Below are 55,443 nucleotides of genomic sequence, written 5' to 3'. Positions count from 1 at the left end.
GGCCTGGGCGTCGGCGGTCGCGGCGAGCACCGCGCGTTCGGTCGCGACCGTCCGCACCAGCAGCGCGAGCGGCACGAGGAAGGCGACCAGCACGAGCGATGTCGTGGCGGCGACGAGCAGCAGCACACGTCGGCGCACCGGTCAGTTCCCGTCGGGCGCAGAGATCTCGGGCGCCGCGATCCGCACCCCGACGCCCCGCACGCTGTGCAGGTAGCGCGCCTGCTGGGCGGTCTCCCCGAGCTTGCGGCGCAGCCACGACAGGTGCACGTCGACGGTCTTGTCCGCGCCCCCGTACGGCAGCTGCCACACCTCGGTCAGCAGCTCGCGCTTGCTCACCACCCGCCCGGGGCGCGCCGCGAGGTAGTGCAGCAGGTCGAACTCGCGCGGCGTCAGCTCCAACGGGCGGCCGTCCACGCTCGCCTGCCGGCTGCGCGGGTCGATCCGCAGCGCGCCGACCACGACCTCGGTGTCGTGCGGGTCGTCCCCGCCGCCAGCGCGGCGCAGCACGGCGCGGATGCGCGCGTCGAGCTGGGCCGCGCTGAACGGTTTGACCACGTAGTCGTCGGCGCCCGCGTCGAGCACGGCGACGATCTCGGCCTCGTCGTCGCGGGCCGTGGCGACGACCACCGGGACCCTGCTGACCCCCCGCAGCATCCGCAGCACGGCGGTGCCGTCGACGTCGGGCAGCCCGAGGTCGAGGACGACGACGTCGGGACGGTGCCCGACGGCGTGCTCGAGGCCGGCCAGCCCGGTCGGCGCGGACGCGACGGCGTGGCCGCGCTCGGTCAACCCGCGCACGAGCGCGATGCGGATCGTCGGGTCGTCCTCGACGACCAGGACCTGGGCCACGCCGCGGACGATAGGGCACGCCGCCGCGCCCACGTGGCGCCTTAGCGTCCCGTTAGGGCGGTGTTGAGCCGCGCCACACGGTCGGCGCGGCATCCTGGTGCGGTGGCGAGCGCACGCACCCGTCTGGTGGCCGGCGTCGCGGCGTGGGCCGCGGCCCTCGGCGCGGCCCTGGTCGTCGGTCTCACGGCGGTGGGGGCGATCGGCGCGGGCCTGCTCGGGCCCGGCCAGCAGCCGCTGACCCCGGCCGAGGTCGACGCGCGGCTGGCGTCGGCCGCACCCGCACCCGTCGATACGCCAGCAGCCGTCCCGCCGACCGATCCGGTCCCCGGCGAATCCGGCACGGCACCGCAAGTGATCGCCACGGACGGCGGCACGGTGCTGGCCCGCTGCACCGGTGGCGCCCCCGAGGTGGTGTCGGCGACACCCGCACAGGGGTTCCGTGTCCAGACCGAGGACGACGACGGCGGGCCACGGGTCCGGTTCCGGTCCGGCGACACCCGCTTCGAGGTGAACCTGCGATGCGCGGACGGCCGCCCCGTCGCGGACGTCCAGACCGACGATTGACCCGGTGCGCGCGGTGAGCGACCCCGTGATCGTTGCGAGCGTCGCGCCACGGCGGGCGCGGGAACCACGGCGTCACGCTCGCGGCGATCATGGCTGAGGTCCGGCGGCGGCACGCAGAGGCCGGGCGACACGCCGTCGCCTCCCCCGGCGGCCGACCCGGCTCGACCGATCGTCCCCGATTTCATGAATCGCCCTCGGACGGGCTGCCTGACGCCGTACCGTCCGGTCCATGGTCGCCCCTCAGAGCCCCGAGAGCCCCGAGAGCCGCGAGTTCCGGCAGATGCGCCACGACGTCGACGACGTCTACGGCCTCCTGATCTCCACCAGCAAACGGCTCGACACGGTCTGGGGCGTGCAGCGCCGCCACGGCAACCGGCTGGAGGAGATCCAGCAGTCGCTCGACCTGCAGACAGGCCGGCTCGATCGCATGGAGGACAACCAGCGTCATCAGGGCGAAGGCCTCGTCCGGGTCGAGGGCCGGCTCGATCGCATGGAAGATAACCAGCGTGACCAGGGCGATCGCCTCGGCCGCATCGAGGACACCCAGCAGCAGATCCTCGCCCTGCTCCGCGGACCGGCGGAGAGCTGATCAGCTCCCCGACCCGTACGGCCGAGTGATGATCTCGAGGTTGTGCCCCTCCGGCGAGTCGAAGTAGAGGCCCCGACCGCCGTCGTTGCGGTTCTCCCCCTCCTGGCCGTGCCAGGGGTCGGCCCAGGTCGGCAGCCCGCGCTCGCGCAGCCGCTGCAACACCGCGCCGAACTCGTCGTCGCCGACGAGGAACGCGTAGTGCTGCGGGACGACCTCGGCGGACTGCATGAAGTCCAGGCTCACCCCGTTCGCCAGGGTCACGACCGCGAACGGGCCGTAGGCGACGGGTTCGGGCAACCCGAGGACCTCGGTGAGGAAGCGCGCTCCGGCCCACCGGTCGGGACTTGCGACGATGGTGTGGTTCAGCTGGGCCATGCCTCACGATGCGACCTCGACCGTGGTCGAGGTCAAGAGGCTCGCGCACCCGTCTTCCCGAGGAGATCGATGCCCGACCCCGCGGTCCTGCTGCGCTCCGCCACGCTCGACGGCTCCGTGGTCGACGTGCTCGTCGCCGACGGCGTCGTCGCCGGGATCGGGTCCGGCCTGCCCGCGCCGGCGGGTGCGCAGGTCGTCGACCTCGACGGGCGGGTGCTGCTGCCCGGCTTGTGGGACGCGCACGTGCACTTCGACCAGTGGACCCTCGCCCGCCGCCGTCTCGACCTCGGGCCTGCCGGCTCTGCGGCCGAGGCGGCCGCGCTCGTCGCCGCCCGGCTGCAGGCAGACCCACCGGAGCCGGGCACCGCTCTCGTCGGGCACGGGTTCCGCGACGCCCTGTGGCCCGACGCGCCGCACCGCGACCTGCTCGACCCGGTCACCGGCGAGGTGCCGGTCGTGCTCGTGGCCGCGGACCTGCACTGCTGCTGGCTGAACTCGGCCGCCGCGGCCCGCTACGGCATGGCGGACCACCCCACCGGCCTGGTCCGTGAGCGCGACTGGATGTCGATCATGACGGACGTCCGGTCCGTGCCGGCCGCGCTGCTCGACCGCTGGTCCGCAGAGACCGGCCGGGCGGCGGCCGCACGCGGGGTGGTCGGGATCGTCGACTACGAGGCGCCGTGGCAGCTCGACGCGTGGGCCGCCCGGATCGCCGACGGCGCGGGCGCGCTGCGGGTGGTGGCGTCGGTGTGGCCCGAGGCGCTCGACGGTGCGGACGGGCCCGTCGCCCGCGGTCTGCGCAGCGGCGACGTCGTGCCGGGGACCGGCGGGCTGCTGACGATGGGGCCGCTCAAGGTCGTCACGGACGGCTCGCTCAACACCCGCACGGCCTGCTGCGACGACCCCTACCCCGGGCTGACCGGCGCCTACGCCTGCGGGGTGCTGCTGGTGGCGCCGGACGAGCTGCTGCCGCTGCTGCAGCGGGCCGCCGGGCACGGGATCGACGCGGCCGTGCACGCGATCGGCGACCGGGCCAACGCCCTCGTGCTCGACGCCTTCGCGGCGCTCACCATGCTCCCGGCGACGGGCCGGCGCATCGAGCACGCCCAGCTGTTGCGCGACGTCGACCCGGCCCGGTTCGCCGCGCTGGGCGTGGTGGCCAGCGTGCAACCCGCCCACGTGCTCGACGACCGCGACGTCGCGGACCGGCTCTGGGCCGGACGGACCGGCCGCGCCTTCCCCTACCGCACCCTGCTGGACGCCGGCGCGGACATCGTGCTCGGGTCCGACGCGCCCGTCGCGCCGCTCGACCCGTGGATCACGATCGCGGCCGCCGTGCACCGCAGCGGCGACGACCGGCCGTCGTGGCACCCGGAGCAGGAGATCCCGCTGCCGGTCGCGCTCGCCGCGTCGACGGGCCCCGACGGCCCGGTCCGGGTAGGCCGGCGCGCCGACCTGTGCGTGACCGACCTCGACCCGGCCGCGGTGCCCGCCGCAGCGCTGTCCACCATGCCGGTGGCGGGCACACTGCTCGGTGGCCGCTGGACCCACCGCGTCGGCGTCTGACGCGCACCGGGCGCTACGAGGTGCTCTCCGCGCCGCTCGCCGCCGGGGCGTCGTCGCCGCCCGTCTCCTGGTCGGCGTCCGGGGTGCCGCGGTTCTCCGCGGGCAGCAGGTCGTGCAGCGTCGCCCCGGTGATCCGCCGGAACGCCCGGCGCGGCAGCCGCGCACGGTCGAGGACCGCGACCTCCAGCGCGCTGACCCCGAGGATCCGCGCCGCCGCCGGCCCGTTGCTCGCCGGTCCGGGCGCCGGGGCCGACTGCAGCGCCTTCACGGCGACGGCCAGGGCGTCGGCCAGCCCCGAGCCCTCCTGGTACGAGCTGCGCATGCTCGAGCTGATGGGGTCGGTCTGCCCGCCCATCACCACGAACTGCGGCTCGTCCGTGATCGAGCCGTCGTAGGTGATCCGGTAGAGCTGGTCCGCCGCCGCCTCGATGCCGACCTCGGCGACGCACAGCTCGACCTCGAACGGCTTCTGCTGCTCGATGAACGAGGGCCCCAGGAACTGGGCGTAGGCGTTGGCCAGCCAGCGACCGGTGACGTCGCGCCGGTCGTAGGAGTAGCCGCGGACGTCCGCGAGACGCACACCGTTCGTGCGCAGCGACTCGAACTCGTTGTACCGGCCGACGGCCGCGAACCCGATCCGGTCGTAGATCTCCGAGACCTTGCGTAGCGACGGCGAGTGGTTCTCGGCCACGAACAGCACGCCGTCGGCGTAGGTGAGCACCACCACGCTGCGGCCGCGGGCGATCCCCTTGCGGGCCAGCTCCGAGCGGTCGCGCAGGAGCTGGTCGACGGAGGAGTAGAACGGCATCGTCACGAGGCGGCTCCAGGGTGCGCGGGGAGGGAAGGCATCGGGGGCACGGTCAGCCGCCGGGGCGCGTGGTGCGGTGGTTCACGACGGCCGCGGTGACCTCGGCGATGTCGGCGTCCGGGTGGTGCACCGCACCGTCGCCGGTGATCGACACCACCACGGGGTAGATGTGGCGGATCAGGTCCGGGCCGCCCGTGGCGGAGTCGTCGTCCGCGGCGTCGTAGAGCGACTCGACGGCCGTGCGGATCGCGCCGCCCAGGTCGGCGGCGGGGTCGTGCAGCTTCTTGAGCGCACCCCGGGCGAAGACCGAGCCGGAGCCGACCGCGTGGAAGCCCAGCTTCTCCTCGTAGCGGCCGCCGGTGGCGTCGAAGGTGACGATCCGCCCGGCCGCCGTCGGGTCGGTGGCGTCGGTGTCGTAGCCGGCGAACAGCGGCACGACGACGAAGCCCTGCATGGCGGCGCCGAGGTTGCCGCGGACCATCGCGGCCAGCTGGTTCGCCTTGCCGTCGAGCGACAGCGGCACGCCCTCGATCTTCTCGTAGTGCTCGAGCTGCACGGTGAACAGCCGCACCATCTCCACCGCGATGCCCGCCGAGCCGGCGATGCCGACCGCGGAGAACGAGTCGGTGATGAACACCTTCTCGATGTCGCGCTGGGCGATCATGTTGCCCATCGTGGCGCGCCGGTCGCCGGCGATGACCACGCCGTCGGCGAAGGTCAGCGCGACGATCGTGGTCCCGTGCGGCACGTCCAGCCCGGGCGTGCGCGGCGCCGCGGTGTGCCCCTGCAACTGGCTCGCCTCCGGCATCCGGCCGGGGAGCAGGTGCGGGGCGGTGGCCGCGAGGTAGTCGGTGAACGAGGTGCTGCCGGGCTGCACGCCCGTGCCGAGCGCGGTGTGGATCGGCAGCCGGGGCTCGGGGAACGACATGTGCCTCACGATCTACGACGGCGGGGATGGGATGAACGTGGCCCGGTCCGGCCCCCGTGCACACGGGGGCCGGACACGGACCGGGAGGCGAGGTTACTCGCCGCCCTTCTGAACGTAGGCGCGGACGAAGTCTTCGGCGTTCTCCTCGAGCACGTCGTCGATCTCGTCGAGGATCGTGTCGACGTCCTCGCCGAGCTTCTCCCGCCGCTCCTGGCCGGACGCCTCGGCACCCGTGCCGTCTTCGTCGTCCCCACCACCGCCGCCCTGACGCTTGGTCTGCTCCTGCGACATGAGGTCTCCTCCTCGGGCCTGTCCCACCGCACGCCCCGGACCGACGGAGCGCCCGGCGAGATCCGGTAACCGGAACCCTACCGAGGAGGACGACGAAAAGCGCGGGGCCGTAACCGGAGGCACGAGACCGTGGGACAACCCTCAACCGTCCGGTAGGTGCATCGCCACGGTCTCGTGCCTCCGTCACCCTCGGGTGAGCGCCTCCACCAGTTCCTCCGCGGTGCGGGAGGCGTCGATGAGCTCGCCGACATGGCGCCGGGTGCCGCGCATCGGCTCCAGCGTCGGGATGCGCACCAGCGACTCGCGACCCAGATCGAAGATCACCGAGTCCCACGACGCCGCCGCGACCTGGGTGGGGTAGCGCTCGAGGCAGCGGCCGCGGAAGTACGCGCGGGTGTCGGTCGGCGGGGTGGTCATGGCGTCGCGGACGGCGTCTTCGTCCACCAGCCGCTTCATCGATCCGCGGGCCGCGAGCCGGTTGTAGAGGCCCTTGCCCATCCGCACGTCGGTGTACTGCAGGTCGACCAGCTGCAGCCGCGGCGCGTCCCAGGTCAGCCCGTCGCGCTCGCGGTAGCCCTCCAGCAGCCGCAGCTTGGCCGGCCAGTCGAGGCGGTCCGCGCAGCTCAGCGGGTCGCGGGCCAGGTCGTCGAGCACGGTTCCCCACAGGTCGAGGACCTCGGCGGTGTCCGGGTCGACGTCGGCGCCCATGGTGTTCTCGACGTGCTTGGCGGCCTTCTCGAAGTACGCCCGCTGCAGGTCCAGCCCGGTGACCTTGCGGCCGTCGGTCAGCTCGACGGTCGTCTTCAGCGACGGGTCGTGGCTGATCCGGTGCACGGAGCGCACGGGCTCGGACAGCCGCAGCTCATCGAACCGGACACCCTTCTCGATCATGTCGAGGACCAGGGCGGTGGTGCCGACCTTGAGCAGCGTCGAGTACTCCGACAGGTTCGCGTCGCCGATGATCACGTGCAGGCGGCGGTACTTGTCGGCGTCGGCGTGCGGCTCGTCGCGGGTGTTGATGATGCCGCGCTTGAGCGTGGTCTCCAGGCCGACCTCGACCTCGATGTAGTCGCTGCGCTGGGAGAGCTGGTAGCCGGCCTCGTCGCCGGACGCGCCCCGCCCGACCCTGCCGGCACCCACGACGACCTGCCGGGACACGAAGAACGGGGTGAGCCCGGACACGATCGACGGGAACGTGGTCTGGCGGGCCATGAGGTAGTTCTCGTGGGAGCCGTAGCTGGCGCCCTTGCCGTCGACGTTGTTCTTGTACAGCTGCATCCGCGGGGCGCCGGGCACGGTGGCGGCACGCATCGCGGCCTCCTCCATCACCCGCTCCCCCGCCTTGTCCCAGATCACGATGTCGCGCGGGCTGAGCACCTCGGGCGTGGAGAACTCGGGGTGGGCGTGGTCGACGTAGAGCCGGGCGCCGTTGGTGAGGATGACATTGGCGGCGCCGAGGTCGTCGAGCTCGGAGTCGTTCGGCGAGGACATGGTCGGTGCGGAGAGGTCGAAGCCGCGGGCGTCGCGCAGCGGCGACTCCACCTCGTAGTCCCACCGGGCGCGGCGGGAGCGGGGGATGTCCGCAGCCGCGGCGTAGGCGAGCACGACCTGGGTCGAGGTGATCACGGGGTTCGCGGTGGGGTCGCCGGGGACGGAGATCCCGTACTCGACCTCCGTGCCCATGATGCGCCGGGCCGTCACGGGCGGGCCGCCCTCATCGAACGCGGGTGGGCCGTCCTGCTAGCGCCAGTCATGCCGCGAGCCTAATGCCCGCACGTGGGGTCACGTGGCCATGATGGGCCCATGGAGGTCGATCCGGCGGCGGAGCCCGTCGCCGTCTACGACGAGGCGGGTGCGGTGGTGGGCGTCGCGCCGCGCGGCGAGGTCTACGCCCGGTCGCTGTGGCACGGCGTGGGCGGCGTGCTGGTGCGCAGCGGCGACGGGCGGCGGGTCTACGTGCACCGGCGGTCGGCGACCAAGCTGGTGATGCCCGGGCTGCACGACTGCTGGGCGGGCGGGGTGATCGGGCCCGGCGAGGACCCGGCGGGGACCGCGGCCCGGGAGCTGGCCGAGGAGCTGGGCGTGATCGGCGTCCCGCTGACTCCGCTGTTCACCCTGGCCTACGACGAGGGCGCGGGCGGGCTGCGCAGCCACCTGTTCGCGTTCGAGGCCCGGTACGACGGGCCGGTCCGCCACCAGCCCGAGGAGGTCGCGGACGGCTGGTGGATGCCGATCCCGGAGCTGCGGGCGCGGCTGGCCGACCCGTCGTGGCCGTTCGTGCCGGACGGCCGGATGCTCGTCGAGCACTGGTTCGCCGGGCAGGAGCCCGACGGACCGTGATCACTCGCCGTCGCCGTCGACGGGCCAGGGCGGGGAGTCGGACAGGTGGTTCACGAGCGCCTCGCTGATCTCGCGCAGCGCGTGCTGGTGGTTGCGGTCGAGGGCGTCGAACAGGTCGCTGCGCACGGCCTCGACGTGCCCGGGTGCGGAGGCCTCCAGCTTGGCCAGGCCCTCGGGCGTCAACTCCGCGAACGACCCGCGTCGGTCCTCGGCGCAGGCGCGCCGACGCACCCACCCCGAGGCCTCGAGGCGGGCGACGGCGTGGGACAGCCGGCTGCGTGACGACAGCGACGAGTCTGCGAGCTGGCTCATCCGCAGCGTCCGGTCCGGCGCCTCGGACAGCCGCACGAGGATCTCGTAGTAGGCGTGCGGCAGACCGGCATCGCGCTGGAGCTGGCGCTCCAGGCGGTCGAAGAGCAGGCGCTGTGCGGTGAGGAAGGCACGCCAGGTCCGCTGCTCGTCGTCGTCGAGCCACTGTGTGTCGGCGGTCACGGGCGAACCCTCCGGAAATAGTTGAGCCATCAACGCGTTAGAGATAGTATCGCTCTCAATCGCTGAGAGTTCAACTACTTAGGAAGGTCGTCATGACTGCTCCGACCAGCACCCAGATCCCCGGCTGCGTGGTCGGCACCTGGGACATCGACCCGGTGCACTCCGATGTCTCCTTCACCGTGCGGCACATGATGGTGAGCAAGGTACGCGGTCGGTTGGGCACGTTCAGCGGTGAGATCGTCACCGCGCCGCGGTTCAGCGACTCGACGGTGACCGCCACGGTCGACGCCGGCTCGGTCGACACCGGCAACGCCCAGCGCGACGGCCACATCCGCACCGCCGACTTCTTCGAGGTCGAGACCCACCCGACGTGGTCGTTCCGCAGCACGGCGATCCGCCCCGACGGCGACGACTACGCGCTCGACGGCGAGCTGACGATCAAGGGCGTCACCCGCCCCGTCACCTTCTTCCTCGAGGTCAACGGCTTCGGCCCGGACGCCTACGGCGGCACGCGCGCCGGCTTCTCGGCCACCACCACGATCAGCCGCAGCGAGTTCGGCGTCGACATCTCCATGCCGCTCGACGGCGGCGGCGTCGTCGTGAGCGAGAAGGTCCAGGTCGCCCTCGAGATCGAGGCGGTCCTGCGCCAGTCCTGACCCGCGCCCGGGGCGCAGGCCCCGCTGAGCGAACGCGGCGTTCGGTAGGTCTGACTTACCCGACGCCGCGTTCGCTCGTTCCGGCCCGGCTCCTACGGACGTAGCGCTACCGTGGCGATCGTGGGTTACCGCGAGCACCCCGTCCCGGCGCGCTGGCGCGGGCTCGCCGAATGCCTCTGGACCTCGACGCCGCCGGACGCGCCCGAGGTGATCGACGTGCTGCCCGACGGCTGCATGGACCTCGTCTGGTCCGGGGCGGACCTGTTCGTCGCGGGCCCCGACACCGCGCCGCATCCGTACGAGCGCACCGCCGGACGGGCGGCCACCGGCCTGCGGTTCCACCCCGGCGTGCTGCCCGCCCTCCTCGACGTGCCTGCCGACGCGCTCCGCGACGCCCGCGTCCCGCTGGACGTGCTGCACCCCGCGCTCGCCCGGCGGGGCGTCGCGGCGATGGACGCCGGCGCCCCCGCGCCGCAGGTCCTGACCGCGCTCGCGGCCCGGCTCCCCGGCGCCGCGCCCGACCCCGGGCTCCGCGCCGCCGCCGTACGCCTGGCGCGGGGCGGCTCGGCGGCGGAGACCGCGGACGACCTCGGGTGGACCACCCGCACACTGCACCGCCGCTGCCTCGCCGCGTTCGGCTACGGGCCGTCCGTGCTGCGCCGCGTGCTGCGGTTTCGCCGGGCCGTCGCCCTCCTGCAGGCCGGAGTGACCCCGGCCGAGGTCGCCGCCCGCGCCGGGTACGCCGACCAGCCGCACCTGTCCCGCGACGTCCGTGCCTTCGCGGGGGTCTCCCCGACCCGGATCACGGTGTCACGCCCCGGGTAGCCGCTCAGCCGGCCGCGGCCTCGCCGCCGGGAAGCAGCGCGAAGAGGTCGACGCCGGTGCCGTCCGGGTCGAGGACCGTCGCGTAGCGCATCCCCCAGAACGCGTCGAACGGCTCCAGCTCGCTCCGGTGTCCCGCCTCCGTGAGCTGCGCGTACGCGTCGTCGACGGCCGCCGGGTCGGGCAGCGCGAACGCCAGGCCCACCCGGCCCGCGCCCGGGGTGGGTTTCCACGACGGGTGGAAGCTCGCGATCGTCGCCTCGGTGTCGAACGCCAGGCGCATCCCGCTCGAGAGCGCGACGTCCACGTGCGGCTCCGTGTCGGCCTCAGCGGGGATGTCCAGGCCCAGCAGCCGGTAGAACGCCAGCGTGCGCTCCATGTCGGCGACGACGATGCCCACCAGGGCCGGTTTCGCGTCGGTGATCATGCGGCGACGCTACGGCCGGCGCCGCCGGGGTGTCGTGAACGGATCGGACACGGGCGCCGGACCGACGTAGAACCACCGGCCGTCGCGGCGCTCGAACGCGCTGTCCTCCGCCACGACCCCGTCGCGATGGTGCGCGCGGAACGCGACGGTGCCGACGGTGTCGAACAGCGCGCCGCCGGTCCGGCCGAGCACCTCGAGCCCCGTCCACCGGTCCCCCGGGTCGAGCGTCACCTGTCGCGGCCGGGTGTCCGGGTGCCAGGTGTCGCGCAGGTAGCCGACATCCCCGACGACGAACGCGGCGTAGCGCGACCGCATCAGCAGCTCGGCGGTCGGGGCGGTCGCCTCACCCCGGTGGAACCGTCCGCAGCACCGGTCGTAGGGCGAGGGCAGCCCGCAGGGACAGGATTCCGGCACCCCGCCAGTCTCCCAGCCGGTACTCCAGGGTGACCGGATCGGTCCGCCCCGGGCCCGGATCCGGCCTGTCGCCGCACAGTCCGCGGCCGTCAGCATGGGTGTCATGACCAGCGCGCTTATCGTCATCGACGTCCAGGAGTCCTTCCGGCAGCGGCCCGACTGGGCCGAGATCTCCGCCCCCGACATCGCCGACCGCATCGCCCGCCTCGTCGACCACGCTCGCACCCGCGGCGACGCGGTCGTCTGGGTGCTGCACGCCGAGCCCGGCACCGGCACCGTGTTCGACCCGGCCCGCGGGTTCGTCCGGCTCCTGCGCGGGCTCACCCCCCGCGACGAGGAGCCGGTGCTCACCAAGACCAGCCACAACGCGTTCACCACGACGAACCTCGCGCAGTGGCTCACCGCGCACGGCGTCGACGAGGTGGTCGTCACCGGCATCCGCACCGAGCAGTGCTGCGAGACCACCGCCCGGCTCGCGAGCGACCTCGGCTACCGGGTGCGGTTCGTCCTCGACGCCACCGCGACCCAGCCGCTGCCGCGCCACGACGGCCGGGGCCGGTTCACCGCGGCCGAGGTGCAGGAGCGTACGGCGGCCGCTCTGCAGGGGCGCTTCGCCGAGGTCGTGAACCTGGAGGAGGTGCTGGCCGGACCCGTCCCGGTTGCGGCATCCTGACCGGATCGTGCCCCTCCCCCGCACCGTCGCGTTCGCCGTCCCGAAGGACGTACACCTGCTCGACCTCGCCGGGCCGGCGCAGGTGTTCTCGACCGCGGACGACGTGCTCGGCGGGGACGTCGGCGGGGCGTACCGGCTCGCCTACGTGAGCCTCGACGGCACCGAGGGCGTCGTCAGCCACCAGGGCCTGCCCCTCGCGGTCCGGCCGGACTGGCCCGCGCTGTCGGCCCGCGACCTCGTGGTCGTGCCGGGGTGGCGGGTCGGCGGCCGGTCGGCGGCGCGCCCTCTGTCGGCCGCCGCGGAGGCGGCGCTGCGCGCCCACCACGACCGGGGCGGGCGGGTCGCGAGCGTGTGTGCCGGGGCGTTCGCGCTGGCCGCGACGGGTCTGCTCGACGGGCGGCGGGCCACCACCCACCACGACGTGCAGGACGAGCTCGCCCGGCGCCATCCGGCGGTGCAGGTGGTGCGCGACGTCCTGTTCGTCGTCGACGGCCGGGTGGCCACCTCGGCGGGGATCGCCAGCGGCATCGACCTGGCCCTGCACCTGGTGGCCGCCGACCACGGCCCGGCCGTCGCCGCCCGGGTCGCGCGGACGCTCGTCGTCCCCGCCCGGCGCAACGGATCGGACCCGCAGGCCAGCGCGATGCTGCGGCACCGCGACCACCTGGCCGACCTCGTGCACCGCGCCCAGGACGTGCTCGACGCGCGGTTCGCCGAGCCACTGCGGCTCGACGAGCTGGCCGGGCTGCTGCAGGTCAGCCCGCGGACGCTGACGCGGCGTTTCCGGGCCGCGACCGGTCTGACCCCGCTCGGGTACCAGCAGGAGCTGCGCCTCGAACGGGCCGCCGGGCTGCGCGAGCAGGGGTGGACGCAGGACGCCGCGGCCCGTGCCGCCGGGATGGCCGACGCCCGCGTGCTGCGCCGGCTGCGCACGACGTCGATGCACCTCACGGAGTGATCCGAGAGCAGGTGCATCGGGACCTACCGGGCGGCGACGACCTCGCCGAGTACGCGCACTCCCTGTCCGGCCTGCTCCGGGGTCACCGTGCCGTAGCCGAGCACGAGCCCGGGCCGGGCGCAGCCGGGGTCCGCGGTGAACCACCTGTGCGGATACACCCCGATCCCGCGCTCCGCCGCCCGCGCGACCACCGCCTGCTCGTCGGTGCCGTCGGGAAGGGTCAGCACGACGTTCAACCCGGCGGCGATGCCGCCGACCGTCGCCTGCGGCAGCCACCGGTGCACGGCGGCGACGACCGCGTCGCGCCGCGCCCGGTACACCCGCCGGCTGCGGCGCAGGTGCCGGTCGAGGTCGCCGGACCGCAGCAGCTGCGCGAACGTGGCCTGCAGAACCGTCGAGGTCGCGCCGTCGGTGTCGGCGCGGAGAGCGACCACCTCGTCGACCAGCGCCGCCGGGAGGACCGCCCAACCGAGACGCAGCCCGCTGGCCAGCGTCTTCGCCGTGGTGCCGCAGTAGACGACGCGCTCGGGGGCGAGGCCCTGCAGCGCCCCGACCGGGCGCCGGTCGTAGCGGAACTCGGCGTCGAAGTCGTCCTCGACGACGTACCCGTCGACGTCCCGGGCCCACGCCACGAGCGCGCTGCGGCGCGGTGGGCTCATCGCGACCCCCGTCGGGCTCTGGTGCGCCGGGGTGACCACCACGGCCCGCGCGGTGGTCCGGCGCAGCGCGTCCACGATCAACCCCTCGCCGTCGACGGCGACCAGGTCGACCCGGCGCCCGTCGCGGAGCAGGCGGTTGCGGGGCACCGGGTATCCCGGCTCCTCGACGGCGAACCGGTACCCCGGCAGCACCCGGACCAGCAGGTCGACGGCGTGCCCGAAGCTCGAGCAGACCACGATCCGGTCCGGGTGCGCGTCGACACCGCGGACCCGCCCGAGGTACTCCGCGAGGGCCGTGCGCAGCGCCGGTAGCCCGCGTCGGTCGGCGCCGTCCAGCTCGGCCGCCCCGAGACCGGCGCACGCCGCGCGGCTAGCCCGGGCCCAGGCCGCGCGGGGGAACAGCGCGGGGTCGGGGTGTCCCGGCCGGAAGTCGACGACGAGCCGCCGGCCCGCGTCCGCCGACGGCGCCGCGTCGGCCCCGCGGGGCACCGCGTTCACCACGGTCCCCGCGCCCTGCCGGGCGGACAGGTAGCCCTCGGCCACCAGCTGGTCGTAGGCCTCCACGACGACCCGCCGGGTGACACCGAGGTCCGCGGCCAGTGCCCGCGTCGACGGCAGGCGTGTCCCGGCGGCCAGGCGCCCGCCGCGCACCGCCGCCCGGATACCGGCCTCGACCTGCGCGCGGACCCCACGGCCGCGGTCGACGGCGAGGTAGAGGTCGGGCGAAGTGGTACCCATGTTCTGCACGCTAACCGGCACTCCCGGGATCCACCGAGGCTTTCTAACGTCGTGCCCATGCGTTCCGCGTTGTGGCTGCCCCTGTTCGACGAGCTCGCCGACCCCACCGTGGTCGTCCGGCTCGCCGCCGAGGCCGAGGAGGCGGGCTGGCACGGCCTCTTCGTCTGGGACCACCTGCACTGGCGCCCGCCCGTCCGCGAGGTGGCCGACCCGTGGATCACGCTCGCCGCGGCGGCCGCGGTCACCGACCGGCTCCTGCTCGGCCCCATGGTCACGCCGCTGGCGCGCCGACGGCCGGCCAAGGTCGCGCGGGAGACCGTGACGCTGGATCGGCTCAGCGGCGGTCGGCTGGTGCTCGGCGTCGGGCTGGGCAGCGACCGGTTCGGCCGCGAGTTCTCCGGCACCGGCGACGAGTGCGACGACCGACGGCGGGCCGCCATGCTCGACGAGCACCTGACCGTGCTCGACGCGGCCTGGTCGGGCGAGCCGGTGCAGCACCGCGGCGAGCACTACGTGCTCGACGGCCTGACCTTCCGCCCGGCCCGCCGGATCCCGGTGTGGACGGCCGGGTTCCCGGGGCACGCCCGGCCATTGCGCCGCGCCGCGACCCGCGACGGCTTCTTCCCGGTCAACCTGGAGCACCCGGATGAACTGGCTGCGGTCGCCGCCGCGGTCGCCGCGCTGCGCGGCGACGCCACCGGCCCCTACGACCTGGTCGTCGGACTGCCGACGGGCGCGGACGTCGCCGCGTTCGCGGCAGCCGGCGCGACCTGGTGGCTGACGGACTTCGACCCCGCGACGGTGTCGGTGGACGAGGTCCGCGGAGTCCTGCGGGACGGCCCGGCATGACGGAGCGCCTCGTGCGGGTGGGCGACGTGGACCTGTGCGTCGAGACGTTCGGCTCCCCGTCCGACCCCACGGTCCTGCTGATCCACGGCGCCTGCGCCTCGATGCTGTGGTGGCCCCGGGAGTTCTGCACCGCGCTCGCCGTCCGTGGGCGCCATGTCGTCCGCTACGACAGCCGCGACACCGGGCGCTCGACCCACTACCCGCCCGGCCGCCCGCCGTACTCGCTGCGCGACCTCGCCGACGACGCCGTCGGGCTGCTGGACGCGCTGGCGATCCCCGACGCGCACCTGGTCGGGCGCTCGATGGGCGGCGGGGTCGCCATGACCGCCGCGCTGGACCAGCCCGGGAGCGTCGCGACCCTCACCCTCGTGAGCACCACCACCGGCGCCGACGACCTGCCGCCGATGACGCCCGAGTTCCTGTCCCGGCCGACCGCGGACGACCCCGTCGACGACATCGTGCTGCTGATGCGCGCCTACGCGGGCCGCTCACCGTTCTTCGACGCCGCAGCGATCCGCCGTCTGGCCGCCGCCGACGTGGCCAGGACCGCCTGCCTCGACGCGGCACTGACCAACCACTTCGCCATGCGGATGGACGGCCCCCGTGCGGGCACCGGCCCGGCCGACATCGCGGTGCCCACGCTCGTCGTGCACGGCGACGTCGATCCCGTCCACCCGCTGCCGCACGGGCAAGCCCTGGCCGAGGCGATACCCGGTGCGACCCTGCTGGTGCTCACCGACACCGGTCACGACCTCCCACCGCAGCGCGTCGGGCTCGTCGTCGATGCGCTCGTCGCCCACACATCGCCCGACACCGTCTGAGGAACAGCCATGCACACGAGCACGCTTCCCGTCGTCACCCCGTCCGACGCCGACCATGCCGCCGACGCCGCCGGCTACAACCGGATCGTCACCCACCACCCCCGGCTCGTCGTCGGGGCTCGGGACACGCCCGACGTGGTCGCCGCCGTCCGGTACGCCGCCGACGCCGGTCTCGCGGTCGGGGTCCAGGCGACCGGCCACGGTGTCAGCGTCCCGGCGGACGGGGTGCTGGTGAGCACCCGTCGGATGCGGGAGGTCAAGGTCGACCCGGCCACGCGGACCGTCCGCGTCGCGGCCGGAGTCCGCGGGCGCGACCTGACGGCCGCGCTCGTCCCCCACGGCCTGGCACCCGTCGGCGGGTCGTCGCCCGACGTCGGTGTCGTCGGCTACCACCTCGGCGGCGGTCTCCCGCTGCTCGGCCGCACGTTCGGCTACGCCGCGGACCTGGTGCGCGCCCTCGACGTGGTCACCGCGGACGGCACGTCGCGGACCGTCACTCCGGACACCGAGCCCGACCTGTTCTGGGCGCTGCTCGGCTGTCGCGGCAGCTTCGGCGTCGTGACGGCGCTGGTCACCGAGGCGTTGCCACTGACTTCGGTGGTCGGTGGCGGGCTCTGGTTCGTCGACGACGCGATCGCCCCCGCCGTGCACCGCTGGCTGGAGTGGACCGCCGGGCTGCCCGAGACCATGAACTCCTCGGTGCTGCTCATGCGCCTGCCCGACATCCCGGCCATCCCCGAGGCCGTCCGCGGGCGGCGCATCGCCCACGTCCGCATCGCGTACGTCGGCCCGCCCACCGAGGCTACGGCGCTGCTCGCCCCGCTGCGGGCCGTCGGGCCGGTCCGGGACACCGTCGCCGAACTACCGGTCGGCGCGCTGGGCAGCATCCACGACGAGCCGTCCGGCCCGGTCGTGTTCGAGTCCCGCAACTCCCTGCTCGGCCCGCTCGACCCGGCCGGCGCTTCGGTGCTGCTCGGGCACGCCGACAGCGACACGTTCCTCGTGGAGGTGCGCCACCTCGGCGGCGCACTCGCCCGCGCCGACGGCCGGGCCGTGGTCGGGCGGCGGGACGGCGAGTTCGTGCTCTACACCGGCAGCGCACTCGCCACCCCGGCCGACCGCGAACCGGCCGCGGCCGCCCAGGCCCGCCTCCACGAGGCGCTGGGACCCTGGGGCATCGGCGCCGTCACCCCGGCCTTCCTCGCCGGCCCGCACGTGAGCCGGTCCGACCTGCACTCGGCCTACACGCCGGGTGACCGGGCCCGTCTGCGCGACGTCAAGCGGAGGTGGGACCCGGCGGACATGTTCCGGGTCGCGCAGGTCGGCACCGCGGCCGACCTCTCCGACGACTGATCCCCGGCCCGACCCCATGTAGCGAAAGCGGCGTTGGGTGCACTCAACGCACCGAAAGCCGCTTTCGCTACATCCCCCGCCGCCGCACCAGGACAACACGCCGGCGGCCCGGCCCCTCGGAAGGGACCGGGCCGCGGGACGTGCCCTGATTACAGGTACTGGCCGGTGTTGCTCGCCGTGTCGATCGCGCGCCCCGACTCGGCGTTCTTGCCCGTAACGAGCGTGCGGATGTAGACGATCCGCTCGCCCTTCTTGCCCGAGATCCGCGCCCAGTCGTCCGGGTTCGTGGTGTTGGGCAGGTCTTCGTTCTCGGCGAACTCGTCGACGATGGCGTCGAGCAGGTGCTGCACCCGCAGACCGGGCTGGCCGGTCTCGAGCACCGACTTGATCGCCGCCTTCTTCGACCGGTCCACGATGTTCTGGATCATCGCCCCGGAGTTGAAGTCCTTGAAGTACAGGGTCTCCTTGTCACCGTTGGCGTAGGTGACCTCCAGGAACCGGTTGTCCTCGGTCTCGTCGTACATCCGCTCGACCACGCGCTGGATCATCGCGTTCACGCACGACCGACGGTCGCCCGCGAACTCCGCGAGGTCGTCGACACTGATCGGCAGGGTGTCGGTGAGGTACTTGGAGAAGATGTCCTGCGCCGCCTCGGCGTCCGGCCGCTCGATCTTGATCTTCACGTCCAGGCGGCCGGGCCGCAGGATCGCGGGGTCGATCATGTCTTCGCGGTTGGAGGCGCCGATGACGATGACGTTCTCCAGGCCCTCGACACCGTCGATCTCCGAGAGCAGCTGGGGCACGATCGTCGTCTCGACGTCGCTGGACACGCCGGACCCGCGGGTCCGGAAGATCGAGTCCATCTCGTCGAAGAACACGATCACCGGGGTGCCGGCCGAGGCCTTCTCCCGCGCCCGCTGGAAGATCAGCCGGATGTGCCGCTCGGTCTCGCCGACGAACTTGTTGAGCAGCTCCGGGCCCTTGATGTTGAGGAAGAAGGACTTGGCCTCGTTCGGGTCGTCGCCGCGCGCGGCCGCGACCTTCTTGGCCAGCGAGTTCGCCACCGCCTTCGCGATGAGCGTCTTGCCGCAGCCGGGCGGGCCGTAGAGCAGAACGCCCTTGGGCGGGCGCAGCTCGTACTCGCGGAACAGGTCCGCGTGCAGGAACGGCAGCTCCACCGCGTCGCGGATCTGCTCGATCTGCCGGAACAGGCCGCCGATGTCCTCGTATGCGACGTCCGGCACCTCCTCCAGCACGAGGTCCTCGACCTCGGCCTTCGGCACGCGCTCGTAGGCGTAGCCGGCCTTCGTGTCGACCAGCAGCGAGTCGCCCGGCTTGAGCGGGACGAAGTCGGGGTGGTCGTTCGGGAGGGTCAGCGGCGAGGCGAGCCACACGACCCGCTCCTCGTCGGCGTGCCCGACCACGAGCGCACGGCCGGCCAGGCCGTCCGTGGTCGGGTCGGAGAGCACCTCGCGCAGGCCGCAGACCTCGCCGATGCGCTCGAAGTCGCCGGCTTCGACGACGGTCAGCGCCTCGTTGAGGCGGACGGTCTGGCCGGACTGCAGGCCCTCGCTCTCGACCGCCGGGGACACCGCGACCCGCATACGGCGGCCGGAGGTGAACACGTCGACGGTCTCGTCGGGGAACCGGGTCAGGAAGACGCCGTACCCGCTGGGCGGCTGTGCCAGGCGGTCGACCTCTTCGCGGAGCGCGATGAGCTGCGCCCGGGCTTCCTTGAGGGTCTCGGTGAGCTTCTCGTTGCGGGCCGACAACTGGGCGAGGCGCCCTGCCGACTCGGCGAGCCGCTGCTCGAGGATGCGGACGTGCCGCGGGGATTCGGTGATCTTGCGCCGTAGGAGCGCGACCTCTTCTTCGAGGAAGCGGATCTGGGCGGCGGCTTCAGCGGGACTGAGCTCGTCATGACCGTGCGAGTCGCCCGGGCCATGTCTGCCGGGACCATCGTAGTGGTTCACGGCATCCTCCCTCCGTGTTCCGTTTCCATACGGTACCTGCGAAAGAGGCTTCTCACCCTGCGGCGAACCGGTGATCCATCACTCAGCCGGACGGCACCTTGACGCGGCGTCGTCGACTTGTCCGTGTGACGATCACCGGTCGGCGCACTGCTCCGAACGGCGTCAGCGCCCGGTCGGTCGGCGCTGTTGACGGGGTGGGACGACCCCGTCGGCGAGCCTACGGGCCGTGACCAGGAACGCTGTGTGACCGATCATGCGGTGCTCGGGCCGGACCGCCAGCCCCACCACGTGCCAGGGCCGGACCAGCGACTCCCAGGCCTGGGGCTCGGTCCAGCACTGCTGCTCGCGCAGCGCCTCGGTCAGCCGGGAGAGCTGGGTGGTGGTCGCTACGTAACCGACCAGGACGCCGCCGGGCACGAGCGTCGCCCGCACCGTGTCGAGGCACTCCCACGGCGCGAGCATGTCCAGCACCACCCTGTCGACGGGCTCGGCGGCGCCGTCGTGGATGTTGAGATCACCCGGGCGGAGGACCCAGTTCGGGGGAATCTCGCCGTAGAACGTCTCGACGTTGCGCCGAGCGTGCTGCAGGTGGTCGTCGCGGATCTCGTAGGAGATCACCGATCCGGATGGCCCGACAGCCTGCAGCAACGAGCAGGTCAGCGCCCCGGACCCGGCCCCGGCCTCGAGCACGCGGGCGCCGGGGAACACGTCGCCCCACATGAGGATCTGGGCGGCGTCCTTCGGGTAGATGACCTGGGCCCCGCGCGGCATCGACAGCACGTAGTCGGCCAGCAGCGGGCGCAGCGCGAGGTAGGGGGTGCCGACCGGGGACACCACGAGGCTGCCCTCGGGCTTGCCGATGAGGTCGTCGTGGGCCAGCCCGCCGCGATGGGTGTGGTACTGCCCGCCTGCCTGGAGGGTCAGGGTGTAGTGGCGGCCTTTGGGGTCGGTGAGCTGCACGCGGTCGCCGGCGCGGAAGGGGCCGCCGCGGGCGGGCAGGTCCGGGCCCGCCTCAGCCTCGTCCGCCGGCGCACCGGTCGTCGCCTCGGGGGCCGGGCCGCCGAGCGGCAGGTCGAGCAGTTCGGACACGCGGGCAACGCTAGCCGGACGCGGACCGGCGCCCCCGCACCGGTCCCCGGATCAGCCTGCGGGATCGGGGGTGGGCAGCAGGCGCCACTGCCCGTCGATGCGGCGCAGGGCGTTGGTGACCACCGGTCGCTTGCCCGCCACCTCCACCGACCACGCGACCGTCGCGGCGTCGCCGTCGACGTCGACCCGCTCGACCGACAGGGTGTCGGCGATCGACGCCGCGCCCTGGGCGACTCCGGACCCGGCGTAGAGGGCCGCGATCGCGTCTTCGCAGGAGGTCGCCGGGGTGCCCCGGCGGGCGAGCTCGTCGAGGAGGCGCTGGTTGGTCTCGGGGGCGTTGAGCGTGCAGGCCGTGGCGAAGTCGCCGTCCGCGACGGCGCGCAGGTAGGTGCGGAACACGGTCTCGGCGGCGGCGCGATCCGCCGTGCTCCCGTTGCCGGGGGCCGGCGCGGTGACCGGCGCGACGGGCGCCCGCGAGACCGGGGTCGACGGGGCCACCGATGAGGAGGGCGTCGCCGCGGCGGCGCTCGGGGTGGCCGCGAGGCTCGGCGCGGGTGCGGGCGGCGTCGTCGTCGGCCCGCAACCGCTCAACGCGAGGCCGGCGGCCGCGAGAGCGGCGGCGACACCGGTGCGGGCGACGCTGCCGGCCGGGCGGAGGCGGTTCATCGCGGTCACCGTAGCGCCGCGTCAGCCGAACCACGTCGCGCGGCTCGCGGGCGTCCGCGCCTGTTACAGCCGTTGCGCGGCCCGGAACGGCGCGCGGAGTCGGGGACGGGGCGGACCGTCACGGAAACTGTCGTACCCCTGGCCTACCGTGATCACCGTGGCGCAGACGGAGTGCATCCCCGGGCTTGGAGCGCCTGACGTCCCGGTCCCGGCGGCCGGGGAGCCGGAGGCCCCCCGGCGCCCTGCGCTCTCGCCGTCGCGGGCGAACGACTTCAAGCAGTGCCCGCTGCTCTACCGGTTCCGCGCGATCGACCGGCTGCCCGAGGTGCCCACTCCCGCGCAGGCCCGCGGAACCCTGGTGCACGCGGTGCTGGAGCGGCTCTTCCTGCTGCCCGCGCAGGAGCGCACTCCGGAGGCGGCGCAGGCGCTTGTGGCCCCGGCGTGGCAGCAGCTGTGCACCGACGACCCCCGGCTGCCGGGCGCGCTGTCGGGCGACGAGGCGACCGCAGCCGTCGACGTCGACGGCTGGCTCGCGGGCGCCACCCCGATGATCGACGCGTACTTCGCGCTCGAAGACCCGCGCCTGCTCGAACCGGAGGCCCGGGAGCTGCACGTCGAGGTCGAGCTCGAGTCGGGGTTGCTGCTGCGCGGCTACATCGATCGGGTCGACGGCACGGGCGCGGACGGCACCGCGCTGCGGGTGATCGACTACAAGACCGGCAGCGCACCCCGCCCGGTCGCCGAGGCGCGGGCGCTGTTCCAGATGAAGTTCTACGCGCTCGCGCTGCTGTGTCTGCGCGGGGTGATGCCCACCGAGCTGCGGCTGATGTACCTGACCGGCCCCGAGGAGCTGCGCTACACCCCGGACGAGGGCGAGCTGCGCCGGTTCGCCCGCACTCTGGACGCGATCTGGGCCGCGATCCTCACCGCGGGAGCGACCGGCGACTTCCGGCCGAACCCGGGGCGGTCGTGTGCGTGGTGCGGTTACAAGCAGCTGTGCCCGGCGTGGGACGGCACTCCCCCGCCTTACCCGGGCTGGCCCGCCGGCGCGTCGTCGCCCGGGCCCGAGTGACGGTCAGGCCTGGCCGTTGCCGTTCGTCTTGAGTGCGCGGCACGAGCGGATGTCCGTGGTGAGGATCGCCTTGGCGCCCAGGGCGGCGAGCTGGTCCATCACCTTGTTCGCCTTGTTCCGCTTGACCATCGACCGCACGGCCACCCAGGCGTCGTCGTCCAGCGGCGAGATCGTCGGCGCCTGGAGACCGGGGGTGATCTTCACGGCCGCGTCCTTGACCGACTTCGGGCAGTCGTACTCCATCATCAGGTACTGACGGGCCAGCACCACGCCGCGCAGCCGCTCGGTGAACACCCGCTTCATCGCGCCGACCTCGGCGCTCTGCTCCCGGTCCGGGCGCGGTTCGCGCTCGATCAGCGTGGCCTGGCTCTCGGCGATCGCCTCGCCGATCACCACGAGCCCGTGCTGGCGCAGCGTGCGGCCGGACGACACGACGTCCGCGACAGCGTCGGCCAGGCCCAGGTGCACCGAGATCTCCACCGCACCGTCGAGCTTCACGATCTCGGCCCGAATCCGGGACCGGGCCAGGTGCGCCCGCACCAGGCGCGGGTACGACGTCGCGATCCGCTTGCCCTCGAGGTCTTCGATCGCCTTGATCTGCCCCTCGTCCAGCGCCGCGTAGCGGAACTTGGAGGCCCCGAAGCCGAGCTCCAGGAGGCTCTGCACCTGGCTGCCCGATTCCTCCTTGAGGTCCGCGCCGGTCACCCCGAGGTGCAGGTCGCCGGAGCCGACGTAGGTCGAGATGTCCTTGGGCCGCAGGTAGAAGAACTCGATGTCGTTCTCCTCGTCCGCGATGCTCAGGTCACGCGAGTCGGAGCGTTGCCGGTAGCCGGCCTCACGCATCATCGTCGCGGCGGGTTCGGCGAGGGTTCCCTTGTTGGGAAGTGCGACGCGGAGCATCGGTTCTCCTGTGTTGCGGTCCAGCGGATCGAGCGACGGTGCCCGGATCGGAGGGAGTTGTCAGAGGTACTTGTAGACGTCGGCCAGGTGCAGACCACGCCCGATCATGATGACCTGGGCGCGGTAGAGCAGCTGCGAGATCTCCTCGGCGAGGGCGTCGTCCGGCTCGTGCTCGGCGGCCATCCAGACCTCGCCGGCCTCCTCGAGGAGCTTCTTGCCCTGTGCGTGGACCCCGGCGTCGAGCGCGGCCACCGTTCCGGATCCTGCGGGCCGGGTGGCCGCCTTCTCGGTCAGCTCGGCGAACAGCTCGTCGAACGTCTTCACGGTCACACATCCCGGGGTCGGTCGTTTTCTTAAGGTTTCCACCTGTAGCTCACAGTGTCCGTCGTGGCGCGCGTCACCCTGCCGTCGGGGTGCGTCCGCTGAGGCCGCCGGGCCGTCGTGTGCGCCGGATGGACCGACACGCGCCGATACGCCGCCGGGCGCCTCCGGCCGACCGTTCGACCACGGCGAGCGGTCTCCTGGTCCGGCTCGGCGACACCCGATCAGGCGACCCGCTCCGACGCCGTGCGCCACACCGCGCCGAGTTCCCGCGCGGTGAGTCCGACGAGATCGTTCCGGAACGTGCGCCGCGGCCCGGCGGGCACCGGTACGTCGCACGGCACGACGAGGACCGCGGCGCCGGCCCGTTCGGCGGCGAGCGCGCCGTTCGGCGAGTCCTCCACGGCCACGCACGCCGCGGCCCGGACGTCGAGCAGCTCCGCGGCCCGCAGGTAGGGATCGGGCGCGGGCTTGCCGGCCTCGACCTCGTCGCCGCACACGGTGACGTCGAAGAACTCGCGGCCGATGCCCTCGAGCGCGAGCTCGGTGATGCGGCGCAGGCTGTTCGTCACGAGCGCCGTCGGGATCCCGGCGTCGCGCACGGTCTGCAGCGCAGCCCGCGCACCCGGGCGCCACTCCACGTCGCCGGCGAGGAACAGCTCCTCGGTCAGTTCGACGAGGCGTTCGTAGGTCCACGCGATCCGGTCGGGGGTGGCGGGCAGGCCGAGGTCGCCGAGCAACACGACGATGCTCGTGTCGATGTCGACACCGACGAGCGAGGCGATCGCCCGGGCGCTCAGCTCGCCGCCGAGCTCGCGGGCCGTCGCCCGCAGCGAGACGTCCCACAGGCGTTCGGAGTCGATCAGCGTGCCGTCCATGTCCCACAGGACGGCGGCGGGAAGGACCGCCGGGACGTCAGGAAGGCCACCTTCAGGACGCCTGGTGCCATGAAGGTGGCCTTCCTGACACGAGGGGCGCGAGCAATCAGCCGGCATTGAAGTACTTGGCCTCCGGGTGGTGGGCCACGAGCGCGTCCGTCGACTGCTCGGGGTGCAGCTGCAGCTCCTCGGACAGCTCGACGCCGATACGTCCGGGCTGCAGCAGGTCGACGAACTTGGTCCGGTCGTCGAGGTTCGGGCAGGCACCGTAGCCGAGCGAGTAGCGGGCGCCGCGGTAGCCGAGCTTGAAGTACTCCTCGACGTCCGCGGGGTCTTCGGCGGCGACCACGGAGCCGGTCGTGAACGTCAGCTCCTCGCGGATGCGCCGGTGCCAGTACTCGGCCAGCGCCTCGGTGAGCTGCACACCCAGGCCGTGCACCTCGAGGTAGTCGCGGTAGGCGTCCTTGGCGAACAGCTCGTTCGCGTAGTCCGCGATCGGCTGGCCCATGGTCACCAGGTGCAGGGGCAGCACGTCGACCTCGCCGTGCGCGACGGCCAGCTCCCGCGGGCGCCAGAAGTCGGCCAGGCACAGGTGCCGGTCGCGGCGCTGACGCGGGAAGGTGAAGCGCGTCCGCTCCCCCGCGTCCGGCCGCGCCTCGTCGAGCACCACCAGCGAGTCGCCCTCGGCGACCGCCGGGAAGTAGCCGTAGACGAGGGCGGCCGACGACAGCACGCCCTCGGTGGCCAGCCGGTCCAGCCAGTACCGCAGCCGCGGCCGGCCCTCGGTCTCCACCAGCTCCTCGTAGGAGGGCCCCTGTCCGGCGCGGGCCCCGCGCAGCCCCCACTGGCCGAGGAACAGCGCCCGCTCGTCGACCAGCCCGGCGTACTCGGCCACCGCGAGACCCTTGACCACTCGGGTGCCCCAGAACGGTGGGGTCGGGATCGGGTTGTCCAGGGCGACCTCCGAGCGGTCCGGGACGGGCCCGGCCGTCTCGGCCTCGGCGGCCCGCCGCTTCGCCGCGACCCGCTGCGAGCGGTCGTGCCGGGCCTTGCGCTGGGCCCGCTTGGCCTCCTCGTCGGGGTCGATCGCGGGAGCGGCGCCCCGGGCGCGCGCCATGGTGGCGTCCATCAGCCGCAGGCCCTCGAAGGCGTCGCGGGCGTAGTCGACGCGGCCCTCGTAGACGTCGGACAGGTCGTTCTCGACGTACGAGCGGGTCAGCGCCGCGCCGCCGAGGAGCACCGGGACCCTCGCGGCGATCCCGCGGGAGTTCATCTCCTGCAGGTTCTCCTTCATCACCACCGTCGACTTCACCAACAGGCCCGACATGCCCACGGCGTCGGCGCGGTGGTCCTCGACGGCGCTCAGGATGGTCGAGATCGGCTGCTTGATGCCGAGGTTGACCACCGTGTAGCCGTTGTTGCTCAGGATGATGTCGACGAGGTTCTTGCCGATGTCGTGCACGTCGCCCTTGACCGTGGCCAGCACGATCGTGCCCTTGCCCTCGGTGTCGGTCTTCTCCATGTGCGGCTCGAGGTGCGCCACGGCGGTCTTCATGACCTCCGCGGACTGCAGCACGAACGGCAGCTGCATCTGGCCCGACCCGAACAGCTCCCCGACGGTCTTCATGCCGGACAGCAGCGTGTCATTGATGATCTCCAGGGCGGGCCGCTGCTCCAGCGCGGCGTCCAGGTCCTGCTCGAGCCCGTTCTTCTCCCCGTCGACGATCCGCCGCTGCAGGCGCTCGAACAGCGGCAGCGCGGCCAGCTCCTCGGCGCGTCCGGCCTTCGCCGCCGCGGCGGTGACGCCCTCGAACAACTCCATGAACCGGTTGAGCGGGTCGTAGGCTGGGCCAGTAGGAGATTCGGCACGGCGGCGGTCGTAGACGAGGTCCAGCGCGACCGAGCGCTGCTCGTCGTCGATCTTGGCCATAGGGAGGATCTTCGCCGCCGACACGATCGCGGTGTCCAGCCCGGCGTTGACGCACTCGTGCAGGAACACCGAGTTCAGCACCTGCCGGGCGGCGGCGTTGAGCCCGAACGACACGTTCGAGATGCCCAGCGTGGTCTGCACGCCCGAGTGCCGGCGCTTGAGCTCGCGGATCGCCTCGATCGTCTCCAGCGCGTCGCGGCGGACCTCCTCCTGCCCGGTGGTGATCGGGAAGGTGAGGGTGTCGACGACGATGTCCTCGACGTGCATGCCGTGGTTCGTGGTCAGGTCGCGGATCAGCCGGTCCGCGATCCGGACCTTCCACTCGGCGGTGCGGGCCTGGCCCTCCTCGTCGATGCACAGCGCGACGACCGCCGCACCGTGTTCGCGGACCAGCGCCATCGTCCGCTGGAAACGCGACTCGGGGCCGTCGCCGTCTTCGTAGTTCACCGAGTTGACGATCGACCGGCCGCCCAGGCGCTCCAGCCCGGCGCGCAGCACCTCCGGCTCCGTCGAGTCGAGCATGATCGGCAGCGTGGACGCGGTGGCCAGCCTGCCGGCCAGCTCCGCCATGTCCGCGGCGCCGTCGCGGCCCACGTAGTCGACGTTGAGGTCGATCAGGTGCGCACCGTCGCGGGTCTGGTCGCGGGCCATCGCGACGCAGTCGTCCCAGCGCTGCGCGAGCATCGCCTCGCGGAAGGCCTTGCTGCCGTTGGCGTTGGTGCGCTCGCCCACCATGAGCACCGAGGTGTCCTGGCGGAACGGCACCGGGGCGTAGAGCGAGCTGACGCCCGGCTCCGGACGCGGGTGGCGCCGTGCGGGGGTGACCGACGGGATGGCGTCGGCGACGGCCCGGACGTGCGCCGGGGTCGTCCCGCAGCAGCCGCCGACCAGCCGCAGCCCGTAGTCACGGACGAACCCGGAGAGCGCCTCGGCCAGCTCGTCCGGCGTGAGCGGGTACTCCGCGCCGCGCTTGCCCAGCACCGGCAGCCCGGCGTTCGGCATCACCGACAGCGGGATCCGCGCGTGCTTGGCGAGCGTGCGCAGGTGCTCGCTCATCTCCGCCGGGCCCGTGGCGCAGTTGAGCCCGATGAGGTCGACGCCCAGCGGCTCGAGCGCCGTCAGCGCCGCCCCGATCTCGCTGCCGAGCAGCATCGTGCCGGTGGTCTCGACGGTCACGTGGGCGACGATCGGGACGTGCCGGCCCTCGGCGCGCATCGCCTCCTGGAGCCCGAGCACGGCGGCCTTGGCCTGCAGCAGGTCCTGGCACGTCTCGACGACCAGCGCGTCGCTGCCGCCGGCGATCAGCCCGCGGCCGCACTCGGTGTACGCGTCGCGCAGCCGGACGTAGGACTCGTGGCCCAGCGTGGGCAGCTTCGTGCCCGGTCCGACGGAGCCGAGGACGAACCGCGGCCGGTCCGCCTCGGCCATGTCGTCGGCGACCTCACGGGCGATCCGCGCGCCCTTCTCGGCCAGCTCGCGGATCCGGTCCGCGATGCCGTAGTCGGCGAGGTTGGGCAGGTTCGCGCCGAAGGTGTTGGTCTCCACGGCGTCCGTGCCGGCCGCGAAGTAGGCGCGGTGGATGGCCGCGACGACGTCCGGGCGCGTGGCGTTGAGGATCTCGTTGCAGCCCTCGAGGCCGGCGAAGTCGTCGAACACCAGGTCGCCGCGGTCGCCGGCGTCCTGCAACATGGTGCCCATCGCACCGTCGGCGACGATGACACGCTCGTGGAGGACGTCGAGGAAGCGGGAGTCGGACTGCAGCTTCTGCACGTCGGGAGATTCGCCTGACACCCTGAAAGGTTACCGGCGGGACCTCCGTCCCTCCGCCGGACGCCTGGCGCCGTAGGCTGGTCCGATGACCGAACGCGAGCCGAGCACCGGTCCCGACGACACCGTACCCACGCTCGTCGACCCGGTGATGATCGCCGCGTTCGAGGGTTGGAACGACGCGGGGGAGGCCGCGAGCACCGCGCTCGAGCACCTCGAACTCACCTGGGACGCCACCCCGCTCGCCTCGATCGACCCCGAGGACTACTACGACTTCCAGGTCACGCGGCCGCACGTGAAGCTGGCCGACGGCATCACCCGGCGCATCGAGTGGCAGACCACCCGGCTGTCGGTCGCGCAGATCCCCGGCACCGAGCGGCACGTGGTGCTCGTCAACGGCATCGAGCCGAACATGCGATGGCGCTCGTTCTGCGCGGAGCTGCTCGGCCACATCGAGCGGCTGGGCGTGACGAAGGTCATCACACTGGGCGCTCTGCTGACCGACACCCCGCACACCCGCCCCACCCCCGTCAGCGGTACCTCGTACGACGCGGTCTCGGCGTCGGAGATGCGTGTCGAGCCCACCAGCTACCAGGGCCCCACAGGGATCGTCGGCGTCTTCCAGAACGCCTGCGTCGAGGCCGGCATCCCGGCGATCTCGTTCTGGGCGTCCGTGCCGCACTACGTCTCGCAGGCCCGCGTGCCGAAGGCCGCTGTCGCTCTGCTGCACCGCATCGAGGAGGTCCTCGACGTGGAGGTGCCGCTGGGGGCGCTGCCCGAGCAGGCCGAGGAGTGGGAGCGCACCGTCAGCGAGATGGCGGAGGCCGACGACGAGGTGCGCGAGTACGTCCGCCAGCTCGAGGAGCAGGCCGAGGCGGCCGACGACGACGACGACCTGTCGAAAGCCAGCGGCGACGAGATCGCGGCCGACTTCGAGCGGTACCTGCGCCGCCGCGGGCAGGGCGGGGGCTGATCCCGGTGTGGCCGCACGACCGCGACGGGGTAGTCGGCGGCATGAATGAATCCCACGACAAGCTCACCACCGATCCCCCGCGCCCGCCCGGCACCCCCGACGTCGACGAGATCGTCGGCGACCCGGTGCCCACGGGCGAGCAGATCGACCGCCGCGAGGAGCCCGAGAACGAGGACGTCACCGACGACGACCCCGTGTCCGTCGAGCCGCCCGACTGAGCCACAGCGCCCGCCGACACCCAGGAACCCGGGCTCGCCCACAGGTCACGACCGTGGTACGGGCCCGGCTTCCTGTGTGTGAGCCCTACAGCGCGACCCCGAGCAGCGCGTCGACCGCGTCGCGGACCAGCCCCGGCGCGGCCGCGTCGGTTCCCTCCCCCGCCGCCCACGCGTCGACGGCCGCCAGCGCGCCCGCGGTGTCGAGGTCGTCGGCGAGGCGCTCGCGCAGGCGGGCGACGAGCTCGGCCCCGTCCGGGCCGGCGTCGCGCGCGACGGCGGTGCGCCACGTGGCGATCCGCTGCTCCGCCGCGGTGAGCAGGTCGGCGGTCCACGGCCGGTCGCTGCGATAGTGCCCGGCGAACAGGGCCAGCCGGACCGCGTTCGGGTCGACGCCCTGGGCGCGCAGCTTCGAGACGAACACCAGGTTCCCGCGGCTCTTGCTCATCTTCTCGCCGTCGAGCCCGATCATGCCGGAGTGCACGTAGTGCTTCGCGAACGGATGGACGCCGGTGTGCGCCTCGGCGTGCGCCGCGCCGCACTCGTGGTGCGGAAAGATCAGGTCCGAGCCGCCGCCGTTGAGGTCGATCTGCGGGCCCAGCCGGTTCAGGGCGATCGCCGCGCACTCGACGTGCCAGCCTGGGCGCCCCGGCCCGAGGTCGCTCTCCCACGACGGCTCGCCCTCCCGGGCCGTCCGCCACAGGAGCGCGTCCGTCTGGTGGCGCTTGCCCGGACGGTCCGGGTCGCCGCCGCGCTCGCGCGACAGCCGGACCATCGTCTCCTCGTCGTAGCGGCTCTCGTAGCCGAAGTTTCCGGTCGACGCGCTGTCGAAGTACACGTCCGGGTACTGCGGGTCGTCGACGCGGTAGGCCGCGCCCTCGGCCAGCAGCTTGCCGACCAGCTCGGCGATCTCCCCCATGGCCTCGACCGCGCCGATGTAGTGCCGCGGCGGCACCACCCGCAGCGCCTCCATGTCTTCGCGGAACAGCGCGGTCTCGCGCATGCCGAGGACCACCCAGTCGTCGTGGTCGCGGGCGGCGCGCTCCAGCAGCGGGTCGTCGATGTCGGTGATGTTCTGGACGTAGTGGACATCGTGGCCGAGGTCGCGCCAGTACCGGTTGACCAGGTCGAAGGCCAGGTAGGTCGCCGCGTGGCCGAGGTGGGTGGCGTCGTAGGGGGTGATCCCGCAGACGTACATCAGAGCGGTGGGCCCGGGATCGGTGGCTTGGACCTCGCCGGTGGACGTGTCGTGCAGGCGCAGCGGCGGCCCGCTGCCCTCGAGCCGGGGAAGGTCGACCGGGGCCCAGGTGTGCATGTGCGCCAACCTACGTGAGGCCGACCGGTTTCAGCTCAGGCCCAGCGCCGGCAGCGCCAGCGCCGGGCGCAGGTCCGGGACGACCTCCATGGCCCCGGCGGCCCGCAGCGCCGTCGCCAACGACGTCGTGGAGACCCCGACGATCCGTCCCACGCCGGCGGCGACGAGCGCCCGCACGCCCGACGGCGCGTCCTCGACGGCCGCACAACCGGCCGGAGCGACCCCGAGCCGGCGGCACGCCGTCAGATAGCCCTCCGGCGACGGCTTGCCGACCTCGACCTCCTCGGCCGTCACGACGACCTCCAGCGCGTCCCGGACGTCGAGGACGTCGTCGAGCACCCGCTCCGCCCAGCTCCGGCCCCCGCTGGTGACCACCGCGAGCCGGTGACCGCGCGCAGCCAGCTCCCGGATCAGGGCGACCGCCCCGTCGACCACCGTCACCTCGCGGGCCGCGGCGTCGACGTCGGCGTCCAGCGACGCGAGCGCTCCCGGGAGGTCGTCGGGCGTCCAGGGCCCCGGGAGGTGGGCGAGGACGTCCCGGGCTCGGCGGCCCATCACGGCGTCCGCGTAGCGCTCGTCGTCCATCTCGACCTGCCACGCCGTGAAGAACCGCTGCCAGATGGCCCGATGGACGTGCTCACTCCTGATCAGCGTGCCGTCCATGTCGAGCAACACCGCCTGCATCCTGTCCCCTCTCGTCGTCCCGCACAGCATCGTGATATTGACGCGTCCGGAATCATCGGTGTACGACACGTTCGATCAGAAGACCGAGGAGCACCGTATGAGCGCGACGCCCGTTCTCGCCCCGGTCAAAGGTCGAGCGGTTCCGATGGAACAGGTGCCCGACCCCGTGTTCGCCCAGCTCATGACCGGGCCCGGGGCCGCCGTCGATCCGGTCCGCGAGGTGGTGGACGTCGTGGCGCCGGTCAGCGGGAAGCTGTTCAAGCTCTACCCGCACGCCTTCGTCGTCCTCACCGCCGAAGGCGTCGCCGTGCTCGTCCACCTCGGCATCGACACGGTGCAGCTCAAGGGCGAGGGGTTCACCACCCTCGTCACCGAGGGCGACGAGCTCACGGTCGGCCAGCCCGTCACCATCTACGACGTGCCGGCGATCGAAGCCGCCGGGCGCAACCCCATCGTCCCGGTCATCGCCCTGGACAAGCAGGCCGCCGATCTCGTGCTGAGCGGCGCGGTGGGGTCGGGTGCCGACCTGACCCCGACGGACACGTTGTTCACCGTCAACGGCTGATTCAGAGGCAGGTGCCATGACCAGCACGACGGAGTCACGCAAGCCAGGGCTGCGGATCCCCGGGTTCGCCCAGCTGCAGCGGCTCGGCAAGAGCCTCATGCTGCCCATCGCCGTGCTTCCCGCCGCCGGCATCCTGCTCCGGTTGGGCCAGGACGATCTGCTCGGCGGGATCACGGCGCCGGTCATCGGGCCGTTCTTCGACGCGATGAGCGCCGCGGGCGGCGCCGTGTTCGACAACCTGCCGCTGCTGTTCGCCGTCGGCGTGGCCATCGGGTTCGCCAAGAAGGCCGACGGGTCGACCGCGCTGTCCGCGGTGGTCGGCTACGTCGTCGTGGCCGCCGTGTTCAAGGCGATGTCGCCGATCGTGCTCGCCGGGCAGGTGAACCAGAACGGCGAACAGGCGCAGATCAACTACAGCGTGTTCGCCGGCATCGTCATCGGGTTGGTCACCGCGGCGCTGTTCGACCGCTACCACACCATCGCGCTGCCGTCCTACCTCGGGTTCTTCGGCGGACGCCGGTTCGTGCCCATCGTGGTCTCGCTCGCGTCGCTGGTGATCGGCTTCCTGCTCAGCTACTTCTACCCGCTGTTCGACGCGGGCCTGACCGGACTCGGACAGTTCATCGGGGGCGCAGGCGCGCTGGGCGCCTTCATCTACGGCTTCGGCAACCGGATGCTGATCCCGATCGGGCTGCACCACATCCTGAACTCCTACGTCTGGTTCCTCTACGGCAGCTACCAGAAGCCGGACGGCTCGGTCGTCACGGGCGAGCTCACCCGGTTCGCCGCCGGCGACCCGACAGCCGGCATCCTGACCTCGGGCTTCTACCCGATCCTCATGTTCGGGCTGCCGGCCGCGGCGCTCGCCATGATCCACGCCGCCCGGCCCGGGCAGCGCAAACTCGCGCTGGGCATCCTCTCGGCCGCCGGACTGACGGCGTTCCTCACCGGGGTGACCGAGCCGCTCGAGTTCGCCTTCATGTTCGTCGCGTTCCCGCTGTACGTCATCCACGCGGTGCTGACCGGGCTGTCGCTGGCGGTGGCCTACCTGCTCGACATCCACCTCGGGTTCTCGTTCTCCGCCGGTCTGATCGACCTGCTGCTGTACAGCACGGCGCCCGCGGCCCGCAACATCCCGCTGCTGCTCGTGATGGGCGTGGTGTTCTTCGTCGTCTACTACTTGCTGTTCCGGTTCGCGATCAAGAAGTGGAACATGCGGACCCCGGGCCGGGAGGACGAGGCGGAGTTCGAGGCGGAGCAGCAGGCGAACCTGACCGACGACGCCGCCGCGCCGATGCTCGCGGCCGGCGGGACCGGCGGAGCGGGCGCGGTGCTGACGACACCGGCGCCGGCCTCGGCGCCGACCTCGGTGGCGGCCGAGAGCAAGCCCGAGAGCAAGGCGGAGCAGCTCATCGCCGCGTTCGGGGGGCGGGAGAACCTGGTCAACGTCGACGCCTGCATCACCCGGCTCCGGATGGAGGTCGCCGACAAGGACAAGGTCGACCGGGGCCGCCTCAAGGCGCTCGGCGCCGCCGGCGTGATCGAGGTCGGCAACAACGTCCAGGCGGTCTTCGGCACCCAGGCCGAGGCGCTCAAGAACCAGATCACCGACGTCCTCTAAGGTCTGCGAGCGTCCCCGAGGGAGGCACATGCAGGTCGTCATCGTCCCGACGCCGGCCGAGGTCGGCCGCCTGGCCGCCGCCAAGATCGGCCATCTGGTCCGCGGCCGGCCCGACACCGTCCTCGGCCTGGCTACCGGGTCGTCCCCGCTGGCCATCTACGCGGAGCTGGCCCGCCAGGTTGCCGAGGAAGGGCTCGACTGCTCGCAGGTGCGGGCCTTCGCGCTCGACGAGTACGTCGGGCTGCCGCCGGAGCACCCGGAGAGCTACCGGTCAGTGCTCATGCGGGACGTGGTCGAGCCGCTCGGCATGGATCCGTCGAATGTCCACGTCCCGGACGGCTCCGCCGCCGACGTGGCGGCGGCCTGCGAGGCCTACGAGGCACAGATCGCCGAGACCGGGCCGGTGGCCCTGCAGATCCTGGGCATCGGGGCCAACGGGCACATCGGGTTCAACGAGCCGACGTCCTCGTTCGCGTCGCGGACCCGGATCAAGACGCTCGCCCCGCAGACCCGCGCGGACAACGCGCGGTTCTTCGACTCGCCCGAGCAGGTCCCGACCCACTGCCTGACCCAGGGCCTCGGCACGATCCTGGACGCGACGACGCTGGTCCTCGTCGCCCAGGGAGAGACCAAGGCCGACGCCGTGGCGAAGATGGTCGAGGGGCCGGTCAGCAGCATGTGCCCGGGATCGGCGTTGCAGCTCCACCGCGACGCCAACGTGATCGTCGACGAGGCGGCGGCGAGCCGGCTCACCCTGGCCGACTACTACCGCTACACCTTCGCCAACCGCCCCGCCTGGCAGCGGTTCGAGACACCCCGCGGATGACCGTCGTCACGGCGGCCCGGGTGGTCGCCGACGCCGTCGTGCACGCACCCGGATGGATCAGCGTCGAGCACGGGCTGATCACCGGGGTGGGGGCCGGTCGTCCCGAGCGGCCGGACCACGACTACGGCGACGCGACGCTGGTGCCGGGCTTCGTCGACATCCACGTCCACGGCGGGGGCGGAGGCTCGTTCACCTCCGGGGACCCTGCGTCGGTGCTGCAGGCCGTCCAGGCGAACCGGCGGCACGGCACCACCACCACGATGGCGAGCCTGGTCACCGCAGGCGCCGACGAGCTGCTGGCCTCGGTGTCGATGCTCGCCGACCTGTACCGCGACGGCGTGGTGGCCGGCATCCACCTGGAAGGCCCCTGGATCAGCCCGCACCGCTGCGGGGCCCACGACCCCCGTGAGCTCCGGGACCCCGACCCCGGCGAGATCGACCGGCTGCTGACCGTCGCGGACGGGGCGATCGCCATGGTCACGATCGCGCCCGAGCTGGCGGGCGGTCCGGCCGCGATCCGTCGGCTCGCCGACGCCGGCGTGATCGCGGCGGTCGGGCACACCGACTGCTCGTTCGCGGTCGCGCAGCAGGCGGTCGACGCCGGTGCCCGGGTGGCCACGCACCTGTTCAACGCGATGCGGCCCATCCACCACCGCGACCCCGGCCCGATCATCGCGCTGCTCGGCGACGAGCGGGTCACCGTCGAGCTCATCGCCGACGGCACCCACCTCGACCCCGCCCTCTACCGCTACGTCACCCGCACCGCCGGCCCCGACCGGGTCGCACTGGTCACCGACGCCATGGCCGCCGCCGGGCTCGGTGACGGCCGCTACCGGCTGGGCCAGATGGCCGTCGACGTCGTGGACGGAGTGGCGCGCATCGCCGGCACCCCGACGATCGCCGGCAGCACCACCACGATGGACCAGCTGTTCCGGCGGGCGGTGCACGCGTGGGCGCCAAGAGAATCAGACGCCGAGGTCTCGGCGCCGCCGACCGCCGAGGCCCTGGTGCATGCCGCCCGGCAGACCGCGACCATCCCGGCCCGTGTGCTGCGGCGCACCGACATCGGCAGCCTCGAGACCGGGAGGCGGGCCGACTTCGTGGTGCTGGACGCCGACCTCCGCGTCGCCGACGTCGTCGTCGGCGGCGCCGCAGTCAGTGCATGAGCATCTGAAACATGCCGTAGCCGGCCATGCCCACCATGACGAGCAGGACGAAACCGACCGCCAGCGCCGTCAGAATCATGGAGATCACCCGCCAGCACAGCACCGAGAGCACGAGTGCCAGCAGGAGCGCCACCTCGGGGAAGTTCGCGGAGAGAGTGTTCATGGCGTCACCGTGGGGAGTCGGGCGGTCCCCCTCGGACCGCTCTACCCCGAGATAGGACGGCCGGCCCGGGAACTGTGACACCCGCTCGTGTCACATCCGCGCGGCGGTGCGCCGTAACGCCTGTCGATCACGTGCCGGACGGGCGCCGGGCGGGAAAGATGAGGGTGTGGTGGAGCCCGGCTCGGAGGAGCACAGAGCGGCGGTCAAGGCGTTGCTCTCCGGCTCCGCGCAGTGGATGCGCGACCGGAGCCGGCGCGCCGCACGCCGGTACAAGCTCGAAGCCGAAGACATCCTGCAGGTGACCTGGCTGCGCCTGCTGCGGTCGCGCACCGTCGCCGACCTGACCAACGACGGCCTGCGGACCTGGCTGGCGCAGCGCATCGAGTGGGCGGCGAGCGAGCTGGCGCGACAGCGGCGGCACGACGGCGGGGAGCGGATCGACAACGACGAGGTCGACGCGCTGCTCGCCGAGGCGGACACCCACGCCTCCGGCACGCAGCCTGCCGAGGCGAGCAGCGTCGACGCGGGCTTCCTGGAGCGGGTCGGGCTCAACCGCCACCAGGTGCAGGTCGTGCTGGGCGAGTGCTCCGGGCTGGAGGTGTCGTTGCGCGAGTTCGCGGGCCTGGCCGGGCGCAGCCACGCGGCCATCCGCAAGGACCGGCAACGCGCACTCGCCCGGATCGAGACCTGGGTGGGACTCGACCCCGAGGAACGGCGAGTGTTCACCGCCTTCCGCGTGACCGGATCGGTCGATGCCGGCGCGCGCCGGACGGGGCACACCCCGGCGCAGTTCCGCCGGCTGCTGGCCGCCGCGAACACGAAGGTCGACGCGGCGTTCACCGGGGCGCCGGCCGACGGCGGGACGCCCTGAGAGTGCTACGCCGCCGAATTCGGCGCCGGACGCGCGCGGCTACCCAGCCCGTTCGGCATGTGCGCCGTCTCGTTCAACCCTGGCTGACAAGCGGCGTAACCCGGAACAGCTCACCGGTAGATCTGCAGCACGACACGCTGCCGGGCCGCCAGACCGACGAGGGCGATCAGCAGGACCCCGGCCACTGTGCTCCCCCATATCGGCGCAGCCGCGCGCGTCAGGTAGCCCGCGACGCCGCCGACGATGAAGACCGCGAGCACCGCGAACAGCGCCCAGACGCAGCAGCGGATGCACAGCGCCCGGCCACGCGCGGGGTCGGTCCGTGCCACGGCTCCCGCGCGGGCGAGCACGAGGAGCCCGACCGCGAGGCCGGCCGCGCCGAACGCGGCCGACCCGTACGCCACCGCAAGGCCTTCGCCCCGCTCGGCAAGGAGCGCGGCCGTGAGCAGGGCCAGGAAGACGGACGACGCGGCGGCTGCCACGGCCGCGCCGGCGACGAGCAGCCGGGCCCTTCGGAGGCTGGTCACGTCCCACGGGCCCCAGGCATTGCCGCAGGTGGGCGCATGTCCGGACGGTAACAGCGCGGCAAAGTCGGCGGAGCCCCCACACGGCCCACTCTCCGGATGGCCGGGAAGCCGGCCGGACGTGGCCGACGGTTCTGCTCAAGTTTGAGTACCGTGGTGGGCCACCGCCACCTGTGAAGGGATGTCGATGCCCGAGAAGGTCGCCCCGCCCCGCTGGCTCAAGCCGATGAACGCCGTGCTGCTCGTCGCGCGGCGCCTCGGCCTCGGCTGGACCCGCGAGCTGCCCGTCCTCGTCCTGCCCGGCCGCAAGACCGGCAAGCTCCGCCACACCCCGGTGTCCGTGCTGGACCTCGACGGGCACCGCTACCTGCTCGCCGGCTGGCCCGGCGCCGACTGGGCCGCCAACGCCCGCGCCGCCGGGGTCGGCATCCTCACGGTCGGCAAACGCAACGAGCGGGTGCGGCTCGTCGAGCTCTCCCTCACCGACGCCGAACCGGTGCTGCGCGCCTGGCCGGCCCGCATCCCGCAGGGGGCGAAGATCATGAAGGACGGCGGCGTCGTACCCGACCTGGAACCCGACACCTTCGCCGCGCTGGCTGGACGGTGCGCGGTCTTCCGGCTGGACACCCCGTGAGTCGTTGCAGGAAAGCCACTTTCATGCCATGACGTTGCAGGAACGTGGCTTTCCTGCATCGCGGACGGGCACCTCGCGGCCGGGCGGAGCGGTAACCTCGCCCGGCTTCCGCACGGATCAGGCCGAGTGGCGGGACGACGCGGAAGGACGACGCATGCCGACGCCGGCACAGCCGCTGCGTGACCTGCTCGACCGGGCCGTCGCCGTCGGCATCCTCAGCACCTACCAGGCCGATGCCGTCTTCGCCCTCGACGCGCAGCCGGCCCCCGGAGCCCGGCGCGGGGCGGTGATCGCCGAGGTCCTCGGCTACGTCGGGGGCGCGTTGGCCGTCGTCGCGGCCCTGTTCCTCGGCGCCGAGCTGTGGGACGAGCTCGGGCCGTGGCCGAGGGTGCTGCTGCTGGGCGCCGTCGCCGTCGCCTGTCTCGGCGCCGGGGCTGCCCTGGGCGGGCGCGACGGTGCCCCCGGGCGGCTCGGCGGATTCCTGTGGGCCGCGGCCGTGATCGCCGTCGCCGCGACCGCCGGGGTCGCCGCCGACGACCTGGGCCTCGCCGAACCGGGGACCTCCGCCCTGGCCGCCGCGGTCGCCGCCCTGGTGGTCGCCGCCGTGCTGTGGTGGCTCCGCCCGGCGGTGCTCCAGCACATCGCCACGTTCCTCGCGGCCGCCGCGACCCTGCTGACCGCCCTCGACCGGATCGGCGACGGCAGCTTCGACTGGGGCGGGCCGCTGCTGTGGGGCTTCGGGCTGGCGTGGCTGGCCGCCTCGGCCTTCCCCGGAGCGAAGCACAAGCCGGACGACGGGCCGGCCGGTATCTGGACGCCCGCCGCTCCGGGCTGGGTGCTCGGCGCCCTCGCCGTCGTCATCGGCCCCCTGTTCGCCCAGAGCGGGCGCGCCGGCTGGCTGGTCGTCGGCTCGCTCGGCGCCGCCGCGCTGGTGGTCGCCGGGGTGCGGACCCGGAACCCGTGGGTCGCCGCGGTCGGGATCGGCGGGGTGTTCGTGTCGGTGCCGCTTGCCGTCGCGGAGCTGTTCGACGCCCGCCTCGGCCCCCTGGTGGGGATCCTCGCCGTCGGACTGGCCCTGGTCGGCGCCGCGGTCGTGCTCACCCGCCGCGCCGCGCGATGAGCACGCGGCGCCGCACGCCGTGACGGCGGTCACCGCGTTCCTGCTGCTCGTCGCGGGGTTCGCCGCCGGGCTGTCGGGCACCATCGCCGGGCTGGCGTCGCTGTTCTCCTACCCGGCGCTGCTCGCCGCGGGCCTTCCCCCGCTGGCCGCCAACGTCACCAACACCGTGGCGCTCACCGCCACCTCGATCGGCGCGGCCCTGGGCAGCCGGACCGAGCTCATCGGGCAGAGGCCCACCGTGCGCCGGTTCGCCGTGGTCGTGCTGCTCGGCGGCGCGACCGGGGCAGCCCTGCTCCTGCTGGCCCCGCCGGGCGTGTTCGAAGCGGTGGTCCCGTGGCTGATCGCCGCGGCGTCGGTGGTGCTGCTCCTGCAGCCCCGGATCCGCCGCGCCGCGGAGCGCCGGACCGCCGACCCGCGGCGGGACCATCTGACGACGACGGTCGGCCTGTTCGCCGTGTCCGTGTACGGCGGCTACTTCGGTGCCGCCGCCGGGGTGCTGATGCTCGCGCTGCTGCTCGTGGGCCTGCCCGTGTCGCTGCTGCAGGGCAACGCGCTCAAGAACGTGCTCCTCGGCCTGGCGAACGCCGCGGCCGCGATCGGGTTCGTCGCCGTCGGACCGGTCGACTGGGCCGCCGTGGCCCCCCTGGCGGCCGGACTGCTGGTCGGCGCCGTGCTGGGCCCCGCGATCGCCCGCCGACTGCCGGCGACGGCGCTGCGGATCGGGATCGGGATCGCCGGCCTCGGGCTCGCCGCCGCGATCGGCTTCGGCCTGCTCTGAGCGACCGGGCCGGGGTCACCCGGCCCCGGCCACCGCCCGCCGCACCCGGCCCGACACGGCGCGCACCCCGGCCTCCAGCGGTCCGCGTCGCCCGGCCGCGCGCACCGCGACACCGATCACCAGCGCGGCCACCAGGTGCACCACCAGCAGCGTCCCCGCCGGCACCCCGACCGCCCGGACCAGCTGCACCGGGACGAGGGACAGCGCCGTCACGTGCAGCGTGTACAGGGTCAGCGGCATCGCCCCGACCGCCGCCAGCGGCCACACCAGCAGCGGGACCGCGCGGGCCAGCAGGAGCATCAGGCCCAGCACCGCGAGCGCGGTGCCGACGGTGTGCGCGAGGTCGAACGGCGTGCCGGTGTGCGGGGCCTCCACGGCGAGCCACCACCAGCTGTCCGTGGGGACGGTGCCGTAGCGGCGCTGGGTGAGGTCCGGACCGAGCGCCGCAGCACCGCCGCCCGTGCCCAGCAGCAGCGCCGACCCCGCCCACGCCGCGACGGCCAGCCCGGCGCCACCGCCGACCAGCCCGGCCGCGACCCGCGGCGTGCGCAGGTCCAGGCGACCCACCGCCATCCCGGCGAGCAGGTAGGTCAGCCACGGCAGCACCGGGTAGTAGCCGGTCAGCGTCAGCTCGCGCAGCAGCTCACCCGGTGTGCCGAGGGCGGCGACGCCCGGCTGGTCGCCCGGGCCCGCCTCCCGGCCCGCGCGCAACAGGTGGCTCGCCACCGGTCCCGCCACGCACCACACGGCCGCCAGGGCGCCCAGCGCTGGCGCACGCAGCCTCAGCAGCGGTGTCGCGAGCCAGAACAGCAGGCCGTAGTAGGCGAGGATCACCGCCACGGGCGGGTCCAGCGCCACGAGCGTCAGGCCGATCAGCGCCACCAGCAGGCCGCGCACCAGGAGCCCGGCGGCGGCGGCCGCGTGGGGGCGCCCGCGTCCGACGGGCGTCGGTCCGCCGGACGCGAGGGCGACGCCGACCCCCGCGAGCACCGCGAACAGCGCCGACGCCCGGCCTCCCGCGATCGCACCCGCGACGGTGTCCGCACCGGCGGCGGTCCGCACCGGCAGGATGTGGACCGAGGCCATCCCGGCCAACGCGAGCGCGCGGGCTGCGTCGACCCCGTCGAGCCGCCGCCGGACCGCGGCGCGGGAACCCTCGGCCGGCGTCGGCTGCGCCCGGTGCCGAGGGCTCGACGGTGCCACCTCCGCGGGACCGCCGTCGCCCCGGCCGTGCGCGACCGTCGGCAGCGGGTCCGTGGTGGCGAGGTCGTCGCCGAGGCCCCGCCTGTGCGGTGCCGTCACCGGCCGACCGTCACCGGGCCGTCGGGGCGGGCCCCGACCGACCGCAACCACTCGTCGAGCGCCCGGTGCACGGCCGTCAACGGCGGGCGCCGGGCCGGGTCGTCGTCGAGCGCGGCGCGCAGCAGCGCCAGGTGCGCCGATCGGCGCGGCAGGTGCGTCGGCGGGCCGCCCAGCGCCGCGGCCCGCAGCCCGGACACCGCGTCGGTGTGGTCGCCCCGCGGCGGCTGACCACACAGCGCGTAGCCGACCGTGGCCGCGAGCTGCCAGGCGTCCGACTCCGCGGTGGCCCGGCCACCGGCGGCCACCTCCGGCGGCAGGAAGTCCGGTGTGCCGAGCACGAACCCGGTGGCGGTCAGCGTCGCGTCACCGGTCTTGCGGGCGATCCCGAAGTCGATCAGATGGGCCTGCCCGTCGGCGTCGAGGACGATGTTGCCCGGCTTGACGTCGCGGTGCAGCACCCCGCGCTTGTGCGCCGCGTCCAGCGCTCCGGCGATGGTCGACCACACGCGGGCCGCCGCGATGTCGTCGAACGTGCCGCGGGAGCGGACGAGCTCACCGAGCGACTCACCCCGCACGTACTCCATCACGATCACCATGCCGTCGAGCTCCGCGAGCCCCGGATCGCTCTCGGCGGGCACCAGGTCGTGGATCTGGACGCAGTGCGGGTGCCGCACCATCGCCAGCGCGTGGGCCTCGCGGCGGATCCGCTCCTCGGTGTCCGCGTCGCGGACGTGGGCGGCCTTCAGCGCCACGGTGTGCCCGAGGCGGGCGTCGTGGGCGAGCCAGACCCGACCGAAGCCTCCTTGGCCCAGGCGCCGCACCAACCGGAAGCGGGCCGGGCCGCCGGTGCGGGGACGAGGCGGCACCGCGTTCGCGCCGATCGCCGGCACCGCACCCGGTGTGCCGGCCGGCGCGACCAGTGTCGGCGTGGGGCCGCCACCGGCCGGGCGCGGCGGGCGCGGCGCCACCGGACCGGACTCCTGGTGCGACGCCACCACCGGCTCGGGGGCGCGGGCGGCGAACCGCGCCGCGAGCCGGTCGCCGAGCCCGCCGGGCCGGCGCTGCGTGCCCGTGCCGCCCACCGGTGCCACGGAGCCGGACGGTGCGCGGACGACCTGCCCGGACCGCCCGGCGGGAGCCGGCTGCGGACCTGCCACCGACCGGTGCACGACCGCCCACCCCGGCGCCCCCAGCGACAGCACCGCCGGCATGCCGAGGAACGCCCCCGCCGAGGCGCCGAGCCACAGGTGCGCCGCCGACCCCGCGGGCACGTCCGTCGTCAGCGCCGCCACCGCGAGCACCGGCAACCAGAAGAACCGTGCGGGCCACCGCGGCCCGCGCCGCAGCGCCAGCCGCGCCGACGCCGCCGTGCACAGGGCCGCCACCGCCGGCAGACCGATCAGCGCCAGCAGCGCCAGCCCGGTGCGGAGCGAGCTGTCCGCCCCGAACGCCGCCGCGACACTGCCCCGGCCCAGGTAGGTGCTCTGTGCGCCGACGACGCACACCGCCGAGTCGAGATCACGCAGCTGCCGGGACGTCAGGCCCGGCACGGGCCCGCTGCCCGCCGCCGCGGCGAACACCCGGCCCGTCGCCAGGAACACGAGCAGCGGCAGCACCCCGCAGGCCAGCACGCCCACCCCGACGAGCACCACCGACTCGGCAGGCCCGTAGCGCGACCCGATCCGGCGACGCCAGATCGCCACCGCCGCGGTACCCGCGGCCGGCAGCAGGCCCACCGCCACACCCATCAACGAGACCGCCCACGGCCACCCGCCCGGGCACACGGCGTCGGCGGTCAGCAGGTGCAGCTCGGCGAGCAGTCCTGCGACCAGCGCGGTGAGCGCCTCCACTCCCGCCCTCCCCCCGCGGTGGCCCCAGGGACATGGGCCCGTGCTCCCACTATGGCATCACCGCCGCAGAGGCCGTCAGCGGCGATCACCACCCACCCGGTCCGGGCCGTCGTCCCGCGCGGCGCCGGGTTCCGGGCCCGGTCCGGCGTCGGTCTCGTCGGCCTGGTCGTCGGCACCGGACCCGTTGCGGCCGGGGGTCCCACCGGACTGCACACCGGAACGAAGCTGCCCGTAACGCATCTGGTCCAGCACGGCGGCGGCGACGTCCGGCCGCTCCCGCACCGCCCGCTCGAGGATGGTGACGTCCGGGCTCAGCAGGACGTCGGGCAGTTCGTCGGGCATCACCGAGCCGGTCGTCGCGGCGATCCCGGACCCGGCAGGGGCCACGCTGTCGCCCGGCGCCGCGCTCACCTTCTCCGACGCCCGGGACATCCGGTTCCGCCGGTCGCGCAGCGGCACCGGCCACAGCGCCTGGATCGACGCGTTGAAGTGCGCACCCAGCACGATCGCCAGGCCGATGAAGAACGTTCCCAGGAGGAACGCGATCGGTGCCGCGAGTGCCCCGTAGGTGTAGCCGGTGCCGGTGAGCCAGTCCAGGTAGGCCCGCAGGCCGGTCGCGCCCGCCAGGAACACCACGGCCGCCAGCAACGCTCCCGGCAGCCCCCGGTACCACGGCGGCTTCAGCGGCAACGCGATCTTGTACAGCGTCGTCAGCGCGAGCATCAGGACCAGCCCGATCACCGGCGGCGACAGGAGCAGGTCGATCACCGGCCGTGCGGTCGGCTGCCACGACTCGGGCAGGAGCCGGGCCGGGCGCTCCGGTCCGATCGCCACGATCGGCAGGGCGATGATCCCCGTGACCAGCCCCAGGGCGTAGAGCAGTAGCGCCAGCGTCCGCTGCCACACCGGGTTGCGCAGCAGGTACTGCTCGTGCGCCCGGGTGATCGCATCGACGAACGACGACATCGCCGACGACCCCGACCACAGCGAGATCACAAACCCGATCGAGATGACCTCGGCGCGCGCGGTGGTGAGGATGTCCGCCACCGTCGGGGCGATGATGTCCTCGACCGCCTCCCGGCTGAACACCCGCCCCACCAGGTCGACGACCTGCGCCTGCACCGCGGCGACCGTGTCGGGCCCGTAGAAGTCACCGACGTAGCTCAGGATGCCGAACAACCCCAGCAGCAGCGGCGGCAGCGACAGCGTCTGCCAGAACGCGGCGGCGGCCGCCTCGCTGAAGATGTTGTCGTCCCACGCCCGCACCAGCGTGCGGGTGACGAGCTTGCGTCCGCGACGGCGCCGGACGGGCGGGTCTGCCGGTGCGGCCTCGGCCTCCTCAGGGGCGGTCATCGTCGCCGGTCCGTCCGTGCACGGTGAACGCGAGCGCGCCGGCCCCGTCCGCGGCAGCATCCGACGCCACGTCGACGCGCACCTCGTCGCCCGCCGCGATCTGCCCCGCCAGCAGCATCCGCGACAGCTGCCGGTCCACCTCGCGGGCCACCGTCCGGCGCAACGGCCGTGCTCCCAAACTCGGGCGACCCAAACTCGGGCGACCCAAACTCGGGCGACCCAGATTCGGCCCGCCCGATCCGCGCACCGCCAGCCACGCCAGCGCCGCCTCGGACACCACGAGCCCCACGCCCTGGGCCGCCAGCCGCTGCGTCGTCTCCGCGAGCACCGTCGCGGTGATCTCCGCCAGCGCCGCGGTCGACAGCGGCGCGAAGAGCACCACCTCGTCGACCCGGTTGACCAGTTCCGGCCGCAGCACCACCCGCGCCAGCGCGAGCACCTGCTCCCGTACCGCCTCGACGTTCCCGCCCGGCGCTCCCAGGATCAGCTCCGCCCCCAGGTTGCTGGTGAGGATCACCACCGCGTGCGTGGCGTCCGCGCTGCGGCCGTGCGCGTCGGTCAGCCTGCCCGCGTCCAGCAGCGACAGCAGCGCCCCCGTCACCTCCCGGTGCGCCTTCTCCACCTCGTCGAACAACAGCACCGCGTACGGGTCGCGGCGCAACGCCTCGGTCAGCTGCCCCGGCTCGTCGTGCCCCACGTGCCCCGGGGGCGCCCCCAGCAGCCGCGTCAGGCTGGAGGCGTCGGCGAACTCCGCCATGTCGAAGCGCACCGGCTCGCTGTCGTGCAGCGCAGCCGCCAGGGCCCGCGCCAGTTCCGTCTTGCCGACCCCGGTCGGCCCCACGAACAGCAGCGAGCCCGTCGGCCGCCCGGGCGCCGCCAGCCCGGCCCGCCCGGACCGCACGGCGTCCGCGACCGCCTCCACCGCCGCGTCCTGCCCCACCACCCGGCGCGCCAGGAGCCCCTCCAGGCCCAGCAGCCGCTCCCGGTCCGCCGCACCGACGGCGTCCACCCGCGCCACCGGGATGCCCGTGGCCCGCGACACCGCGGCCGCGACGTCGTCGGGCGTCAGCTCCGGCATCTCCGTCCGGTCCCACCCGGCCCGGTCCGACGCCGACTCGCGGGCCGTCGCCAGCTGCGCCGCCACCGCGTCCAGCTCGCGCGTCAGCGCCTCGGCCCGCTCGTAGTCCTCCGCGTCGACCGCGACGTCGCGGGCCCGGGTGAGCTGCTCGAACCGCTCCTCCAGCCCGGGCGCCGCCTCGCTCTCCGCTACCGGCGCCCGCAGCCGCACCCGGGCCGCCGCCCGGTCCACCATCTCCAGCGAGCCCGCGACGTCGTCGCGCGGTGCGAACGGATGCAGGTTCGCGAACTCGGGCCAGCTGATCGGCTCCATCTCCGCGGCGGCGTTGAGCTTCATCGTGCAGGAGCCGAGCGGGATCATCGTGCGGTCCAGCGCCAGGTCGGCGTCGGCCAGCCGGCGCAGCCAGCGCATGAGCGAGGTCTCGCTCCGGTGCTCGTGGAACACCGGGTGCGTCAGGTAGTCACTCGTCCGGAGCAGCCGCTCCGGCAACGCGTCGGCGGTCTCGACGTCCAGCTCGGCGGCGTCCGCGGCCACGCCGAACGCGGCCCACACCGAGCCCAGGTGCGCCACGGTCGTCAGCTCGGAGCAGGCGATCCCGACGGTGTCGGCGTCGACCCGGCGCAGCGCGACCCCGGCGGCGTGCGCGGCCGCGACGACCGCGTCGGCCCGGCCCGGCACCCGCGCCTGCACCGTGTCGAAGAAGGCGCCGTGCACGACCTCCACCCCGGCGGCACGCAGCCCGGCGGCCAGCACCGCCGCCATCCGGTGGCAGCGCTGCGCGATCCGGCGCAGCCCGTCGGGACCGTGGTAGACGGCGTAGCAGGCGGCGACGACGGCCAGCAGCACCTGCGCCGTGCAGATGTTGCTGGTCGCCTTCTCGCGGCGGATGTGCTGCTCACGGGTCTGCAGCGCCAGCCGCAGCGCGGGATTGCCGTCGGCGTCGCGGGACAGGCCCACCAGCCGGCCCGGAAGCTGGCGGGCGAACGCCTGGCGGACCGAGAGGTAACCGGCGTGCGGCCCGCCGAAGCCCAGCGGCACCCCGAACCGCTGCGAGGTACCGACGACGACGTCCGCGCCCAGCTCGCCGGGCGGCGTCAGCAGGGTCAGCGCCAGCAGGTCCGCGGCCACCGCGACCAGCCCACCGCGCTCGTGCACCTCGTCGATCAGCGCCGACGGGTCGCGCACCACGCCCGACGCCCCGGGGTAGGACAGCAGCAGCCCGAACAGCTCGCCGTCGGGCAGCCCGTCGCCGAGGTCGGCGATGACCAGCTCGATGCCCAGCGGCTCGGCGCGGGTGTGCAGCACCTCGAGCGTTTGCGGCAGCGTGTCCGCGTCGACGACGAACCGGGCGGTCTTCGCCTTCCCGGCCCGGCGGAGCAGGGTCATCGCCTCCGCCGCCGCGGTCGCCTCGTCGAGCAGCGACGCGCCGGCGACGGGCAGGCCGGTGAGGTCGGCGACCGTGGTCTGGAAGGTCAGCAGCGCCTCCAGGCGGCCCTGGCTGATCTCGGGCTGGTACGGCGTGTACGCCGTGTACCAGGCCGGGTTCTCCAGCACGTTGCGCCGGATGGCGGGCGGGGTGACCGTGCCGCTGTAGCCCAGCCCGATCATCGGCACGGTGAGCGTGTTGCGATCCGCGAGCGTCCGCAGCTCCGCGAGGGCCTCGGTCTCGGTGGCCGGGGCCGGAAGGCCGGCAGCGGTCTCGTCGTCGCGGTCGCGGATCGCCGCGGGCAGTGCCCGGTCGGCCAGCTCGTCGAGCGAGGCGACGCCGATGGTCGCGAGCATGGTGGCGAGCTCGTCGGGCCGTGGCCCGATGTGCCGGTCGACGAACGGGACGCCGGTCTCGAGATCGTGCAGGCTCGGCCGGGGGGACGATTGCTGGCTCACGGGCGGGCCTCTCGGGTCGGCGACGCAGTGCTCGGGCAGAGCAGGAACGCAGGCAGGGCGAGATCGCCCTCCCCCTCTGTCACCGCCCGGCGACCCGGGCACCTGAGAGATTCACCGGCCACACGCTCCGGCTTTCCCCGTCGGCGGAGGACGGCAGCCCTGCCGTTCTCGCTTTCCAGAGGCGTCTCCCCCGCGCGGTCCTGGGGCCTGAGAGGTTCCGGGGAGGAGTTGCTCCTTCGGCGCCCGGCACGTGTCCGGACTCTCCCGCGCGGGGTCGTCGACCGCTCTTCCATCCTAGCCCCGGACCGGCATCCGAGCGATCACGAGAGCCCCTGCCGGGATGGAGCGAAAGCGGCTTTCGCTCCACTCAATTTAGCGAACGCCGCTTTCGCTCCATCCCGGACGAGCCCAGCGGGGGGCGTCAATGATTCGTTGCTCTCGTGAGCACAGGAAAAGGCGGCCGTCCCGGGCCGGCGTCCTAGCTGATCGCCCGCCGCGTGCGGCGGCGGGAGAGCTCGTCCTCGGGGGCGTCGTCCACCGACCCGCCGTCGGCGCGCTCCATCGGGAAGTCGCGGATCGACCCGCTGATCTCCCGCATCGCCCCGCTCACGGCGATGCCGAACACGCCCTGGCCGCCCTGCAGCAGGTCGACGACCTCCTCGGGCGAGGCGCACTCGTAGACCGTGGTGCCGTCGCTGAACAACGTGATCCCGGCGAGGTCGCGGATACCCCGGCGGCGCAGGTGCTCGACCGCCACCCGGATGTTCTGCAGCGAGACCCCGGCGTCGAGCAGCCGCTTGACGATCTTGAGGACGAGGACGTCCTTGAACGAGTACAGGCGCTGACTCCCCGAGCCCGCGGCGCCACGGATCGACGGCACGACCAGGCCCGTCCGCGCCCAGTAGTCGAGCTGGCGGTACGTGATCCCGACGACCTGACATGCGGTGGGCCCGCGGAAGCCGACGAGCTGGTCCGGCATCCCGTCGAACCCGTCGTCGAACAACGGGTCCGGGAAGAGCTCGCCCTGCCCGCTCACCTCGGGCGACACGGGCCTGTCCGATCCGCCGGGTACATCGGACGGAGGGGTCGTCACCGCTCTCCTCCCACCACCCGGGGGGCCCGTTCGCGGAGTCGCTCGCATACGGCGGCGCTCGTCGCAACGGCCCGTTCGAGGCTGACGGTAAGCGCGCTGCCGCGGCGCGTCAACGCGGCGCGCCGCCGCTGATCACTCCACGCCGGGCGTGTCGGCGCACCGGGACCGACGACCCGCAACCCCGCACGATCAGCGGGCGCCGCGGAAGTCTTCGGGTGAGATGGAGTCGAGGAACTCGCGGAACTTTTCGACCTCGTCCTCCTGCTCGTCCGGGATGACCAGGCCCGCCTCGGCGAGCACGCTCTCCTCGGCGTGGATCGGCACCCCGACCCGCAGCGCGAGCGCCACGGAGTCGCTGGGCCGTGCCGACACCTTCACGCCGCCGTCGAAGATCAGCTCGGCGTAGAAGGTGCCTTCCTGCAGGTCCGTGATCCGCACCTGCTCCAACCGCCTCCCCAGCGCGCCGACGACGTCCTTGAGCAGGTCGTGCGTCAGCGGCCGAGCCGGCTTGACGCCCTGCTGCTCGAGGGCGATCGCGGTGGCCTCCACCGAGCCGATCCAGATCGGCAGGTAGCGGTCGCCGTTGGTCTCGCGCAACAGGAGGATGGGTTGGTTCGCGGGCAGTTCGACTCGGACTCCCACGACGCGCATCTCGCTCACGCGTGTTCCTCCTCCTGACGGTGCTCCGTCTCACGTCGTTCCGGCCCCGCCGGGGGAGGGTCCGTCACGGCGTCCGACGCTGTCGACGCTACACGGGCGGCACCGCGGGCGCGCGCCTCCGGACGGGCGGCGACGCGCCCGGCGGGGCGACCTAGCCGCGTGATCCGTTCGGGTCGCGCGGCCCGGTGAGGAAGACCAGCCGGAACTTGCCGATCTGCACCTCGTCGCCGTTGCCCAGCACCGCAGTGTCGACCGGCTCGCGGTTCACGTACGTGCCGTTCAGGCTTCCGACGTCGACCACCACGAACTCCCCCGCGTCGCGCCGGAACTCGGCGTGGCGGCGGGAGACCGTGACGTCGTCGAGGAAGATGTCGCTGTCCGGGTGGCGGCCCGCGCTCGTCGTGGAGCGGTCGAGCAGGAAGCGCGACCCCGCGTTGGGGCCGCGCTTGACCACCAGGAGCGCCGATCCCGCCGGCAGCGCGTCGACCCCCGACACGGACTGCTCCCGAGCCACAGGCGGCTCGACGTCGGCGAGGAAGTCGGCCCGGAAGACGGACGTCGTCTCCGGGGCGCGCTCGGGGGGCACACCCGGCCCGTCGTTCGTGGTCACCTCGCGGTCTCCTCCTGCGGTAGCGCCACCGCGGCATCGCGGTGCGGTTCGCGTGTCAACCTACCGTGCTGCACCCGCCCCGGACGGGGCCGGTCCAGGGTGCTCCGGCCTGTGGGAAGCATCTGCTCCCACCCGGCAGGCGGTCGGTCAGTCTTCGTCGGTCAGACGGTCGTAGGCGGCCGCGTCGAGCAGGGCGTCGAGCTGTGCGGGATCCACCGGGCGCAGCTCGAACATCCAGCCGCCGCCGTAGGGCTCCTGGTTCACCAGCTCCGGCTCGTCGGCCAGCGCCTCGTTGATCCCGACGACCTCACCCACGACCGGCGGGTAGATCTCGGACACCGACTTCGTGGACTCCACCGTGCCGCACGCGTCGCCGACCGCCACCGTGTCGCCGATCGTCGGTAGCTCGACGAGCACGACGTCGCCGAGCTGCTGCTGTGCGTGGTCGGTGATCCCGACCCGCACCACGCCGTCGGCCGACACGCGCGCCCACTCGTGGTCCTCGGTGTAGCGCAGGTCCTCCGGAGTCATGGCGGGAGCCTACGACCCGGCCGATCAGCGACGACGTCCCGGGGCGCGGGTCTGCGGAGCGCCAGCACGAACTCCGCGAGGTAGACGAACCCCGAGTAGAGGTACAGGCCGGTCCCCCACGCCGCGAACGCGTAACCCAGCGGACGGGCGAACGGGGCGAGGGCCGAGTCGCCGACGCCGAGCAGCAGCAGCGGGAAGGCGTAGAGCAGGAGGAACGTGGCGCTCTTGCCCAGGTAGGTGACCCGGAACGGGCCGTAGCCGCGGGCCCGCAGCACGGGCAGGCAGGCGCCGAGCACGAGGTCGCGGCCGACGAGCACGGCGACGACCCACCACGGCACCACGTCGCGCGCCCCCAGCGCCACCAGCGCGGCGAGGATGTAGAGCCGGTCCACGGCCGGGTCGAGCAGCGCGCCGAGCGTCGAGTACTGGTTCAACAGGCGCGCCAGCTTGCCGTCGAGCCAGTCGGTGAAACCCCCGATCATCAGCACCGCGAGCGCCCAGCCGTCGGCGCGGGGGCCGAGCAGCAGCCAGAGGAACAGCGGCACCCCGGCCAGCCGGAGCAGGCTCAGCAGATTCGGCACCGTCAGCACGCGGCTCGTCGACGCGGCCGCGGGAGGCGGGGCACCGCGGGACGGGGAGGACTCGCGAGCCACGCCGGGAGGGTACGGCCGGTGGGCGGAATCGTGCTCACCTGAAGAAGACGTCACCGTACCGATACGCCGTTCACCTCCCGGGTACCCAGCTCGGCGCAGGGGGAGGACAATTCGTCGCGGACGCACCGGCGGTACCGCGCGTCGGCGACAAGATCGATACCGACGGTGCTAGCCGCGCCACGCACAGCTCGCGAGCAGGGTGACACATGCACACGACCACGGTGGACGACCTGTCCGCCGTGCACGCGTGTGCCGTGCCGGGCAGCGACGAGCAGTTGTGGGAGATGAGCGCCCGTTTCCTCGGCATCGGCCTGGCCCGCGGTGAGCATGCCGTCTACTTCGACGACGGCACCATCGACGCCGTGCTCGAACGGCTGGTCGACGACCGCGTGCCGGTCGACCGCCCGCTCGCCGACGGCCAGCTCGTCGTCGTCGGGGCGGCGGACACCCGCGCCGTCCTGCGCGGGACGGTCCGCGACGCCGCCGTGATGCTGGCCGCGCGGATCGACCGGGCGGTCGCCGACGGCTACCCCGGCTTCCGGATGACGGGGCAGTTCAACTCGGGCCTGAGCCGTCGCGACGGGGTCGGCCTCGCCGACTTCGACGCCATGCTCGACACCGTCCTCACCGGACGCCCGGCCCGCGTGCTGTGCCTCTACGACCGGCACCGCTACCCCGACGACGCCGTCGAGCGGATGCGGTCGATCCACCGCATCGAGATCGAGACGCCAGCGCTCTACGACGACGGCCTGCTGCGCGTCACCCGCCTCGGCCCGTTCCGCATGCGCCTGGCCGGCGAGGTGGACCACAGCAACCGGCCCGTCGTGGCCCGGATGATCGCGGCGACGCTGGACGAGGCCCTGCGGTCGGACGACCCGCCGGCCGCGCTCGAGCTCGACCTGTCGTCGCTGCGGTTCCTCGACGTCGCGGGCGCGGTGGGCCTGGTGCACGCGGCCGAGGAGTTCCCCGAGGCGCACCGGCTCGCGCTCTCGAGGGTGCGGCCCGGGGTGCTGCGTGCCCTCGACCGCTGCGGCGCACCCTTCGCGGCCCAGCTCGACGTCACCGCGCATCCAGGGGTGTCGCCGGGGTTCCGCTGCCCCGGTGCGGCGGGGCGACGGCCAGGCCGTGGCGTCACGCACGCCCGAGAGGCACGGATACGGTGAGGGTCGAGACCACGCGCACCGCCGGTGCGGTGCGGCTGCGGCACGCCGTGGGGTTCAGCGCCTCCGCCGCCGACGTCGTCACGCTCGCCGCGCCGTCCGTGGCCGCGGCCCGCGGCCGCGACGAGCCGGTCGCGCTCGCGGTCCGGCCTGCGACGGAGAGGGCATTGGCAGCGGTACCCGCGGCCGCCGGGCTGCCCGCCGCGCTGACGGGGCGCAACGGTGCCGGCACGGTGCCGCTCAGCCGTCCCCAGGGACCCGATCACTCCGGACAGACGCTGGCCGCCCGCTGGGCGCGCGAGCTCCGGACGCTGACCCGCGGACGCGCCGGGGTCACGGTGATCGTCGAGCACGACCCGGACCTCGACGGGCTGGACGGCGGGTTCTGGACCGAGCTCGACGCGGCGCTCAACGTGGCACTGGCCGACATCCCCGCGACCCTGCTGTGCCTCTACCCGCAGCTGCCCCTGCACCTGGAGGTCGCCGACGGCGCCCGCCACAACCACCCGCTGGTCCTCGTCGACGGCGCCCTGCGGCACAACGCGGAGCACCGGGGGGCGCGGGAGGTGCTCACCGACCGCGGCGGCGTGCCCGCGCCGGCCGTTCTGGGGCCGCCCGACCAGGTCATGGGCTTCGACACCTGGCAGCTCGTCGAGGTGCGCGACACCGTCGCCCGGGCGGCGCGGGCCGCAGGCTGCGACGCCGACCGGGTGGCGGACCTGGTGCTGGCGGTCAACGAGGTCGCCACGAACGCCGTCGAGCACGGCAACGGCGACGCGCACCTCGCGGTGTGGACCGCCCCCGGGACCCGGGAGCTGCTGTGCGAGGTGCACGACGGCGGGCGGCTGGTCGACCCGCTCCCGGGGCTGCACGCCCCGCACCCGTCCGACCCTCGCGGCCGGGGGTTGTGGATCGCCCGCCAGCTGTGCGACCTGCTGCACGTGTGGGGCGACGACGCGGGCACACACGTCCGGATCCGGGCCCTGCGCTGAGGGGGTCCACCCACCGCCGATAGGGTCCGCGGGGGTTCGCAACACACGTCACCCGGATGTACGTACCGTTCAGGTGAATGTGACGAGAATGCCTCTTGGCAACGTGGAGCGCGCGGGGAAAAATCCTCAGAGGGCTCGATGCACGCCGCCACGGCCGCCACGCCGGAGGCCCTCGGTGCGCGCCCGGGCCACCACTGCTTGCACCACCCGCCGCCCATCACCGCTGCACCACCACGATCCGGGGACACCCATGCTTGTCGATCAGCGACGATCCCGCCCGGACCTGCACCGCGTCACGGTGCTCGGGTCCTTCACCGTCACCGCGCACGGCGACCCCGTGCCGCTGGAGTCGGATACCCGGCGGGTCGTCGCCTATCTCGCCGTGCACCGCCGCCCGCAGCGCCGCGCGGCCCTCGCCGCGGACCTGTGTCCGGGCGTGCCGGCCGACACCGCCGCCGCCGTTCTCGACGAGGCGCTGGCGGGTGCAGCCGCGTTGATCACCACGGACGGCGTATCCGACACCGTCGCCCTCGGCCCCGCCGTCGCGGTCGACCTCGACGAGGCCATGGCGCTGGTCCGCGCGCTCGCCGCGGTGCCCGGCCACCCCGACACGGCGCCCGCCGACGCGGCGGCCGCGACCGCGCTGCTGAGCGCGGACGTCCTGCCCGCCTGGTCCGAGGCCTGGCTCGCCGTCGAGCGCGAGCGGTTCCGCCAGATCCGGCTCAACGCCCTCGAGGAGCTCAGCTCGGCGCTCACCGCCGCCGGCCGCTTCCGCGAGGCGGTCGACACCGCCCGGGAGGCCGTGCGCACCGCGCCCAGCCGGGAGAGCGCCCGGCGTGCGCTCATCGAGGCGCACCTCGCGCAGGGCGACATCGCCGAGGCCGTCGCCGAGTACGACGAGTACCAGGAGCTGCTGCGCAGCAGCGTCGGCGCCCCCGCCGCCTTCGGGTTCGAAGGTGCGTTCGGGCTCGACAGCCTGCTCCCGCCCGTGCCCGCGTGGCCCGTGCTGCGCGGCCGCCGCCCCGCCGAGCGGGTCCCCGTGGCGGGCGCCGGCATGCGGGCCGTCCGTGGCCCGCGCCGTCTCGTGTCCGGCGGCGCGACACCGGGCACCACCCGCTGATCCTGCCCCGTCGACCTTCTCCGCCGGATCGGTCCTCCGCTGGATCGGCGCAGTGTCGCCGGTCCGGCGACGGGGTACGTGCCGTCCATGCATGGGACTTCCGAACCCGACGTCGAGGTCGACCGACACCTCGCCCGCACACGTGAGACCGGCGGGGAGCCGGACGACCATCCCGTCGACAGCACCGAGGGCGACGCGGAGGGCACCACCGGCACCGGCGAGGGCGACGAGTTCGTCGGCCGCGTGGCCGGCCGCGACCTCGGGTACGCCGGACAGACCGGCGCGGAAGCCCGTGCCGAAGCAGGAGAGGTGAACCCGTGACCACCCCCACCGGCGAGCTGACCGGCGTCGCCAAGCTCGCCTACAAGCCCTTCGGAACGGTGTTCGGCATCCTGGGCGGCCTCCTGGCCGGCAAGGTGTTCGGCATCATCTGGAAGAAGATCTCGAAGGAGCCGGAGACCCCGGCCCCGTTGTCGGAGGACTACTCGACGCGCGAGGTGCTGATCGCCGCCACGATCCAGGGCGCGATCTTCGGCCTGATCACCACCGCGGTGAACCGGTACGGCATCAAGGGCTTCCGGAAGTTCCTCAACTCCAAGGGCTGAGCCCTCACGGCCGACCCCCGGTGAGCGAACGCGGCGTTGGGTAAGTCCGACTTACCCGACGCCGCGTTCGCTCGTTTCCGGGCTCAGGCGAGGGAACGCAGCTTCGGCAGCACGTCGTCGGCGAACTGGGTGAGGAACCGCTCCTGATCGTGGCCCGGGCCGTGGAACACCAGGTGGTTCAACCCCGCGTCGAGGTAGGGCTTGATCTGCGCGACGGCCTCGTCGGGGTCCGACGCCACGATCCACCGCTTCGCGACCTGCTCGATCGGGAGCTCGTCGGCGAGGCGCTCCATCTCCGTCGACGAGTGCACGCTGTGCTTCTGCTCCGGGGTCAGCGACAGCGGCGCCCAGAACCGGCAGTTCTCCAACGCCCGCTCGTGATCCCGGTCGTACGACATCTTGATCTCGATCGTCCGGTCGATCTGCGCGGCGTCCCGCCCGGCCGCTTCGGCGCCCTCGGCGACCGCGGGCAGCAGCTTGTCGGTGTAAAGTTCCATGCCCTTGCCCGAGGTGCAGATGAAGCCGTCGCCCGCCCGGCCCGCGTACTTCGCCACCACGGGACCGCCCGCGGCGATGTAGACCGGCACCGGCGTGTCCGGCTTGTCGTACACCGTGGCGTCGACGGTCTTGTAGAACTCTCCGTCGAACGACACCGAGTCTTCGGTCCACAGCTGCCGCATCAGCCGCACGGCCTCACGCATCCGGGCGAAGCGACCCTTGAAGTCCGGCCACTCCGCCCCGGTCACCGCCGTCTCGTTGAGCGCCTCACCGGTACCCAGCCCCAGCACGATCCGGTCGGGGTACAGGCACGCCATCGTGGCGAAAGCCTGCGCGATCACCGCCGGGTTGTACCGGAACGTCGCGGTCAGCACGCTCGTCCCCAGCACCACCCGGGAGGTCCGCTCCCCCACCGCGGTCATGAACGCCAACGAGAACGGCGCGTGCCCGCCCTCGTGGCGCCACGGCTGGTAGTGGTCCGACACCCACACGCTGTCGAGCCCGACCTCCTCGGCGCGCACCGCGTACTCCACCAGGTCACGCGGCCCGAACTGCTCCGCCGACGCCTTGTAGCCGATCCGCAGCGGCACCTCGCCCGTCCTTCCGTCCTGCCACCGGTCGGCGGCACCCGCTCCTTTGCTACACCCCAGGGGGCGCGGCCGCGACTGCGGGTGCGGTGGGCCGGGGCCGTGATCTTCCGCTAATGCGTTGACCATGAACGTTCGCCTAGTTGGCGACACGCCGTGCAGCGTCCCGGGCTTCGACTGCTGTTGATCTCACCCTCGGTTCCGGTATCGGGTCGGATCGGGAGCGGAGATCTGCATGGCAGAA

Annotated in this window: 59 protein-coding genes and 1 riboswitch (1 of these 60 only partly in view); of the genes, 27 read left to right on the top strand and 32 right to left on the bottom strand. The window is 73.6% G+C overall.

The genetic code is table 11. The features are described 5' to 3' along the window. Both RM445_RS17475 and RM445_RS17470 read right to left on the bottom strand, forming a co-directional pair. Positions 1–138: the 5' end (the start) of a sensor histidine kinase gene (locus RM445_RS17475; protein WP_311557575.1), read on the bottom strand. 1,143 nt of this gene lie to the left of the window's left edge; 138 of the gene's 1,281 nt are visible here — the first part of the coding sequence; the start codon lies at positions 136–138; the stop codon falls past the left edge of the window. Positions 139–141: 3 nt separating this feature from the next. Then, entirely contained in the window at positions 142–849 is a 708-nt protein-coding gene (locus RM445_RS17470) for a response regulator transcription factor (RefSeq protein WP_311557574.1), read from the bottom strand. A 102-nt stretch (positions 850–951) separates the two neighbouring features. Between RM445_RS17470 and RM445_RS17465 the strand changes: the two genes are divergently transcribed. Both RM445_RS17465 and RM445_RS17460 read left to right on the top strand, forming a co-directional pair. Beyond that, positions 952–1,413: a hypothetical protein gene (locus tag RM445_RS17465; protein ID WP_311557573.1), complete on the top strand. Its 462-nt coding sequence runs from the start codon at positions 952–954 to the stop codon at positions 1,411–1,413. 229 nt (positions 1,414–1,642) lie between these two features. Further along, the gene (locus RM445_RS17460) at positions 1,643–2,002 is read left to right on the top strand and encodes a hypothetical protein (protein ID WP_311557572.1); all 360 of its coding nucleotides are present in this window, start codon (positions 1,643–1,645) and stop codon (positions 2,000–2,002) included. Here the strand turns inward: RM445_RS17460 and RM445_RS17455 are convergent, their stop codons facing one another. Next, positions 2,003–2,377, bottom strand: a complete 375-nt coding sequence (locus RM445_RS17455) for a VOC family protein (RefSeq protein ID WP_311557571.1) — start codon at positions 2,375–2,377, stop codon at positions 2,003–2,005. Between the two features lie 69 nt (positions 2,378–2,446). On the opposite strand from RM445_RS17455, the gene RM445_RS17450 reads away from it, so the two are divergent. Continuing rightward, the gene (locus RM445_RS17450) at positions 2,447–3,943 is read left to right on the top strand and encodes an amidohydrolase (protein WP_311557569.1); all 1,497 of its coding nucleotides are present in this window, start codon (positions 2,447–2,449) and stop codon (positions 3,941–3,943) included. A gap of 13 nt (positions 3,944–3,956) precedes the next feature. On the opposite strand, the gene prcA is transcribed toward RM445_RS17450, so the two are convergent. From prcA to dop, 4 genes are all read right to left on the bottom strand, one after another. Then, the gene (gene prcA / locus RM445_RS17445; protein ID WP_311557567.1) at positions 3,957–4,757 is read right to left on the bottom strand and encodes a proteasome subunit alpha; all 801 of its coding nucleotides are present in this window, start codon (positions 4,755–4,757) and stop codon (positions 3,957–3,959) included. A 46-nt stretch (positions 4,758–4,803) separates the two neighbouring features. Continuing rightward, positions 4,804–5,679, bottom strand: coding sequence for a proteasome subunit beta (prcB, locus tag RM445_RS17440; protein ID WP_311557566.1), 876 nt, complete (start codon positions 5,677–5,679; stop codon positions 4,804–4,806). Between the two features lie 93 nt (positions 5,680–5,772). Further along, a complete protein-coding gene (locus RM445_RS17435) occupies positions 5,773–5,970 on the bottom strand; it encodes a ubiquitin-like protein Pup (RefSeq protein ID WP_311557564.1) in 198 nt (65 codons plus the stop codon). A gap of 183 nt (positions 5,971–6,153) precedes the next feature. Further along, positions 6,154–7,653 carry a depupylase/deamidase Dop gene (dop, locus tag RM445_RS17430; RefSeq protein ID WP_311557771.1) on the bottom strand — a complete coding sequence of 500 codons (1,500 nt, stop codon included), beginning with the start codon at positions 7,651–7,653 and terminating at the stop codon, positions 6,154–6,156. A 120-nt stretch (positions 7,654–7,773) separates the two neighbouring features. Between dop and RM445_RS17425 the strand changes: the two genes are divergently transcribed. Continuing rightward, complete coding sequence (locus RM445_RS17425) at positions 7,774–8,310, top strand: NUDIX hydrolase (RefSeq protein ID WP_311557563.1); 537 nt, start codon at positions 7,774–7,776, stop codon at positions 8,308–8,310. Here RM445_RS17425 and RM445_RS17420 read toward each other — a convergent pair whose 3' ends face one another. Then, positions 8,311–8,802, bottom strand: a complete 492-nt coding sequence (locus tag RM445_RS17420) for a MarR family winged helix-turn-helix transcriptional regulator (RefSeq protein WP_397469340.1) — start codon at positions 8,800–8,802, stop codon at positions 8,311–8,313. It abuts the gene before it with no gap. A gap of 92 nt (positions 8,803–8,894) precedes the next feature. On the opposite strand from RM445_RS17420, the gene RM445_RS17415 reads away from it, so the two are divergent. Both RM445_RS17415 and RM445_RS17410 read left to right on the top strand, forming a co-directional pair. After that, positions 8,895–9,458, top strand: a complete 564-nt coding sequence (locus tag RM445_RS17415; RefSeq protein ID WP_311557560.1) for a YceI family protein — start codon at positions 8,895–8,897, stop codon at positions 9,456–9,458. 120 nt (positions 9,459–9,578) lie between these two features. Beyond that, positions 9,579–10,283: a helix-turn-helix domain-containing protein gene (locus RM445_RS17410; RefSeq protein ID WP_311557559.1), complete on the top strand. Its 705-nt coding sequence runs from the start codon at positions 9,579–9,581 to the stop codon at positions 10,281–10,283. 4 nt (positions 10,284–10,287) lie between these two features. Here RM445_RS17410 and RM445_RS17405 read toward each other — a convergent pair whose 3' ends face one another. After that, the gene (locus RM445_RS17405; RefSeq protein ID WP_311557557.1) at positions 10,288–10,707 is read right to left on the bottom strand and encodes a VOC family protein; all 420 of its coding nucleotides are present in this window, start codon (positions 10,705–10,707) and stop codon (positions 10,288–10,290) included. 9 nt (positions 10,708–10,716) lie between these two features. After that, a complete protein-coding gene (locus tag RM445_RS17400; RefSeq protein ID WP_311557555.1) occupies positions 10,717–11,121 on the bottom strand; it encodes a YchJ family protein in 405 nt (134 codons plus the stop codon). Between the two features lie 103 nt (positions 11,122–11,224). On the opposite strand from RM445_RS17400, the gene RM445_RS17395 reads away from it, so the two are divergent. Both RM445_RS17395 and RM445_RS17390 read left to right on the top strand, forming a co-directional pair. After that, complete coding sequence (locus tag RM445_RS17395; protein WP_311557553.1) at positions 11,225–11,794, top strand: cysteine hydrolase family protein; 570 nt, start codon at positions 11,225–11,227, stop codon at positions 11,792–11,794. A 7-nt stretch (positions 11,795–11,801) separates the two neighbouring features. Beyond that, positions 11,802–12,752, top strand: a complete 951-nt coding sequence (locus RM445_RS17390; protein ID WP_311557551.1) for a GlxA family transcriptional regulator — start codon at positions 11,802–11,804, stop codon at positions 12,750–12,752. A 23-nt stretch (positions 12,753–12,775) separates the two neighbouring features. Here the strand turns inward: RM445_RS17390 and pdxR are convergent, their stop codons facing one another. Then, positions 12,776–14,149, bottom strand: coding sequence for a MocR-like pyridoxine biosynthesis transcription factor PdxR (pdxR, locus tag RM445_RS17385; RefSeq protein ID WP_311557550.1), 1,374 nt, complete (start codon positions 14,147–14,149; stop codon positions 12,776–12,778). Between the two features lie 57 nt (positions 14,150–14,206). On the opposite strand from pdxR, the gene RM445_RS17380 reads away from it, so the two are divergent. From RM445_RS17380 to RM445_RS17370, 3 genes are read left to right on the top strand one after another with little or no spacing between them, the layout of a single operon-like run. Further along, the gene (locus RM445_RS17380; RefSeq protein WP_311557549.1) at positions 14,207–14,998 is read left to right on the top strand and encodes an LLM class flavin-dependent oxidoreductase; all 792 of its coding nucleotides are present in this window, start codon (positions 14,207–14,209) and stop codon (positions 14,996–14,998) included. Then, entirely contained in the window at positions 14,995–15,819 is an 825-nt protein-coding gene (locus RM445_RS17375; RefSeq protein WP_311557547.1) for an alpha/beta fold hydrolase, read from the top strand. Before RM445_RS17380 ends, RM445_RS17375 begins: the two co-directional genes overlap by 4 nt. Positions 15,820–15,828: 9 nt before the next feature. Further along, positions 15,829–17,172, top strand: a complete 1,344-nt coding sequence (locus tag RM445_RS17370; RefSeq protein WP_311557546.1) for an FAD-binding oxidoreductase — start codon at positions 15,829–15,831, stop codon at positions 17,170–17,172. A 149-nt stretch (positions 17,173–17,321) separates the two neighbouring features. On the opposite strand, the gene arc is transcribed toward RM445_RS17370, so the two are convergent. The 3 genes from arc to RM445_RS17355 all read right to left on the bottom strand — a co-directional run bounded on the left by arc (position 17,322) and on the right by RM445_RS17355 (position 20,900). Beyond that, positions 17,322–19,145 (bottom strand): proteasome ATPase, encoded by a 1,824-nt coding sequence (gene arc / locus RM445_RS17365; RefSeq protein WP_311557545.1) that lies wholly within the window; start codon positions 19,143–19,145, stop codon positions 17,322–17,324. A 162-nt stretch (positions 19,146–19,307) separates the two neighbouring features. Continuing rightward, positions 19,308–20,144 (bottom strand): tRNA (adenine-N1)-methyltransferase, encoded by an 837-nt coding sequence (locus RM445_RS17360; RefSeq protein WP_311557770.1) that lies wholly within the window; start codon positions 20,142–20,144, stop codon positions 19,308–19,310. A gap of 141 nt (positions 20,145–20,285) precedes the next feature. After that, positions 20,286–20,900 (bottom strand): nuclear transport factor 2 family protein, encoded by a 615-nt coding sequence (locus RM445_RS17355; protein ID WP_311557543.1) that lies wholly within the window; start codon positions 20,898–20,900, stop codon positions 20,286–20,288. 175 nt (positions 20,901–21,075) lie between these two features. On the opposite strand from RM445_RS17355, the gene RM445_RS17350 reads away from it, so the two are divergent. Next, entirely contained in the window at positions 21,076–21,972 is an 897-nt protein-coding gene (locus tag RM445_RS17350; RefSeq protein WP_311557769.1) for a RecB family exonuclease, read from the top strand. A gap of 3 nt (positions 21,973–21,975) precedes the next feature. On the opposite strand, the gene hisG is transcribed toward RM445_RS17350, so the two are convergent. The 4 genes from hisG to metH all read right to left on the bottom strand — a co-directional run bounded on the left by hisG (position 21,976) and on the right by metH (position 27,762). Then, entirely contained in the window at positions 21,976–22,872 is an 897-nt protein-coding gene (hisG, locus tag RM445_RS17345; RefSeq protein WP_311557541.1) for an ATP phosphoribosyltransferase, read from the bottom strand. Positions 22,873–22,932: 60 nt separating this feature from the next. Further along, positions 22,933–23,196 carry a phosphoribosyl-ATP diphosphatase gene (locus RM445_RS17340; protein WP_311557768.1) on the bottom strand — a complete coding sequence of 88 codons (264 nt, stop codon included), beginning with the start codon at positions 23,194–23,196 and terminating at the stop codon, positions 22,933–22,935. Positions 23,197–23,417: 221 nt separating this feature from the next. Beyond that, positions 23,418–24,080: an HAD family hydrolase gene (locus tag RM445_RS17335; RefSeq protein WP_397469347.1), complete on the bottom strand. Its 663-nt coding sequence runs from the start codon at positions 24,078–24,080 to the stop codon at positions 23,418–23,420. 97 nt (positions 24,081–24,177) lie between these two features. Continuing rightward, the gene (gene metH / locus RM445_RS17330; protein ID WP_311557766.1) at positions 24,178–27,762 is read right to left on the bottom strand and encodes a methionine synthase; all 3,585 of its coding nucleotides are present in this window, start codon (positions 27,760–27,762) and stop codon (positions 24,178–24,180) included. A gap of 94 nt (positions 27,763–27,856) precedes the next feature. Here metH and RM445_RS17325 point away from each other — a divergent pair, with 94 nt between their 5' ends. After that, the gene (locus RM445_RS17325; RefSeq protein ID WP_311557537.1) at positions 27,857–28,741 is read left to right on the top strand and encodes a PAC2 family protein; all 885 of its coding nucleotides are present in this window, start codon (positions 27,857–27,859) and stop codon (positions 28,739–28,741) included. 41 nt (positions 28,742–28,782) lie between these two features. Further along, complete coding sequence (locus RM445_RS17320) at positions 28,783–28,959, top strand: hypothetical protein (protein WP_311557536.1); 177 nt, start codon at positions 28,783–28,785, stop codon at positions 28,957–28,959. An 85-nt stretch (positions 28,960–29,044) separates the two neighbouring features. On the opposite strand, the gene mshC is transcribed toward RM445_RS17320, so the two are convergent. Both mshC and RM445_RS17310 read right to left on the bottom strand, forming a co-directional pair. Beyond that, positions 29,045–30,271 (bottom strand): cysteine--1-D-myo-inosityl 2-amino-2-deoxy-alpha-D-glucopyranoside ligase, encoded by a 1,227-nt coding sequence (gene mshC / locus RM445_RS17315; RefSeq protein ID WP_311557534.1) that lies wholly within the window; start codon positions 30,269–30,271, stop codon positions 29,045–29,047. A gap of 30 nt (positions 30,272–30,301) precedes the next feature. Continuing rightward, entirely contained in the window at positions 30,302–30,955 is a 654-nt protein-coding gene (locus tag RM445_RS17310) for an HAD family hydrolase (protein WP_311557532.1), read from the bottom strand. Between the two features lie 97 nt (positions 30,956–31,052). On the opposite strand from RM445_RS17310, the gene RM445_RS17305 reads away from it, so the two are divergent. The 4 genes from RM445_RS17305 to RM445_RS17290 are packed head-to-tail and all read left to right on the top strand — an operon-like array spanning position 31,053 to position 35,133. Beyond that, positions 31,053–31,520 carry a PTS sugar transporter subunit IIA gene (locus tag RM445_RS17305; RefSeq protein WP_311557531.1) on the top strand — a complete coding sequence of 156 codons (468 nt, stop codon included), beginning with the start codon at positions 31,053–31,055 and terminating at the stop codon, positions 31,518–31,520. 16 nt (positions 31,521–31,536) lie between these two features. Then, positions 31,537–33,141: a PTS transporter subunit EIIC gene (locus RM445_RS17300; RefSeq protein ID WP_311557529.1), complete on the top strand. Its 1,605-nt coding sequence runs from the start codon at positions 31,537–31,539 to the stop codon at positions 33,139–33,141. Positions 33,142–33,169: 28 nt separating this feature from the next. Further along, positions 33,170–33,967 (top strand): glucosamine-6-phosphate deaminase, encoded by a 798-nt coding sequence (gene nagB / locus RM445_RS17295; protein WP_311557528.1) that lies wholly within the window; start codon positions 33,170–33,172, stop codon positions 33,965–33,967. Continuing rightward, positions 33,964–35,133 (top strand): N-acetylglucosamine-6-phosphate deacetylase, encoded by a 1,170-nt coding sequence (locus RM445_RS17290; protein ID WP_311557527.1) that lies wholly within the window; start codon positions 33,964–33,966, stop codon positions 35,131–35,133. Before nagB ends, RM445_RS17290 begins: the two co-directional genes overlap by 4 nt. Here RM445_RS17290 and RM445_RS17285 read toward each other — a convergent pair. Next, positions 35,123–35,296 (bottom strand): hypothetical protein, encoded by a 174-nt coding sequence (locus RM445_RS17285; RefSeq protein ID WP_311557526.1) that lies wholly within the window; start codon positions 35,294–35,296, stop codon positions 35,123–35,125. The genes RM445_RS17290 and RM445_RS17285 overlap by 11 nt on opposite strands. A gap of 169 nt (positions 35,297–35,465) precedes the next feature. Here RM445_RS17285 and RM445_RS17280 point away from each other — a divergent pair, with 169 nt between their 5' ends. Then, positions 35,466–36,167, top strand: coding sequence for a sigma-70 RNA polymerase sigma factor region 4 domain-containing protein (locus RM445_RS17280; protein WP_311557524.1), 702 nt, complete (start codon positions 35,466–35,468; stop codon positions 36,165–36,167). A gap of 110 nt (positions 36,168–36,277) precedes the next feature. On the opposite strand, the gene RM445_RS17275 is transcribed toward RM445_RS17280, so the two are convergent. Continuing rightward, a complete protein-coding gene (locus RM445_RS17275) occupies positions 36,278–36,694 on the bottom strand; it encodes a hypothetical protein (RefSeq protein WP_311557522.1) in 417 nt (138 codons plus the stop codon). Positions 36,695–36,878: 184 nt separating this feature from the next. Between RM445_RS17275 and RM445_RS17270 the strand changes: the two genes are divergently transcribed. From RM445_RS17270 to RM445_RS17260, 3 genes are all read left to right on the top strand, one after another. Beyond that, positions 36,879–37,325, top strand: a complete 447-nt coding sequence (locus tag RM445_RS17270; RefSeq protein ID WP_311557521.1) for a deazaflavin-dependent nitroreductase — start codon at positions 36,879–36,881, stop codon at positions 37,323–37,325. Between the two features lie 154 nt (positions 37,326–37,479). Continuing rightward, positions 37,480–38,445: a hypothetical protein gene (locus RM445_RS17265; RefSeq protein WP_311557519.1), complete on the top strand. Its 966-nt coding sequence runs from the start codon at positions 37,480–37,482 to the stop codon at positions 38,443–38,445. 19 nt (positions 38,446–38,464) lie between these two features. Beyond that, the gene (locus tag RM445_RS17260) at positions 38,465–39,223 is read left to right on the top strand and encodes a sulfite exporter TauE/SafE family protein (RefSeq protein WP_311557518.1); all 759 of its coding nucleotides are present in this window, start codon (positions 38,465–38,467) and stop codon (positions 39,221–39,223) included. Positions 39,224–39,238: 15 nt separating this feature from the next. On the opposite strand, the gene RM445_RS17255 is transcribed toward RM445_RS17260, so the two are convergent. From RM445_RS17255 to RM445_RS17215, 9 genes are all read right to left on the bottom strand, one after another. Then, positions 39,239–40,525, bottom strand: coding sequence for a heparan-alpha-glucosaminide N-acetyltransferase domain-containing protein (locus RM445_RS17255; RefSeq protein WP_311557516.1), 1,287 nt, complete (start codon positions 40,523–40,525; stop codon positions 39,239–39,241). After that, positions 40,522–42,375, bottom strand: coding sequence for a serine/threonine-protein kinase (locus RM445_RS17250; RefSeq protein WP_311557515.1), 1,854 nt, complete (start codon positions 42,373–42,375; stop codon positions 40,522–40,524). The genes RM445_RS17255 and RM445_RS17250 overlap by 4 nt, the downstream gene beginning before the upstream one ends. Before the next feature lie 75 nt (positions 42,376–42,450). Then, positions 42,451–43,728, bottom strand: coding sequence for a YihY/virulence factor BrkB family protein (locus RM445_RS17245; protein WP_311557512.1), 1,278 nt, complete (start codon positions 43,726–43,728; stop codon positions 42,451–42,453). Continuing rightward, positions 43,715–46,690, bottom strand: a complete 2,976-nt coding sequence (locus RM445_RS17240; RefSeq protein WP_311557511.1) for an AAA family ATPase — start codon at positions 46,688–46,690, stop codon at positions 43,715–43,717. The genes RM445_RS17245 and RM445_RS17240 overlap by 14 nt, the downstream gene beginning before the upstream one ends. A 185-nt stretch (positions 46,691–46,875) precedes the next feature. Further along, positions 46,876–46,967, bottom strand: a riboswitch (glycine riboswitch). Positions 46,968–47,168: 201 nt separating this feature from the next. After that, positions 47,169–47,831, bottom strand: coding sequence for a MerR family transcriptional regulator (locus tag RM445_RS17235; RefSeq protein WP_397469339.1), 663 nt, complete (start codon positions 47,829–47,831; stop codon positions 47,169–47,171). Between the two features lie 141 nt (positions 47,832–47,972). Next, positions 47,973–48,443, bottom strand: coding sequence for a bifunctional nuclease family protein (locus RM445_RS17230; protein ID WP_311557510.1), 471 nt, complete (start codon positions 48,441–48,443; stop codon positions 47,973–47,975). A gap of 151 nt (positions 48,444–48,594) precedes the next feature. Then, positions 48,595–49,053, bottom strand: a complete 459-nt coding sequence (gene garA / locus RM445_RS17225; protein WP_311557508.1) for a glycogen accumulation regulator GarA — start codon at positions 49,051–49,053, stop codon at positions 48,595–48,597. A gap of 147 nt (positions 49,054–49,200) precedes the next feature. Next, positions 49,201–49,584, bottom strand: a complete 384-nt coding sequence (gene gcvH / locus RM445_RS17220; RefSeq protein WP_311557506.1) for a glycine cleavage system protein GcvH — start codon at positions 49,582–49,584, stop codon at positions 49,201–49,203. Continuing rightward, positions 49,581–50,237, bottom strand: coding sequence for a CDP-alcohol phosphatidyltransferase family protein (locus tag RM445_RS17215; protein ID WP_311557505.1), 657 nt, complete (start codon positions 50,235–50,237; stop codon positions 49,581–49,583). Before RM445_RS17215 ends, gcvH begins: the two co-directional genes overlap by 4 nt. A gap of 206 nt (positions 50,238–50,443) precedes the next feature. Between RM445_RS17215 and RM445_RS17210 the strand changes: the two genes are divergently transcribed. From RM445_RS17210 to RM445_RS17190, 5 genes are all read left to right on the top strand, one after another. Next, entirely contained in the window at positions 50,444–51,400 is a 957-nt protein-coding gene (locus RM445_RS17210; RefSeq protein WP_311557503.1) for an MEDS domain-containing protein, read from the top strand. Next, positions 51,397–52,389, top strand: coding sequence for an ATP-binding protein (locus RM445_RS17205; protein ID WP_311557502.1), 993 nt, complete (start codon positions 51,397–51,399; stop codon positions 52,387–52,389). Before RM445_RS17210 ends, RM445_RS17205 begins: the two co-directional genes overlap by 4 nt. A 250-nt stretch (positions 52,390–52,639) precedes the next feature. Then, positions 52,640–53,509 carry an AfsR/SARP family transcriptional regulator gene (locus RM445_RS17200; RefSeq protein WP_311557501.1) on the top strand — a complete coding sequence of 290 codons (870 nt, stop codon included), beginning with the start codon at positions 52,640–52,642 and terminating at the stop codon, positions 53,507–53,509. Between the two features lie 87 nt (positions 53,510–53,596). Beyond that, positions 53,597–53,830, top strand: a complete 234-nt coding sequence (locus RM445_RS17195; protein WP_311557499.1) for a hypothetical protein — start codon at positions 53,597–53,599, stop codon at positions 53,828–53,830. Beyond that, positions 53,827–54,114: a DUF4235 domain-containing protein gene (locus RM445_RS17190; RefSeq protein ID WP_311557498.1), complete on the top strand. Its 288-nt coding sequence runs from the start codon at positions 53,827–53,829 to the stop codon at positions 54,112–54,114. Before RM445_RS17195 ends, RM445_RS17190 begins: the two co-directional genes overlap by 4 nt. 83 nt (positions 54,115–54,197) lie before the next feature. Here RM445_RS17190 and fgd read toward each other — a convergent pair whose 3' ends face one another. Next, positions 54,198–55,202, bottom strand: coding sequence for a glucose-6-phosphate dehydrogenase (coenzyme-F420) (gene fgd / locus RM445_RS17185; protein ID WP_311557497.1), 1,005 nt, complete (start codon positions 55,200–55,202; stop codon positions 54,198–54,200). Positions 55,203–55,443 lie beyond the last annotated feature (241 nt).

Origin of the sequence: Pseudonocardia charpentierae (genome assembly GCF_031845345.1) — a bacterium.
Lineage (GTDB): Bacteria > Actinomycetota > Actinomycetes > Mycobacteriales > Pseudonocardiaceae > Pseudonocardia > Pseudonocardia charpentierae.
This window is presented reverse-complemented; position numbering and strand designations above follow the sequence as displayed.

Coding starts and splice junctions, on each gene's coding strand:
- gcvH (WP_311557506.1), bottom strand. CDS start 49,584: ATGACTCCGGAGGACCTGCGCTACACCGAGGACCACGAGTGGGCGCGC.
- RM445_RS17405 (WP_311557557.1), bottom strand. CDS start 10,707: ATGATCACCGACGCGAAACCGGCCCTGGTGGGCATCGTCGTCGCCGAC.
- RM445_RS17325 (WP_311557537.1), top strand. CDS start 27,857: ATGACCGAACGCGAGCCGAGCACCGGTCCCGACGACACCGTACCCACG.
- RM445_RS17285 (WP_311557526.1), bottom strand. CDS start 35,296: ATGAACACTCTCTCCGCGAACTTCCCCGAGGTGGCGCTCCTGCTGGCA.
- RM445_RS17320 (WP_311557536.1), top strand. CDS start 28,783: ATGAATGAATCCCACGACAAGCTCACCACCGATCCCCCGCGCCCGCCC.
- RM445_RS17300 (WP_311557529.1), top strand. CDS start 31,537: ATGACCAGCACGACGGAGTCACGCAAGCCAGGGCTGCGGATCCCCGGG.
- RM445_RS17245 (WP_311557512.1), bottom strand. CDS start 43,728: ATGACCGCCCCTGAGGAGGCCGAGGCCGCACCGGCAGACCCGCCCGTC.
- RM445_RS17310 (WP_311557532.1), bottom strand. CDS start 30,955: ATGCAGGCGGTGTTGCTCGACATGGACGGCACGCTGATCAGGAGTGAG.
- RM445_RS17305 (WP_311557531.1), top strand. CDS start 31,053: ATGAGCGCGACGCCCGTTCTCGCCCCGGTCAAAGGTCGAGCGGTTCCG.
- hisG (WP_311557541.1), bottom strand. CDS start 22,872: ATGCTCCGCGTCGCACTTCCCAACAAGGGAACCCTCGCCGAACCCGCC.
- RM445_RS17460 (WP_311557572.1), top strand. CDS start 1,643: ATGGTCGCCCCTCAGAGCCCCGAGAGCCCCGAGAGCCGCGAGTTCCGG.
- RM445_RS17355 (WP_311557543.1), bottom strand. CDS start 20,900: ATGAACCGCCTCCGCCCGGCCGGCAGCGTCGCCCGCACCGGTGTCGCC.
- RM445_RS17200 (WP_311557501.1), top strand. CDS start 52,640: ATGCTTGTCGATCAGCGACGATCCCGCCCGGACCTGCACCGCGTCACG.
- mshC (WP_311557534.1), bottom strand. CDS start 30,271: ATGCACACCTGGGCCCCGGTCGACCTTCCCCGGCTCGAGGGCAGCGGG.
- RM445_RS17290 (WP_311557527.1), top strand. CDS start 33,964: ATGACCGTCGTCACGGCGGCCCGGGTGGTCGCCGACGCCGTCGTGCAC.
- RM445_RS17380 (WP_311557549.1), top strand. CDS start 14,207: ATGCGTTCCGCGTTGTGGCTGCCCCTGTTCGACGAGCTCGCCGACCCC.
- RM445_RS17415 (WP_311557560.1), top strand. CDS start 8,895: ATGACTGCTCCGACCAGCACCCAGATCCCCGGCTGCGTGGTCGGCACC.
- RM445_RS17395 (WP_311557553.1), top strand. CDS start 11,225: ATGACCAGCGCGCTTATCGTCATCGACGTCCAGGAGTCCTTCCGGCAG.
- RM445_RS17370 (WP_311557546.1), top strand. CDS start 15,829: ATGCACACGAGCACGCTTCCCGTCGTCACCCCGTCCGACGCCGACCAT.
- RM445_RS17210 (WP_311557503.1), top strand. CDS start 50,444: ATGCACACGACCACGGTGGACGACCTGTCCGCCGTGCACGCGTGTGCC.
- dop (WP_311557771.1), bottom strand. CDS start 7,653: ATGGGCACGGAGGTCGAGTACGGGATCTCCGTCCCCGGCGACCCCACC.
- pdxR (WP_311557550.1), bottom strand. CDS start 14,149: ATGGGTACCACTTCGCCCGACCTCTACCTCGCCGTCGACCGCGGCCGT.
- RM445_RS17375 (WP_311557547.1), top strand. CDS start 14,995: ATGACGGAGCGCCTCGTGCGGGTGGGCGACGTGGACCTGTGCGTCGAG.
- RM445_RS17235 (WP_397469339.1), bottom strand. CDS start 47,831: ATGCGAGCGACTCCGCGAACGGGCCCCCCGGGTGGTGGGAGGAGAGCG.
- RM445_RS17435 (WP_311557564.1), bottom strand. CDS start 5,970: ATGTCGCAGGAGCAGACCAAGCGTCAGGGCGGCGGTGGTGGGGACGAC.
- RM445_RS17270 (WP_311557521.1), top strand. CDS start 36,879: ATGCCCGAGAAGGTCGCCCCGCCCCGCTGGCTCAAGCCGATGAACGCC.
- RM445_RS17450 (WP_311557569.1), top strand. CDS start 2,447: ATGCCCGACCCCGCGGTCCTGCTGCGCTCCGCCACGCTCGACGGCTCC.
- RM445_RS17425 (WP_311557563.1), top strand. CDS start 7,774: ATGGAGGTCGATCCGGCGGCGGAGCCCGTCGCCGTCTACGACGAGGCG.
- RM445_RS17195 (WP_311557499.1), top strand. CDS start 53,597: ATGCATGGGACTTCCGAACCCGACGTCGAGGTCGACCGACACCTCGCC.
- RM445_RS17265 (WP_311557519.1), top strand. CDS start 37,480: ATGCCGACGCCGGCACAGCCGCTGCGTGACCTGCTCGACCGGGCCGTC.
- nagB (WP_311557528.1), top strand. CDS start 33,170: ATGCAGGTCGTCATCGTCCCGACGCCGGCCGAGGTCGGCCGCCTGGCC.
- RM445_RS17455 (WP_311557571.1), bottom strand. CDS start 2,377: ATGGCCCAGCTGAACCACACCATCGTCGCAAGTCCCGACCGGTGGGCC.
- prcB (WP_311557566.1), bottom strand. CDS start 5,679: ATGTCGTTCCCCGAGCCCCGGCTGCCGATCCACACCGCGCTCGGCACG.